Source organism: Roseospirillum parvum, from assembly GCF_900100455.1.
In the GTDB taxonomy this organism is placed as follows: Bacteria; Pseudomonadota; Alphaproteobacteria; order Rhodospirillales; family Rhodospirillaceae; genus Roseospirillum; species Roseospirillum parvum.
The window spans coordinates 1-55,640 of the sequence record NZ_FNCV01000008.1; the positions used below are offsets into that span (position 1 = coordinate 1).

Sequence of the window (55,640 nt, forward strand, 5' to 3'; positions counted from 1 at the left end):
GAAACCGACTCTCGCCGCCCGCGCATCCCTTCCACGCGACTTCTTCCACAATGTCAAAAAGCAGCGGCACCAAACCCCGGGCATCACCCCGGACCGATACCTCCCGAACCTCACCCCCAGCCCAAAAAGAGCAGGAATTTCAGTCCGGTAGAGCCCCCCAGCAGTCAGCGGCAGAACCACCGTCCCGCCAGGGAGGCCGCCTTTTAGACCCCCCGGAGGACCCTGTCAAGCACTCTGTTGAAGGATCGTTGCGATCAATTCGACAGAGGCTGGAGGACCCAACCGCCGACCCCAATCCCGCCGAAGCGAAACCCGGGTCGGGCCGAAAACCGTCGGCGGCGCCTTGATCCCGCGAGCCATGCGGCAGCGCGGGGAGACGTCGTGGACCCCGGAAGGTCCGGCGGCTTTCTGCAGAGGTTCGGCGCGCCAAGGCGCCGAGGCGAATTCCCAATATACGGATGGCCCTGGTGCGGTGCAAGAGGAAATTCCACCAGCCTGCCCAGACCGCGCCGAGCGCACCAAACGGGGCGGCCTTGCATCGCCGCGCCGACTATATTACATTCCGTGCAGCGCAAATGCTGTGAATTACACTATTTTTGGAGTTTAATCATGAGCCAGCCCGCCCTTCGTGACGTTTCCCAGCCCACGCCGGCCGCCCGTGGCCAGATCTACGACGACATCCTGGCCACCATCGGCGCCACGCCGCTGGTCCGCCTGGCGCGCCTCGGGGCCGACACCGGGGCCCAGGCCACCCTTCTTGGCAAGTGCGAGTTCTTCAACCCGCTGGCCTCGGTGAAGGACCGCATCGGCCATGCCATGATCGAGGCGGCCGAGGCCGATGGCCGCCTGAAGCCCGGCGCCACCCTGGTCGAGCCGACCTCGGGCAACACCGGCATCGCGCTGGCCTTCGTGGCCGCCGCCAAGGGCTACCGGCTGATCTTGACCATGCCCGAGAGCATGTCCATCGAGCGGCGCAAGATGGTCGCCCTGCTCGGCGCCGAGCTGGTCCTGACCCCGGCCGCCAAGGGCATGAACGGCGCCGTCGAACGGGCCCGCGAGCTGGTCGGGGAGATCGACGGGGCGGTCCTGCTCCAGCAGTTCGAGAACCCCGCCAACCCCGCGGTCCACCGCCGGACCACGGCCGAGGAGCTGTGGATCGACACCAACGGCCGACTGGACGCGGTGGTCGGGGGCGTCGGCACCGGCGGCACCCTGACCGGCATCGGCGAGACCCTGAAGGCCCGCGACCCCGACCTGAAGATCATCGCCGTCGAGCCGGAGGACAGCCAGGTGCTGGCCGGTGGCACGCCGGGGCCGCACAAGATCCAGGGCATCGGCGCCAACTTCGTGCCGGCCATCCTCAACCGCTCGGTGCTCGACGAGATCATTCCCATCGGCAACGAAAGCGCCTTCGCCATGGCCCGTCGGGTCGCCAAACTGGAGGGTCTGCCGGTCGGCATCAGCTCCGGCGCCGCCCTGGCCGCCGCCGTCGAGGTGGCCAAGCGCCCGGAGATGGCCGGCAAGACCATCGCCGTCATCCTGCCCAGCTTCGCCGAGCGCTACCTGTCCACCGCGCTGTTCGAAGGCCTCGGCGGAGGGGCTTGATTTCCCGGGCTGGCGGCGGCCACATCGGGGCTTCCATCCCCCCGGAGTCGCCGCCATGCCCCTGACCGAGGACCACATCCAGCGCTACGCCCGCCACATCCTGCTGCCCGGAGTCGGCGGCGTGGGGCAGGAGAAACTGCTCGCCGCCCGGGTGCTGATCGTCGGCGCCGGGGGCCTGGGCTCGGCGCTCACCCTGTACCTGGCCGCCGCCGGAGTCGGCACCCTGCTGGTCGCCGACGACGACGTGGTGGAACCCTCCAACCTGCAACGCCAGGTCCTGCACAACCAGTCGCGTCTGGGGCAAAACAAGGCGGAAAGCGCCGCCCAGACGGTGGCCGCCCTGACCCCGGACGTCACCGTGCGGCCGATTCCCCACCGCCTCGATGCCACCACCGCGCCCGACTTGATCGACTCGGTCGACGTGGTCGCCGACGGCTGCGACAACTTCACCACCCGCCTGCTCGTCGGCGACCTCTGCCACCGCCAGGGCAAAACCCTGGTCTCGGCCGCCGTGCGCCAGTTCGACGGCCAACTGGCCACCTTCAAACCCGACGGCCCCTGCTACCGCTGCCTGGTGCCCGAGGAACCCCCACCCGGCGGAAACGCCTCGTGCACCGACGCCGGCATCCTGGGCAGCGTCGCCGGCACCCTGGGCACCCTGCAAGCCACCGAGGTGATCAAGGAACTGCTCGGCCTGGGCGAGTCGATGGCCGGCAGACTGCTCATCTACGACGGCCTCAATACCCAAACCCGAACCATCACCCTGCCCAAAGACCCCCACTGCCCGACCTGCGGCACACCCGCCGCATGATGAGACTCGGGCCGGCAGGCCAAGGGGCGCCGCCCCTTGGAACCCCGCTGGGGAGGCCGGGGGGCCTCCCCAGACCCCACCATGAGTCAAAACCCCACCGAGGGGGGCAAGCCCCCCTCGGTGGGGTTTTAAGTCACGGCGGGGGTCCGGGGGGCCCCTGGTCCCCCCGGCGGGGGTTCCAAGGGGGCAGCGCCCCCTTGGCCTGTCGATCCGAGGCTCAACGTGGGGAGGGGTGTGATGCCGGGTGGGGCGTATGTGTTGCGGTTGGGGGTGGGACCGGGGGTGTGGTTGGCGCCTGGGGTCTATTGGTATGCCGGCAGCGCCTATGGGCCTGGGGGGTTGCGGGCCCGGTTGGGGCGTCATCTGCGGCGCGACAAGGCGATTCGCTGGCATGTCGACCGCCTGACCGTGGAGCCGGCGGTCGAGGTCGGTTTCCTGGCCTTCCCGGGGGCCGGCGAATGCGCTCTGGTGGCCGCCCTGCTGGCCGCCGGGGCGACCGTTCCGGTGCCAGGCTTCGGCAGCTCGGATTGCCGGATTTGCCCCAGTCATCTGGTCTGCCTTGACGCATCCTCCGCCCAGATGGCGCGGATTCTCCGGGCCGCGCTCACGCCTCCGTGATCGGCGCAAGACCCACCTCACGCATGTGTTATTTCCCTGATCGGCTTCCCCCGGGCAGTCTTGGGTCTGTCGGCGGATGCGCCGGCCCGCAAGACCGGACAGACCCAAGAACCACCCAAGGAGGCTTTTCGCCATGACCCACAACACCGAGACCACCACCGCCCGCGCCCTGACCGCCGGCACCAGCCTGGCCGCCGCGCTGGTGGTGGCGCTGGCGATGACCGGCACCCCGGCCCAGGCGGCCGAGATGGAGAAGTGCTACGGCGTCGCCAAGGCGGGCAAGAACGACTGCCAGACGGCGACCAGCTCGTGCGCCGGCACCTCGAAGACCGACGGCCAGGGCGATGCCTTTATCGCCGTGCCCAAGGGCACCTGCGACAAGATCGTCGGCGGCTCGACCAGCCCCAAGATGTAGGGGCCATCCAGGCATCGCCGGGCGGCGGGAACCCCTCGAACCAGCGGTTCCCGCCGGCCCTTCCGCCCCCTTCCCCCGGAGTCGCCGCCATGACCACCGCCCCGCCCCTCGCCCCCCGGGCCGGGATCGGCCTCAAGTCCGAGCATTTCGCCGAGATCGCGGCCCGCCGCCCAGACCTCGGCTTTTTCGAGATCCACACCGAGAACGCCATGGGCAAGGGCGGTCCCTACCACGCCTGGCTGGCCGAGATTCGCCAGGACCATCCGCTGTCGCTGCATGGCGTGGGCATGTCGCTGGGCGGCGCCGAGCCGCCCGACCCCGGGCATCTGGCCCGCACCCGGGCCCTGGTCGAACGCTACCAGCCGGCCCTGGTCAGCGAGCATGTGGCCCTGTGCGGCCACGGCGCCACCTATCTGAACGACCTTCTGCCCCTGCCCTATACCGAGGAGTCGCTCAGGCGCCTGATCGCGCACATCCAGCGCATGCAGGAGGCCCTCGGCCGCCCCATCCTGATCGAGAACCCCTCGACCTACCTGCGCTTTGCCGAGAGCACCCTGGATGAGCCCGATTTCCTGGTCGCCGCCGCCGAGGCCGCCGGCTGCGGGCTGCTGATCGACGTCAACAACGTGGCGGTCAGCGCCACCAACCACGGCTTCGACGCGTCCGCCTGGCTGGACCGCATCCCGCCCCATCTGGTTGGCGAAATCCATCTCGCCGGGCACAGCCGCAAGGTCATCGACGGCACGGTGATCGCCATCGACGACCACGGCAGCCCGGTCGCCGACCCCACCTGGGCGCTGTTCCAGCACGCCCTGGACCGCTTCGGCCCGCGCCCCACCCTGATCGAGTGGGACGCCAACCTGCCGCCGCTCGACACCCTGCTCGCCGAGGCCGCACTGGCCGAACGCCATCTGGCCGCCCTCGCCCCGGACGCCGAAAGGATTGCTTCATGACCGCCTTCCCCCCGGCCGGCTTCCCCTTGGCCGGTTTCGTGGCCAACGCCCTGGGCCCCGGCCCGACGCCGGAGCTCATCGCCGCCATCACCGGCAACGGCCTGAGACCCGAACAGCGCCTGTCGATCCACCGCAACGCCACCCGCATCGGCCTGAGCGAGGCCCTGGCCGCCCACTATCCGGCCATCCAGCGGCTGGTCGGCGAAGAGTTTTTCGCCGCCCTGGCCGGGCGCTTCATCGAGGCCCACCCGCCGCGCACCCCGGTGCTGGCCGAGTGGGGCGGCGAGCTGGGGGATTTCCTGGCCGACTTCCCGCCCGCCGCCGGGCTGCCCTACCTGCCCGACGTGGCGCGCCTGGAATGGGCCATCAACGAGGTGCTCCACGAGGCCGACGCCACCCCGCTCGACACCGACACCCTGGGCGGCACCCTGGGCAACCTGGCCCCGGGGGTCCTGCCCCGGGTCCGTCTGGCCGTGCATCCGGCCCACCGCACCCTGGCCTCGCCCTGGCCGGTGGCCCGCATCGTCGCCGCCAACCGGGGCGAGGGCTGGGCCGAGAGATGGATCGAAGACGACAGCGCCACCATCAGCCTGGACGAGGGACCGGACCACCTGTTGATCCTGCGCCCGGAGATGGACGTCGCCGTGCTGCCCGTCGGGGCGCCGGGCCTGGCCCTGATCCAGGCCCTGGCCGCCGGCATGCCGCTCGGCGCGGCGCTGGCCGAGGCCAGTCCCGACAACGCCGACCCGGCCCGGCTGCTCGGCCGCCTGCTGGGCAGCCGCGTCATCGTCGGCGTCTCACTCTGAAGGGCCCCCGCCATGACCCCGGCCCTGTCCCGCCTTAGCGACCGCACCCACGCCCTGACCGCGCGCGCCGGCCGCCTGATCCCGCACGACCTGCTGGCCCTGCTGGCCCGCCTCGGGCTGGCCGGCATCTTCTGGCGCTCCGGGCAGACCAAGGTGGACGGTGACTTCACCATCACCAGCACCACCTACTTCCTGTTCGCCGACGAATACCAGGTGCCCCTGATCCCACCCGAATCCGCCGCCATCCTCGCCACCTGGGCCGAACACGTCCTTCCCATACTGCTCGTCCTCGGCCTGGCCAGCCGCCTCGGCGCCCTCGCCCTGCTCGCCATGACCGCCACCATCCAACTGTTCGTCTATCCCGCAAACTGGCCCGACCACACCCTGTGGGCCACCACCCTGCTCTACCTGATCGCCCACGGCCCCGGCCGCGCCTCCGCCGATCACCTGATCGCCGGCGCCCCGAGGAGGACCGACGGCAAGGGGGCGCCGCCCCCTTGACCCCCGCCGGGGGGACCTGGGGTCCCCCCGGACCCCCGCCGTGAGTCAAAACCCCACCGAGGGGGGCAAGCCCCCCTCGGTGGGGTTTTAAGTCATGGTGGGGTCTGGGGAGGCCCCACGGCCTCCCCAGCGGGGATCAAAGGGGCAGCGCCCCTTTGCGGTGGGCCCTCTCGGGGCGCCGGCGATCAGATGCGGTGGAACTGGCGGTACCAGTGGACGAAGTTGGGCACGCCTTCTTCGACGCTGGTCTGGGGTTGGTAGCCGGTATCGTGGCTCAGGGCGCTGATGTCGGCGTGGGTGCTGGGCACGTCGCCGGGTTGCATGTCGAGCAGGCGGCGTTGGGCTTTCATGCCCAGGGTTTTTTCCAGCACCTCGATGAAGTCGTTGAGGGCCACCGGGGCGCCGCGGCCGATGTTGTAGACCCGGAAGGGGGCGATGCCGCTGGTGTCGGGGCGCGGGTTGGCCGGGTCCCAGTCGGGATCGGGGGTGGGGATGTGGTCGAGCACCCGCAGCACGCCATCGACGATGTCGTCGATATAGGTGAAGTCGCGGGCCATCCGGCCGTGGTTGAAGACCTCAATCGGCTGCTCGGCCAGCATCGCCTTGGTGAACTTGAACAGCGCCATGTCGGGCCGCCCCCAGGGCCCGTAGACGGTGAAGAAGCGCAAGCCCGTGGTCGGCAGGTTGAAGAGGTGGGCGTAGGCGTGGGCCATCACCTCGTTGGCCCGCTTGGTGGCGGCATAGAGGCTCATCTGGTGGCCGACGCCCTGGGTCTCGGCGAACGGCTGGGCGGTGTTGGCGCCGTAGACCGAGCTGGTCGAGGCATAGACCAGATGCGCGACCTCGGCCGCCCGGCAGCATTCCAGCAGGTTGGCGAAGCCGACCAGGTTGCTGTCCACGTAGGCGCCGGGGTTCTCGACGCTGTAGCGCACCCCGGCCTGGGCGGCGAGATGGATCACGGCGCGCGGCTTGTGCTCGGCGAAGGCGGCGTCCAGCGCGGCGCGGTCGGCCAGATCGCGGCGCACCTCGGTGAAGCCGGGGTAGGCCTTCAACTGGTCCAGCCGGGCTTCCTTCAGGGCCGGGTCGTAGTAGGCGTTGACCACGTCGAAGCCGACCACGCGCCGCCCCGCCTTTAGCAGCCGGCGCGCGGTGTGAAAGCCGATGAAGCCGGCGCTGCCGGTGACAAGAATGGTCATGGGGTCGGGACGGGGTGGCCAGAGGGACGAAAATCGCGGTTCCCTGAAGTGCCCCAACCGCCGCCCGATTGCAACCGCGCGATCAAACTGGCTGATGAAAGCGGACGATCCAACCGGCTGTCTTGCCGGCGGCCCCGGATAGGGGCTACCAAGGCGCGCTTGGCAACAGGAGAGAGCCACCGTGCAGTATTTCACCCGCCTTGCCGTGATCGGCGCCGGGGCCTGGGGCAGCGCCCTGGCCCAGACCGCCCGCCGGGCCGGCCGCCAGGTCTGTCTGTGGGCCCACGAGCCTGAGACCGCCCGGGCCATCACCGAGGACCACGCCAACCCCGACTATCTGCCCGACGTGGCGCTCGACCCCGGCATCACCGCCACCGCCGATCTGGCCCAGGCGCTGGCCGGGGCCGAGGCGGTGCTGCTGGTCACCCCGGCCCAGCATCTGGCCACCGTCGGCGCCCAGGCGGCCGCCCACTGGCCCTTGGGGCGGGGCGGACGGCCGGTGCCGGCGGTCATCTGCGCCAAGGGCATCGCCCTGGACAGCGGCCGGCTGATGAGCCAGGAGGCGGCCCGCGTGCTGCCCGCCGGCACCCCGCTGGCGGCGCTCTCCGGGCCCACCTTCGCCGCCGAGGTGGCGCGCGGCCTGCCGACCGCCGTCACCCTGGCCTGCGCCGACGCCGAGCTGGGCGCCGCCCTGGTCGAGACGCTGGGCGGCCCCAGCTTCCGCCCTTACCTGAGCGACGATCTGATCGGCGCCGAGGTGGGCGGCGCGGTGAAGAACGTGCTGGCCATCGCCTGCGGCATCGTCGAGGGGCGCGGCCTGGGCGACAACGCCCGCGCCGCCCTGATCACCCGGGGTCTGGCCGAGATCACCCGCCTCGCGGTGGCCCTGGGCGGGCAGCCGGGCACGGTGATGGGCCTGTGCGGGCTGGGCGACCTGATGCTCACCGCCAGTTCGCTGCAATCGCGCAACTATTCCCTTGGCGTGGCGGTCGGCCAGGGGCACAGCGCGGCCCAGGTGATGGCCGGGCGGCGCGCCGTGACCGAGGGCGTGAGCACCGCCCAGGCGCTGGCCGGGCTGGCCGAAACCCTGGGCGTGGAGATGCCGATCTGCCAGGCGGTGAACGCCATCGTCCACCAGGACGCCGACCTGGACGATACCATCAGCGGGCTGCTCAACCGGCCGTTCAAAATGGAAGGAAACTGAGCCCGACCGCCCCCCCTGCGCCTTGGCAGGCGGGGCCGCTTGCGGCATGTTGAGCCCCCTTTTCACGCTTGCCGAGGAATTCCCAGATGGTGGTTGTGCCGGCCTCCCTTGCCGAATTTTCCCAGATCCTGGGCAGTCTGCCCGGCCCCGACAAGACGGCCCGCGCCGCCGCCGAGGCGCGCGAGCCGCAACTGACCAAGCCGGCCGGCTCGCTGGGCCGGCTGGAGGAGTTGGCCCACTGGCTGGCCGCCTGGCAGGGGCGCCATCCGCCCCGGGTCGAGCGGGCCCACTGTCTGGTCTTCGCCGGCAACCACGGGGTGGCGTCGCGCGGGGCCTCGGCCTTTCCGCCCGAGGTGACGGTGCAGATGGTGGCCAACTTCCGCGCCGGCGGGGCGGCCATCAACCAGTTGTGCCGCGCCTCGGGGGTCGATTTCGAGGTCATCGAGCTGGAGCTCGACCGCCCCACCGCCGACTTCACCCAAGGCCCGGCGATGAGCGAGGAAGAGTGCGTGCGTGCCATCGTCACCGGCATGCAGGCGGTGCCCGACGACATCGACCTTCTGACCCTGGGCGAGATGGGCATCGCCAACACCGCCGCCGCGGCGGCCGTCTGCCTGGGCCTGTACGGCGGCACGGCCAGTGACTGGACCGGCCCGGGCACCGGCCTGTCGGGCGCCGCGCTGGACCGCAAGACCGAGCTGGTCGCCGCCGGCGCCGAGGCCAACAAGGCGTTGCTGGGCGATCCGTTGCAGGCCCTGCGCTGCCTGGGCGGGCGCGAGCTGGCGGCCATCGCCGGGGCGGTGGTGGCGGCCCGGCTGAAGCGCGTGCCGGTGCTGCTCGACGGCTTCATCTGCTGTGCCGCGGCGGCGCCGCTGGCCTCGGTGGCGCCGCACGCCCTGGACCACTGCCGCGTCGCCCATGGCTCGGCCGAGCCGGGACATCGCCGTCTGGTCGCCCGGCTGGGCGGACCGGCGCCGCTGCTCGACCTGGGGATGCGCCTGGGCGAGGCCTCCGGGGCCACCCTGGCGGTGCCGCTGTGCCGCGCCGCGGCGGCCTGCCATGGCGGCATGGCCACCTTCGCCGAGGCGGCGGTCAGCGAGTCGCCCCCCGTCGCCTGAGCGGTGCGGGGCGCGGGGGCCGGTCGAGACCGGGCAACAATCGGTCGGGATTGGGACCCGGGCGGAAATATTCGCCTTCCCTAATGTATCGGGACCTTCTATAGTTGTCGGCCTCACCCCACCGGTTCGCCGTCAGCAAGGGAGCCCGCCCCGACATGCCCAAGCACCGCCTTCCGCCCGGCCTCAGTCGCCGCGACCTGTTCAAGCTGGGCGCCGCCGGCGCCGCGCTCAGTGCCGTCCCGCTGTCCTCGGCGCAGGCGGCGCGCAAGGTGCCGACCAAGGCGCGCATCGTCATCGCCGGGGCCGGGGCGGCCGGGCTGTCGATGGCCTCGACCCTGGCCCAGCGCCTGGAGGGGGCCACCATCACCCTGGTCGACGCCCGCCAGAAGCACTTCTATCAGCCCGGCTTCACGCTGATCGCCGGCGGCCTGAAGCCGCAGGAGTACGCGGTGTCGAACACCGCCCAGTACGTCGCCGACGGGGTCGAGTGGATCGAGGAAGCGGTGGCCGAGTTCGACCCCGAGGGCAACCGCGTGGTCACCGCCTCGGGCCGGTCGGTGCCCTACGATTATCTGGTGCTGGCCACCGGCATGCGCCTCGACTACGACGCCATCGAGGGCATGGACACCGGGCGCATCGGCCAGAACGGCCTGGGCAGCCACTACGCCGGCCCGGAAGCCGCCGCCGCCACCTGGGGCGCCATGGCGCGCTTTGTCGAGGAAGGCGGCCGGGGCGTCTTCCTGCGCCCGGCGACCGAGATGAAATGCGCCGGCGCCCCCCTGAAATACACCTTCATCACCGATGATCGGCTGCGCCAGGCGGGCAACCGGGGCAAGGCCGAGCTGGTCTACGCCTGCCCGCAGGGCTCGCTGTTCAGCGTGCCCATCGTGCACGAGAAGGTGCGCATGCTGTACCGCGACCGGGGCGTCGAAAGCCGCTATCAGCACACCCTGACCGCCATCGACCTGGGGGCCAAACGGGCCACCTTCGCCACCCCGGACGGGCCCCGGGAGATCGACTACGACTTCATCAACGTGATCCCGCCCATGCGGGCGCCGAAGGCGGTGCAGGACAGCCCCCTGCCGTGGGCCGACAAGTGGGTCGACCAGGGCTGGGCCGAGGTCGACATGCACACCCTGAAACACGGCCGCTTCGACAACATCTGGGCGGTCGGCGACATCGCCGGGGTGCCCAAGGGCAAGACGGCGGCCAGCGTCAAATGGCAGGTGCCGGTGGCGGCCGAGCATCTGGTGGCGACCATCGCCGGGGTGGACAGCGAGGCCAGCTACAACGGCTACACCTCGTGCCCGCTGATCACCCAGCTGGGGCGGGCGATGCTGGTCGAGTTCGACTACGACAACAACCTCACCCCCTCCTTCCCGGGCATCGTCGCGCCGCTGGAGGAGCTGTGGATCACCTGGGTGATGAAGACCATCGCCCTGAAGCCGACCTACATCGCCATGCTGCGCGGCGAAGCCTGAGAAACCGGGAGGAGACACCCAATGGATACCCTCGACCCGATGGTCTTTCTCGCCGTCCTGCAGGAGATGATGGGCCCCCTGCTGTGGCTGCTCATCGCCGTCTCGGTGCTCGGCACCGGCAGTTGCCTGTTCGTGCTGTGGCGCGAGGGCGGCCTGGACAGCCGCCGTCTGATCCGCTCCGAGCTGATCGGCGTGGTCGGCGGCTTCGCCGCCCTGGCCCTGATGGCCTGGGTCACCGTGTCCGGCTTCACCGATGCCGGCGGCCCGGTCGACTGGCTCTTGATCGGCATCATCTGGGGCATGGGGCTGGTTGGCACCACCATCCTGGCCTATGCCATCCAGGGCCTGATCCGGCTGGCCCGGCCGCCGGTGTGGGAGTAGGGATCGCCCGGACCGGCTGAAAAACCTATGGCATCAAGCACATAAGGCACACCGCGCCAGCGCCGGACGGCGCACCGGAAATCCACCGTGACTGTGCCATCCGCGGCTTCGGTGGTTCTGCTCTTGGCGCGCCCGGCGGGCTCGGGCTACCCTGTGTTTCGGGGGCCTTGAGCCAAGAGCGAGGTGCGGTGTGCCAGATCTGTCGGCCCGGGCCACGGGTGCCCGGCGCTCCGTTTCGTGGCGACGCCTGAGCCTTTGGGCTCTCGTCCTTGGCGTCGTGCTTCAGCTTGGCCCGGCCGCCGGCCTCGGCCATCCCCACCCGGACGCGGAAAGCCCGTCGCTGCTGGCCCGGCATCCGTTGTCGCTGGCCATCGCCGGACTGCTGCTGGCCGTCGCCGGGCTGCTCATCCACCAGGCGAGGCTGAACCGCCGCCGGCGGGCCGAGGTGGCCCGCCTCGAGCGCCAGGACCAGACCCTGGCCCGGCGCGACGCGCGCATCGCCCAGCTCAGCGCCATCCTCAGGAACTCGGCGGTCGGCATCGGCATGGTCGACGGCCAACGCCGCCTTATCGAGGCCAACGACCGCATGGCCGAGATGTTCGGCTACGACAGCCCCGGGCAGATGATCGGCCTGTCGGTGCGCGACCTGCACGTCTCCGAGGAGAGCTTCCTGGCCTTCGGCAAAAGCCACTTCACGCCGCTCGCCGAGGGTGACCAGATCCACATCGAATACCCCCTGCGGCGGCGCGACGGCAGCCCCATGTGGTGCCTGCTGTCGGGCCGCGCCATCGACGACGGCCGCCCGGCCGACCTGAGCCAGGGCGTCACCTGGGTGATCGACGACGTCTCCGAACAGAAGGCGTTGCGCGAACGGCTGCTCGCCGCCACCCAGGCCGCCGAGGCGGCCAACGTGGCCAAGTCCGAGTTCCTGGCCAACATGAGCCACGAGTTGCGCACCCCCCTCAATGCCATCATCGGCTTTTCCGAGGCGATGAGCCTGAAGGCGCTGGGCGAGTTGCCGGAAGCCTATCGCGACTACGCGGCGCTGATCCATCGCAGCGGCCACCACCTGCTGGAGGTCATCAACCAGATTCTCGATCTGGCCAAGATCGAGGCCGGCCGCCTGGAGCTGGAACGCAGCGTCGAGGACATGCGCGGATTGATCGACGACGTGCTGGCCGTGCTGACCGACTGGGCGGCCGACAAGGGCCTGAGCCTGGACAACCGCACCGCCGCCCTGCACACCCTGGTGGTCGACCGCACCCGGGTCAAACAGGCGCTGTTCAATGTGATCGGCAATGCCATCAAGTTCACCGAGCACGGCGGCGTGGTGATCACCAACCGCTGCGGTGGCGGCTGGCACCGCATCGTGATCAGCGACACCGGCTTCGGCATGACGCCCGAGGAGCAGGAGATCGCCCTCAAGCCCTTCGGCCAGGTGCACGGCCACTCGCTGAACCGGCGCCACCAGGGGACCGGGCTCGGCCTCAGCATCAGCCAGGAAATCCTGCGCCTGCATGGCGGCGAGTTGCGGATCGACAGCACCCCCGGCGAGGGCACCACGGTCACCCTGGCCTTCCCGGAGGACGCCCTCAACCCGGGCCACCCGGCCCGCCCGGACGGCTGACACCGTCACCGGCCTGGCCGAAAGACCTCTCAATCGCCGGCTTGGCCGAAAGACCCTTCAATCGCCGGCTTGGCCGGAGACCCGTCAATCCCCGGCTTTGCCGGAACCCTTTGAAGTGCCGGCTTTGCCGGAACCCTTTGAATAGCCGGCTTTGCCGGAACCTCTCTATCGCCGGCTTTGCCGGAACCCTTTGAATAGCCGGCTTTGCCGGCGGGGCGAAACGGCGTAAACCAAACCTCATGGCCAGCCATCCACGCCGCCCGTCGACCATCGAGCGCGCGCCGGCGGAAGGGTTCTTCCGCCCGGTGCTGTTCGTCGTCGGCATCCTCAACGTCATCCTGGGCGGCTTCATGCTGGTCCCGGCGGCGGCCGACCTGATGGCCGACAACCCCGACTGGCAGGCCTTCGCCCTGTCGGCGGCCACCGTCGGCTTTCTCGGCGCCGGCACGTCCCTGGCCACCCGCCAGCCGGCGATCACCCTCAACCGGCGCCAAAGCTTCCTGCTCACCGCGCTGGCCTGGACCACCCTGCCGCTGGCCGGGGCGATGCCGTTCCTGTTCGCCGACTTCGGGATGAGCCCGATCGATGCCGTCTTCGAGGCGGTCTCGGGCATGACCACCACCGGCTCGACGGTGCTCACCGGGCTCGACGTCCTGCCCCCGGGCATCCTTTTGTGGCGCAGCCTGCTGCAATGGACCGGCGGGATCGGCATCATCGTCATGGCGATCGCCATCGTGCCCTTCCTGCGGGTCGGCGGCATGCAGCTTTTCCGCACCGAGTCGTCGGACCGCTACGACAAGGCGCTGCCCGGCGCGGCCCAGATGGTGAAGGCCATCATCGGCGTCTACACCGGCCTGACAGGGCTGTGCGCCCTGGCCTACTGGGCCGGCGGCATGAGCCCCTTCGATGCCGTCAACCACGCCCTGACCACCCTGCCGACGGGCGGCTTCTCGACCCACGACGACTCCTTCGGCCATTTCGACTCGCCGCTGCTGCAATGGACCGGGGCGCTGTTCATGATCGCCGGCGCGCTGCCCTTCACCCTTTATGTGATGGGCCTCGCCGCCGGGCGCTGGCGGCCCCTGCTGACCGACGCCCAGGTGCGCCTGTTCCTCGCCTCGGTCGGCCTGGCCACCGGGGTGCTGACGGTGATGCTGCTGGCCAACGGCCACGCCGGGGAAGAGGCCCTGCGGCTGGCCGCCTTCCATGTGGTCTCGGTGATCACCACCACCGGCTATGCCATCGGCGACTACAGCCACTGGGGCGCCTTCGCCATGGTCATCTTCTTCTACCTGACCTTCTGCGGCGCCTGCGCCGGCTCGACGGCGGGCGGCATCAAGATGCTGCGGGTCGGGGTGATGCTGGAGACCTTCCGCGTCTACCTGCGCCATCTGGTGTTTCCCAGCGGCACCTTCATCCCGCGCTTCAACCGGCGCCGGATCGAGGTCGAGGAGATGGGCTCGGTGATGGTCTTCGTGCTCGCCTTCGCCGCCGCCATCGCCCTGGCGGCGATGATCCTCGGCGCCTTCGGGCTCGATCTGGTGACCAGCCTGACCGCCGCCGCCACCGCGGTGGCCAACGTCGGGCCGGGGCTGGGGCCGGTGGTCGGCCCGGCGACCACCTTCGCCAGCCTGCCCGACGGCGCCAAGCTGACCCTGTGCGGCGCCATGATCCTGGGGCGGCTGGAAATCTTCACCGTGCTGGTGCTGCTCAGCCCGACCTACTGGCGGAATTGAGGCGCCGCGATCACCCCGCGTCGAGCACCTCGCGCACCGTCTCGGCCAGGGTTTTCAGGCTGAACGGCTTGGGCAAAAAGGTGAGGTCCGGGCCGGGGGCCAGATCGCCCCGGCTGATCTCCTCGGAATAGCCGGACATCAGGATGATCTTGAGGTCGGGCCGCTCGGTGCGGACCAGCCCGGCCAGGGTGGCGCCGTCCATGCCGGGCATCACCATGTCGGTCAGCATCAACTGGATCGGCCCGGCGTCGCGCAGCACGTCCAGCGCCCCCTCGCCGCTCGCCGCCTCCAGCACCTGATAGCCCCGGTTGCGCAGGGCGCGGGCGGCGAAGATGCGCACCGCGTCCTCGTCCTCGACCAGCAGCACCGTCTCGCCGCCGCCGGGGGTTTCGGCGACCGGCGCCGCCGCTTCGGCCGGGCCGTCCGCCGGGACATTGGCCGGGGCGGCCGGCGGCTCGGCGGCGGCCTCGGCGCGCGGCAACAGGATGGTGAAGGTGGTGCCCTCGCCGGGGGTCGATTCGACAAGGACGAACCCGCCGGTCTGGCGCACGATGCCATAAACCGTGGCCAGCCCCAGCCCCATGCCGGCGCCGCCCGGGCGCTGGGCGGCGCCCTCCTGGTCCGGGGTCTTGGTCGAGAAGAAGGGCTCGAAGATGCGCGGCAGGTTCTCCGGCGCGATGCCGGTCCCGGTGTCGGCGACGGTAATCGCCACGTAGTCGCCGGGCGGGATCACCTCGACCCCGCGCGGCGTCGGCTTGTCGATCCGCCGGCTCTCGGTGGCAATGCCCAGCATGCCACCGCGCGGCATGGCATCGCGGGCGTTGACGGCAAGGTTGATGATCACCTGATCGAACTGCCCGGGATCGACCCGCACCGCCCCCAGGTCGCGGCCGTGGGTCAGCTTCAGCTCGATGCGCTCGCCCAGCAGGCGGCGCAGCAGGTGCGACATCTCGCCCAGGCTCTCGCCCACCTCCAGGCGTTCCGGGCGCAGCGGCTGCTTGCGCGAGAAGGCCAGAAGCTGGCGCACCAGATTGGCCGCCCGGTTGGCGTTCTGCTTGATCTGCATGATGTCGGCGAAGGACGGATCGCCGGCCCGGTGGCGGTTCAGCAAAAGATCGCAGAAGCCGATCATGGCGGTCAGCAGGTTGTTGAAGTCGTGCGCCACGCCGCCCGCCAACTGGCCCATGGCCTGGATCTTCTGGGCCTGGGCGAACTGGGCCTCCAGGGTCTTCTGGGCGGTGGCGTCGAGCAGCACGGCCAGCCACGCCCCGGCCGGCCGGGGCGCCGGGCCGAGGAACAGGCCGACCACCCGCTCGGTGGCGCCATCGCGGGACCCGCCACCCGGCGGGGTGGCAAGGCGCAGTTGCAGGCTGTCGGCGCTGTCGCGGGCCAGCGCCTGGGCCAGCAGCGGGCGGTCCTCCTCGGCCATCAGCTCGGCCAGCGGGCCTTCCGGCAGGGTGCCCTCGGGCAGGCCAAGAATGGGGGCCAGGGCCGGGTTGGCCTCGATGACCAGCCCATCGCCGTCGAGCAGGGCCAGACCGACCGGCACCGCGCCGGCCAGCTCGGCCAGTCCGGGCGGCGCCACCGCCGGGCGAAGGCCGGGGGCGGCCGCGTCGTCGGCCCGCAGGACCACGGTGCGGGTGCGCGTCTCGCCACCGGCGTCGTACAGGCCCTGGACCACCTCGGCGGGCAGCGGCGCCGCCTCCGGGTGGCGCGGGCGCAGGGTCAGCCGGCCGCGCCATTCGCCGTCCGGATCGGGACGTTCGGGGCCCTCCAGCACCTCGGCCAGAGGCTGCCCGGTCAGCCCCTCGGGGGTGTCGTCCAGCCACTCGGCGAGGCGCTGGTTGACGTAGCGCAGCCGTCCCTCGGCGTCGGCCGAGTACAGGCCGACCGGCAGGAAATAGAGAAAGTCGCCCAGGTCGTCGCGCTCGGCGGCCAGCACCTCGGCGATGTCGCGCCGCGCCGCCATGTCCTCGGCCGTCCACAGCCGGCCGCCGGCGGGCAGCGGGCGCACCGAGGCCCGGCCGCGCGGCGCCGCGTCGCCAGCCCCGGCCAGATCCCCCGGCAGGCGCACCTCGGCCGCCTCGGCGCGGCCCAGCCCGGCCGCCCGGGCGAGCCGCTCGGCGCCATCGGCGGCCGCCACATCGCCCACCCGCTCGGCCGCCGCGGCCAGGGCCAGGGCCGGTTCCAGATCGCCGAACAGGTGGCGCCAGGCGGCATTGGCGCGGACCACCCGGCCGCCCCGGTCGAGCACCGCGCGGGCCACGCCATCGGCCTCGAACAGGTGGTCCAGCGCGGCGCCGACCAGCCGTTGGCGGCGCCGCCGCTGCCAGCGCCCCAGCGGCCCGCCCAGGCCCAGCCCGAACAGCCCCGCCGCCGTGGCCACCAACCCGCCGACCATCAGTTCCACCGCGTTCCCTCCCCGCCCGTTCCGGCGCGCCGTCCGGCGCCGCCGCGCAGCCGCATCACGTAGCCGATCACCTCGGCCACCGCCTTGTAGTGCTCCGGCGGCACTTCCTGATCGATCTCGACCGAGGCGTAAAGGGCGCGCGCCAGCATCGGGTTCTCGACCACCGGCACCTCGTGGGTGACGGCCAGTTCGCGCATCCGCCGGGCCAGATAGTCGACCCCCTTGGCGGTCAGCACCGGGGCGCCCATGGTCTCCATGTCATAGCGCAGGGCGACCGCGTAGTGGGTCGGGTTGGTGATCACCACGTCGGCCCGCGGCACCGCCGCCATCATGCGCTGGCGGTGGCGCTCGAAGCGGATCTGCCGGATCTTGGCCTTGATCTGCGGGTTGCCCTCCACGTCCTTGTGCTCGTCCTTGACCTCCTTCTTGGTCATTTTCAGCTTCTTGCGGTGGCTGTAGCGCTGCCAGGCCAGATCGGCGGCGGCGATCACCACCATCAGCAGGGTGACGGTCAGGAACAACAACAGCAGCAGGTCGCGCAGCAACTCCATGGTCGCCGGCAGGGCCATGTCGAGGATCTGGCTGGGATGGGGCATCTGCGGCCAGATGATCAGCCACAGCAGCAGGCCGACGATGATCACCTTGAGCAGGCCCTTGCCCACCTCGACCACCTGGTTCATGGAGAACAGGCGCTTGAACCCGGAGATCGGGCTGATGGTGGACAGCTTGGGGATCATCTTCTTGGGCGTGTAGAGCAGGCCGACCTGCCACACCGAGCCCAGGATGGCCAGCGCCACGAACAGCGACACCGGCAGGGCCAGGGCCAGGGCGACCTCGCCCAGGGTGCCGAAGGTCTGGTCGATGACATTGGACGGGGTGTCGACGCGGATGCTGTCGGCGTGCTCCACGTAGCGGGTCAGGGCGCGGCCGATCCAGCCGACCACCAGGGGCGCCATGGTGGCCAGGGCCACCGTCACCCCGAACAGGGCGAACAGGTTGCGCACCTCGGTCGACATCGGCACGTCGCCATCCTCGCGCGCCTTGCCCAGGCGACGTTCGGTCGGCTCCTCGGTCTTTGAGTCCTTGTCTTCCTCGGCCATCGCCGCCGGCCCGCTTTTCCCAGGAGCGCCCCCCGGAAGCGCCCGTTCCGGGGGGACGGGACCCCGCCCTCAGCCGGCCAGGAACCCTTCCAGGACGTTTTCGAAATAGCTCAGATAGCTCAGCATCATGGCCGGCAGGACGATCATCAGCAAGCCCAGGCCCAGGGTCAGCTTCAGGGGCAGGGCGACAAAGAAGATGTTCCACTGCGGGGCAAGGCGGACCAGGATGCCCATGGCCACCTCGAAGACCATGGCGAAGACGATGAACGGCGAGGCCAGACGCAGCCCGACATGGGCCGCATCGTTCATCACGTCGCGCAGCATGGCGATCATGTCGCCGCTCATCGGCACCTGACCGGGCACGAACAGCCCGTAGCTGTCGATCACCGCCTTCAGCATCAGGCCGTGCAGGCCCAGGGTGAAGATCAGGACCAGCGAGATCATGCTGAGCAGGCCGATCACCATCGCCCCCTGCTGGGCGGTGATGGGATCGAAGACCATGGCGTTCATCAGGCCGCCGGTGATGCCGATGACGGTGCCCGCCAGATGCAGCGCCGTGGTGATGACATTGACCAGACTGCCCAGGAAGATGCCGATGGTGATCTCCAGGATGAACAGGCGGACCAGCTCGGCGGCGCTGTCGGGCATGGCCGGCAACAGCGGCGAGAGCAGCGGCAACACGGCGATGGTGATGGCCAGGGCCAGCGACAGCCGGGCCTGCATGGTCACGTAGGTGGCCGAGAAGCCGGGCAGGAACATCATGGTCGAGCCCAGCCGGGCAAAAACCAGGATGAAGTGGAAGACGTTGAGGGTCAGGAAGTCGTCGAGCACCGGGCCGGCCCCCCGGTCAGCCGAGCGCGATGATGCGGTCGGTGATCATCTCGAAAAAGTCGATCAGGGTCTGGATCATGAACGGCAGGAAGATGAGCAGCGAGACGAACACCGCCAGGATCTTGGGCACGAAGGTCAGGGTCATTTCCTGCAGGTGGGTCAGGGTCTGGAACAGCGACACGGTCAGCCCGACCACCAGCCCGGTCAGCAGCACCGGCCCGGCCACCTTGATCATGGTCAGCACGCCCAGGCGGGCGATATCGATGACGGCGCTTTCGTTCACCTTGTGCAAGACCTTTCGGGGCACGGGCCCTTTCAGGCCGGGGCCGTTCCGGGGCAAACGCGGGGGCGGGAGCCGGCCGGCGAACCGTCAGATCGGCATCTTGAGAATTTCCTGGTAGGACTTCAGCACCTTGTCGCGCACCTTGACCACGGTGTCCAAGGCGTTCTCGGCGTTGTTGACGGCCAGCACCACCTCGCGCAGGTCGGCCTCGCCCTTGATCGCCTGCTTGGTCATCTCCTCGCTATGGCGGCCGATGGCGACCGCTTCCTTGAGCGAGTCCTTGACCAGCCCGGCGAAGGTGTCGACCGCGTTGCCGGCCGGGGCGGCCCCGCCGCCCGGCTTGGGTCCCATGCGGGCCGCCGCCTGATAGGCCGCCACGCCACCATTCATGTTCACTGCCATGGCCTGCTAGCCCCTTGCCTGTCGGTTAGCGCAAAAGGTCGATGGTCTGACGGACCATCTCCTTGGAGGTCGAGATGACGTTGAGGTTGGCCTCGTAGGAGCGCTGGGCCTCGCGCATGTCCATCATCTCGATCAGCGGATTGACGTTGGGCCGGAGCACATAGCCAGCGTCGTCGGCCCCCGGATGGGACGGATCGTAGACCCGCTGGAAGTCGGACATGTCCTCGATCACCTTGCGCACGGCCACCTTGTCGGCGCCCAACTCGCGGTCCAGCTCGGCCTTGAAGGTGACCACCTGGCGCCGATAGGGCTCGCCCCCCGGCTGGGTGGAGACCGAGTCCTTGTTGGCCAGGTTCTGCGACACCACGCGCAGGCGCTTGGCCTGGGCCTTCATGCCGGAGGCGGCGATGCGACTGCTCTGGTAGAGTTCATCCATGACGCGGATACCTTCGTTGACTGTCCGTGGCCGTCAAAAAGCCGCTCAGGCGCCGGGCGATCCAAGCGCCGCCTTGACCATCTTGATGTGCTTGGAAACCAGCTTGGCGGCCAGTTCGTAGCGTCCCTTGGTGGTGCTCATCTTGGCCATCTGCTCTTCCAGGATGACGTGGTTGTTGTCCGGCGACACCTCGAACGGCCGGCGCTCCTTGAAGTCGTCGAAGCGCGACGGCTCGGGCAGGTTGGCGGCCAGATGCGACGGATGGGTCAGGGTGGGCCGGGTCGGCTGGGTGCGGCTCACCACCATGTCCTTGAAGGTCAGCGGCTCCAGGTCGCGGCCGACGTAGTCCGGGGTGTTGGCGTTGGCGATGTTCTGGGACAGCAGCTTCTGCCGCTCGGCCAGCCAGTCCATCTGGTCGTGCGCCATCTTGAACAGGGTCAGGTTGGACAGGTTCATGGCCGGCGGTCCTGGGTCGGAAACGGGGAGACGACAGGCGGGTGGCACTCCGGGGAGCCTCCACCACGCCTTCGACCCTAGGCCGGGCCGCTTAAGGAACGGTAAAGCCGGCCGGGGCGGGTGGCCGGGGTGGGTGGCGGGAACGAGGGCCGGGGCGGGTGGCGGGAACGAGGGCCGGTGATCGGTTAACCAACCGGAAAGCCACCCCGGGGCAGACTGGACCATGATCCCTCTTTCGCCCGCCGCGATCCCTCACCCCCCACCACGGTCTTTCTTCCCCCCCACCACCCGCGCGCCATGACCCGACCCCCCCGCTTCGCGGACTCCGCGTCCGACCCGTCCGACCCCGCCCCGCCCCAGTCGGGGCGGGCCGACGGTCAGGTGGCGGTGGCGCTGTCCTGGGACGGCGGCGACAGCAGCGCCCCGCGGATCACCGCCACCGGGCGCGGCCATGTCGCCGAGCGCATCCTCGAGCTGGCCTTCGCCCATGGGGTGCGGGTCCGCCAGGACGCCGATCTGGCGCAGATCCTGGCGGCGCTCGACGTGGACAGCGAAATCCCCCTGGAGGCCTTCGCCGCCGTCGCCGAGGTGCTGGCCTACGTCTATCAGGCCAACCACCGCTGGCCCGAGCACTACGCCGACACCCCCACGGAGGCGCCGCGATGATCCCCGCCGCGCCGCCCCTGTTCGCCGACCCGATGGTCGACTCCCTGCGCGCCGAAACGGCCCGTCTGGCGGTCGCCCTGGCCGAGGCCGAGGTCGCCCTGCTGACCGGCCGACGCCTCGATCTGGCGCCGCTCGGCCAACGCCTGGAGCGCCTGTGCCGCAGCATCCAGGGACTGGCCGCCGAGGCCACCGCCGCCGCCCTGCGCCCCGGCCTGAGCGACCTGATGGCCCACCTGGAACGCCTGGAACGCCGGCTCGCCGCCGACCAGGGACCGAGGCCCGCCGGCTGATGGGCGAGGGTGCGGTGAGCGATCTTTCCCTGGCCGACTATGCCCAGTTCGTCGGCGCCCTGATGCTGGTCGTCGGGGTCATCCTGACCGGCGGCGCGCTGCTGCGCCGCTACGGCCCGGAGGCCCTGCGCGGCCTGACCCCCGGGGCCCGCGGACGGCGCCTGAAGCTGGTCGAGAGCCTGCCGGTCGGGGCCCGCCACCGGCTGGTCCTGGTCAAGCGCGACGACCGCGAGCACCTGCTGCTTCTGGGCACCACCGACGTGGTGGTGGAACGCGGCATCGCGCCTCCCGGCGCCGAGCCGGCCCCCGGGGAAACAACGCCGTGAGAGCCTTTCTGTCGCCAGCCCTTTCCCCCGCCCTGGCCCTCCTCGCCGGCCTGCTCGTCGCCACCCTGGCCGAGCCCGCCCTGGCCCAGGAGGTGAACATCGACCTGGGCGGCGAGTCGGGCTCGACCACGGCGCGCATCGTCCAGCTGGTCCTGTTGATGACGGTGATCACCGTCGCCCCGGGACTGCTGGTCATGGTCACCTCGTTCACCCGCATCGTGGTGGTCTTCTCGATCCTGCGCCACGCCATGGGGACCGGGACCAGCCCGCCCAACACGGTGCTGGTCAGTCTGGCCATGTTCATGACCATCTTCATCATGGCGCCGACCCTGGAAGAGTCCTGGGACAGCGGCATCCGCCCCCTGGTCAACGAGCGCATCGACGAGGCGCAGGCCTTCGAGCGGGCGGCCCAGCCGTTCCACGACTTCATGATGCGCCACGTGCGCGACAAGGACCTCAGTCTGATGCTCAATCTGGCCGAGCTGGAGGTGCCCGAAAGCCCCGAGACGACGCCCCTGCGCGCCCTCATCCCGGCCTTCATGATCAGCGAGCTGAGGCGTGCCTTCGAGATCGGCTTTTTGCTCTACGTGCCGTTCATCATCATCGACATGTGCATCGCCTCGGTGCTGATGAGCATGGGCATGATGATGCTGCCGCCGATGATGCTGTCGCTGCCCTTCAAGGTGATCTTCTTCGTCCTGGTCGACGGCTGGTATCTGGTCGTCGGCAGTCTGGTCAGAAGCTTCGGGTAGGGACCCGGTCGCCACTCAGACCGGTTCGGGCTCCGGGGCGGCCTCGCCACTGCCGCCCACGCCCTCGATGGTGCGGATGCGGTCGCGGCCCTCGTTCTTGGCCCGGTAGAGGCCCTGGTCGGCCCGGCTGATCAGGCTGTCGATGGTGTCGCCGGGGCGGCTGACCGCCACCCCGAAACTGGCCGTCAGGCGCCGCCCGGCCGGCAGGTCCAGCCCCTCGACGGCCGCCTCGCCAAGCGCCGCGCGCAGCTTGCCGGCCATCATCAGGGCCCCTTCGAGGTCGGTTTCCGGGCACAGGATGAGGAACTCCTCGCCCCCCCAGCGGCCGACCACGTCGGCGGCCCGCACCTTGTCGGCCAGCACCCGGGCCAGCCCGGCCAGCACCCGGTCGCCGGCACCGTGGCCCAGGCTGTCGTTGATCTGCTTGAAGTGGTCGACATCGGCCAGGATCACCCCCAGCGGCCGGCCGTAGCGTTCGAAGCGGCCGAACTCGCGGGCCAGCACCTCGTCCAGGCGGAAGCGGTTGAACAGCCCGGTCAGGCGGTCGGTGACCGACAGCTCCTCGATCCGCTTCTTGTCGGTGATGTCGATGCGCACCGCGGTGAAGCCGATGATGGTGCCGTCGTGATCGCGCGTCGGTTCGATGTTGCTTTCCACCCAGAAGGTCGAGCCGTCGCGGGCCAGGTTCTTCATCTCGCGGTGCCACGAGCGCCCGGCCAGCACGGTGCTCCACATCTCCTGATAGAGGCTGTCCGGGTTGTCCGGGTGGCGGATCAGGCCGTGCGTGCGGCCGAGCAGCTCCGCCTTGTCGTAGCCGGTGGCCCGGGCGAAAGCCGACGAGACATAGGTGATGCGCCCGGACAGGTCGGTGGCCGAGGTCAGCACGTACTTGTCGACGATGTCCAGGTAGTACTGAAGCCGGTCGCGGGCCCGTTCCAGCTCGCGGGTGCGCTCGGCGACCAGCCTTTTCAGGCGCCGGTTGAGGGCCAGCAGGGCGAAGCTGGCCGCCCCCAGCAGCCCCAGGCCGCCACCCAGCCAGCGGACCCAGTCGGGCAGCCGCACCTGGGGCGTCATCAGGTCGTCGAACAGCAGGCCATCCAGCCTGCCCGCCGGCGGGGCCAGCCCCTCGGCCCGGTAGACGTCGGCGATCCAGTTCAGGCGGGCCGGGTTGACGTGGCCGATCTCGATCAGGTTGGGCATGATCATGCGCCGCGTCATGCCCGCCTCGTAGGCCAGATAGTCGCGGCTTTTGGTGCTGCCGTAGTCGGCGATCAGCCAGTCGATCACCTGCTCGGGATGGTCCAGGGCGTAGCGCCAGCCCTTCAGGCTGGCCCGGCGCATGGCGGCGACCAGATCGGGCCGGCGGCGGGCCAGCGCTTCCGAGGTGAACAGGGTATCGCCATAAAAGTCGAAGCCGTAGCCGACCGGGTTGATGATGTTCACCGCCACCCCCCGGCGGCGATACTGGAACGGCTGGTTGGTCACATAGGCCGAAACGGCGTCCACCTCCTCGTCGATCAGCGCCGTGTCGCTGAAGGTGTGGGGCACGCGGATGAAATCGTCGGGCCCCAGGCCCTGGTTGCGCAGCATCGCCAGCAGCAGGGCGTCCTCGCGCTCCGGACCCAGCATGATGCGCCGCCCCTTCAGCTCGCTGGGGCCGAGGATGCCGTCCTCGCTGCGCGTCAGCAGGACCAGCGGCGCGTGCTGGAAGACCGCCGCCAGCAGCACCACTGGCCGGCCGCGCAACCGGCTGAGCACCACCGCGCTGCCGGAAACGCCGAAGTCGGCCTGGCCGGCCAGCACCACATCGACCGGGTTCGGACCGGGCTGGCGCGGCCGGATGGTGACCGCCAAACCCTCGGCCGCGAAATAGCCCAGCTTGTCGGCCGCGTAGTAGCCGGCGAACTGGAACTGCGGATGCCACTTCAGTTGCAGCACCACCTGTTCGGCGGCCCGCGCCGAGGGAGCGCCGAGGCCGCACAGGATGGCCAGCAGGAGCAGCGCCAGACAGCGGGCCAGACGGCGGGCCAAAAAGCCCGTCAAAGAGTTCATGGGGCGTTTCATGATGGCGCGTTTCATCGCCCCCCCTCGCCGACCCGGCACGCCGGCCCCACCAGCTCGATCAGCTCGGCCAGCGGCAAGGGGCGGCTGAACAGGTAGCCCTGCAGAAGGTCGGCCCCCAATTCGGCCAGGGTGCGGGCCTGGGCCGGCGTCTCCACGCCCTCGGCCACGGTCAGGATGGAGAGGTTGCGGCACATGGTGATGACCGCCTCGATCAGATGCCGCTCGCGGCTGTGGTCGGTGGCCTTGGCGACGAACTGGCGGTCGATCTTGAGCACCCGCATGGGCAGCTCGAGCAGGGTGCCCAGGGCCGAGTAGCCGGTGCCGAAGTCGTCCAGGCTGATCGCCGTGCCGAACTCGTTCAGCACCTCGAGCACGGCCATCACCTCGGGCCGGTGCTCGACGAACAGCCGCTCGGTGATCTCCAGGTCGAGCCGCCCCGGCGGCAGGCCGGTCTCGGCCAAAAGCTCGGCCACCCGCTCGGCGAACTCGGCGCGGCGCAACTGGCGCGGGCTGACGTTGACCGACACGAACAGGTCGAGCCCGGTCTGCCGGCGCAGGGTGGTGATGTCGTCCATCGCCCGCGCGAGCACCCAGCCACCGATCTCATGGGCCAGATCGGTGCCCTCGAACAACGGCACGAACTCGCCCGGGCTGATCGCGCCCAGCCTGGGGTGCTGCCAGCGGATCAGCGCCTCCAGCCCGGCCCAGGCGCCATGCCCGACCCCCTGGGCCTGGACGATGGGCTGATAGGCCAGCCACAGCTCGCCGCGCGTCAGGGCCCCGGCGAGGTCGCTCTCCACCCCCAGCGAGCGGCCCGAGCCGCGCTCCTTGAGGAAAAAGCGGTAGGAGCCCGGGCCGCGCGCCTGGGCCTGGCGCACCGCCGTCTCGGCGTTGCGCACCAGCAGGTCGACGCTGGCGCCGTCGGCCGGGTAGAGGGCGATGCCCAGGGTGGCGGTCAGCCGGCAGGGCTGGCCGTCCACATCGAACGGCTCGGCCACCGCGTCGAGCACCGCGCGGGCGGTCAGCTCGACCTGCGCGGTGGCGGCGAAGTTTTCCACGGCCAAACAGAAGCGGTCGCCACCGATGCGCGCCAACAGCCAGCAGTCGGCGCTCACGGCGCGGCCCAGGCGCCGCGCCACCTCCTTCAGCACGGCGTCGCCGCGCCGGTGGCCGAAGGCCTGGATGAGGCGCGAAAAGCCGTCCAGGTTGACCAGGATGAGGGCGAACCGCGCGCCCTCCCGGGGGCCGGCGGCGATGCGCTCGGCCACCTGATCGAAGGCGGCGCGCCGGTTGGGCAGGCCGGTCAATGGGTCCAGGGTCAGGGCGCGCCTCAGCTCGGCCTCGGCCGCCTTCTGGGCCGAGATGTCCTCCTTGATGGCGACGAAATGGGTGATCTCGCCATTGACTCCGTGCAGGGGGAACAGATGGGCCCGCTCCCAGTACAGCGAGCCGTCGCGCCGCGTGTTCAGCAACTCGCCGCGCCACTCGCCGCCGTCCTTCAGGGCCCGCCACATCTCGCGATAGGTCTCGGGCGGGGTCAGGCCGGAGCGGAACAGGCGCGGCGTCTGGCCGATCACCTCGGAGAGCGGAAAGCCGGTCACCTCGGTCAGCCGGGGGTTGGCGTATTCCACGATGCCGTCGGGATCGGTGATCAGGATGATGGCGCTGTTCTGCTCCACCACCTGCGACAGCTTCTTGAGCTCGGCCTCGCGCTGATGCTCGCGGGTGATATCCATCAGGCTGCCGAACAGGCGCCGCGGCCGCCCGTCGGGCCACCGTGCCACCTCGCCGCGCTCGCGCAGCAGCCGGGGCGTGGTGGCGCCGGGCGGGGTCAGGCGGAAGGTCCGGGTATAGCCGCCGTGCCCCTCCAGGGCCCGGGACTGGGCCGCCTCGAGGGCCGCCCGGTCGTCCGGATGGACCATATCGAGGATCGCCGCCCGCGTCGGCGGGGCCTGCCCCGGGGCCAGGCCGAGGATGCCCCGCACCTGCTCCGAACAGCTCAGCCGGCCGCTTTTCAGGTCGACCTCCCAGTGGCCCAGGTTGGCCAGCCGCTGGGCCTCGGCAAGGCGCGCCTGACTGGCCCGCAAGGCTTCCTCGACCGCCTTGCGCCGCGAGGTGTCGACCACCGTGGTCACCCTGAAGCGCTGTCCGTCGGGGTCTTCGTAGAGGCCGGCCTGGGCCTCGACGTTGAACCGCCGGCCGTCCTTGCGCAGCACCGTCCACTCGCCGCCCATCTCGACCGTCCCGGCGACCACCCCGTGGTGCAGATTCAGCGCCTCGGGGCGCGAGTCGGCCGGCAGGACCAGGCTGAAATGGCGCCCGATCAGTTCCCCGGCCGAATAGCCGAAGAGGCCGCAATAGCCCGCGTTGACAAAGACGTAGCGCCCCTCGGCGTCGGTCACGCTGACGCCGGCCCGCATTCCTTCCAGGATGCCCCGCAGGGCATGTGTCTCGCGGCCGAAGAACGGCGTGTCCATGTGCTGAACCCTGCCGGAACACTCGACCCCCCGGGACCGAGTGTACCTTACCCTTCGTTGGCTGTGCACCCGAAGCCTGGGTCCGGCGGTCGGCTATTGGAAATGGCGAGCCGTCCCGCCAATGCATACCCCAGGCGACAAATGTCAATGCGTCATAAGGCGGCACGGTGGCAAGGCTGAAAAATGGAATGCTTCAAACTTTAAAAATATTGAACAGGGAGACGACCCGTGCCCCGGCCTGGATTGCTCATCCTGGCGTTCTGTCTGCTCGCCGCCCCGGCCCTGGCGACCCAGGCGGCCGAGACGCCGTCGCCCGACGCCCCGACGCCGCGGCTCGACAGCACCGCCGACCACACCAAGTTCAAGGAACTGAAAGGCGACTTCAAGAACGGCCCCGAGGTCACCCGGGCCTGCCTTGAATGCCACACCGAGGCGGCCGCCCAACTGAAGGCCACCACCCACTGGAGCTGGACCTTCCACGGCGGCGGCGAGGATGCCCAGACCCTGGGCAAGCGCCACGTCATCAACAGCTTCTGCGGCTCCGCGCTGTCCAACGAGCCGCGCTGCACCTCGTGCCACATCGGCTACGACTGGACCGACCTCAGGCAGAGCCCGGACCAGCAGGGGGTGGCCGTCGACTGCCTGGTCTGCCACGACACCACCGGCGCCTACGTCAAGCATCCCGAACTGGCCGGCCATCCCGACTACGCCCCGGCCAGCGGCAGCCCGCCCGACCTGGGGCACATCGCCCGCCACGTCGGGGCCAGCGGGCGGGCCAACTGCGGCGCCTGCCACTTCCACGGCGGCGGCGGCGACGGGGTCAAGCACGGCGATCTGGACAGCTCGCTGATCGACCCCGGGCCCAGCCTCGACATCCACATGGCCAAGGAAGGCGGCGACTTCACCTGCGCCACCTGCCACAATCCGCGCGGCCACCAGGTGCCCGGCTCGCGCTACCAGACCCAGGCCGCCGGCGAACCCGCCGACCCCCTGCCCTCGCGCCAGTACCAAAGCCACGCCCGTTGCGAATCGTGCCACGGCGGCGCCCCGCATCCGGACCTCTCGCTGACCCACATCAAACTCAACGGCCACGTCGACCGGGTGGCCTGCCAGACCTGCCACATCCCCACCTTCGCCCGTGGCGGGGTGGCCACCAAGACATGGTGGGACTGGTCCACCGCCGGACGCCTGGGGCCCGACGGCAAGCCGCTGAAGATCAAGGACGACCACGGCCACTTCAGCTACCTGAGCACGAAGGGCGACTTCCGCTACGCCGAGGACGTGGTCCCCACCTACCGCTGGTTCGACGGCACCCTGCGCTACAGCCTGGCCGACGAAACCATCGACCCGGCCGCCGGGGTGGAAATCAACCATGTGCGCGGCGACCGGCGCGACGCCCACAGCCGCATCTGGCCGTTCAAGGTGATGCGCGGCCGCCAGCCCTACGACAAGGTCCACAACACCCTCTTGGTCAACCACGTCTTCGGCGACGACGACAGCGCCCTGTGGACCAACTTCGACTGGCCCAAGGCCCTGGCCGCCGGCACCACCTACGCCGGCCAGCCCTACAGCGGCCAGTTCGGCTTCGTCGACACCACCATGGCCTGGCCGATCACCCACATGGTCGCCCCGGCGGACGACGCCCTTCAGTGCGCCCAGTGCCACGCCAGGGACGGCCGGCTGGCCGAACTCTCCGGCTTCTACATGCCGGGCCGCGACGGCTTCGGGTGGATCGACTTCCTGGGCTACGCCGCCCTCGTCGGCGCCCTGCTCGGGGTCGCCGTGCACGCCGCCCTGCGCATCATCTGGAAAGGGAGGGCCCGCCGATGAGCCGCCCCGACACCGACATCTCCACCTCCGGCGGCGCCAGCGAATCCGCCCGCCGCCGCGAGGTGATGATCTACTCGCGCTACGAACGCTTCTGGCACTGGTCGCAGGCCGCCCTCATCTTCGCCCTGCTGTTCACCGGGCTGGGCCTGCACGGCACCCACGACCTGCTCGACTTCAAGCTGGCCGTGCAGATCCACACCTATGCCGCCATCGCCCTGATCCTGCTGTGGCTGTTCACCACCTTCTGGAACTTCACCACCGGCCAGTGGAAGCAGTACATGTTCAAGGGCGGGCTGTGGAAGGTGATCCGCTTCTACGCCTACGGCATCCTGGTCGGCGAGCCGCACCCCTACAAGAAATCCCTGCAACGCAAGCAGAACGCCCTGCAGTCGCTGGCCTACATGACCTTCATGGTGATCATCGGCCCGGCCCTGTGGCTGACCGGCATCGTCTACCTGACCTACGATCTGTGGAACACCGCCCCCTGGTCGGCCGAAGCCCTGTGGGCCATCGCCCTGATCCACACCATCGCCGCCTTCGCCATGGGCGCGTTCGTCATCATCCACGTCTATATGACCACCACCGGCAAGACCATCTTCCACTACGTGAAAACCATGATCACCGGCTACGACCGGGTCGAACTCTCGGAAGTGGAAGAGGCCTACATCGAACAGACCGGCATGGTGGACATGAAAAAGTAACCACCGGATGGGGCGCCGCCCCATACCCCGCCGGGGGATCGAAGGCGATCCCCCGGACCCCCTCCAATCCTTGGAGCGGAACGCCGGTCGCGAGATGGGATCGGTTGGGGTTGGGTGCGGGCCAGCTTTGCTGGCCCGCGTAAACAGACACCAAGGAAGTGGCGCAAGGATGCGCGGCTCAAGTCCGCCCAGATAAGTGCTCGGTGGGTTTTTCGTTCCGCAGGCCAGCGAAGCTGGCCTGCAACCAACCACCCTGAGTGCCCCGCTCTGCCTTGTGCGTTCCGCACCAACGAATTGGCGGGGTCCGGGGGGACCCTGTCCCCCCGGTGGGGGTTTGGGGGCGAAGCCCCCGAGCCTGTGCTACACTCCCCGCGCGGGAGGGTGCGCACATGCGGCTTTGGGTGTTTTTGTTGGCGATGGTGATGACGCTGCCGGTGGTGGCGGAGGAGGTCACGTGCGGGCCGGATGGGCCGTGGCATGATCCGGCGATGGACTATCATCTGGATGATCTGCTGGCCCTGATCGAGGCCCGCCTTGATTGGGAGGAGGGCAAGCCGCGCGAGGACGATCCGGGCGATCCGGAGCGGGTGGCGGCGGCGGTGGCGGCGTGGCAGCGTCTGGCCGAGCCCCATGAAGGCCGCCCGGGCAATGCCGAGGCTCGGTGGTGGCTGGGTCATCTGATGATGGAAGGAAAAGCAGGCTTCGAGGCAGACGCCTGGGGAGCGCTTGAGTTCCTGCTCCCCGCCGCCGAGGCTGGTCATCTGGAGGCAATGACCCAGACCGGCCGCATCCTGGTCCGCGAGGCCAACGCCGAGAAACTCACCCCCGATAGCGCCGCCATCCCCGCCCCCACCAAAGGCCGCGCCTGCCTCAAACGCGCCGCATGGCTGGGAAACCGGGAGGCGCAGACGCGGTGGGCTGTTCAGCACAGTGGTAGCGAGCAGGAACGACTGACTAAAAACCTAGCTGGAGGACTTGACCTCCTTCCAGAAGCGCTCACCGAGCTTTCCAATGCACAGAAATTTGAAGCCGATCAGGCAACGCTCGGAGACAACCTATTGAGACACTGCGCGATTTGTGGCTCTGAATTGTGCCAAGTTGCGATAACCTACAGACTGGGGTCGCGTCCCCGGACGGTGGATGTCGTCAACGAGGGTGTCTATTGGATAGCCGTCCTTGCCTATTACCACAACAACCAATCAGCGAAAAATTTACTTGAAGAGTTTTCCCAAGACATAATCGAGGACGGAGAAAGTTCAATCTTGGATAGCGCACGAAGCTTCAAGAAACGCGACTGCTACTGACCGCTTCCATCAATTTCCAGCGCGCCTGACACAGCTTTGTCAAACAATTCTTCCGCTGCCCGCTTACCGCCGCCTTTCTGCGCCCCCAGATAACGGAGCACCTCCCCCATTGCCTTGCCGCCGAGGTTGGCGAGGCGCTGGAGGATGTTGCCGACGGTGCCTTTCAGGGCACGGCGGTACCAGTCGGGGTTTTCCGCCATCACCGCCTTCAGATCATCCACCGAGACGGCCTCGCCCGGTTTCAGGCGCTGCCTGATCTGGCCGACCAGTCCGGCGGCTTCCTCGGCGATGGCCTGTTGGGCGTCGGCCCGGGCGCCAACCACGAGGCTGGCCACCTCCAGGGTCGGGGCGATGGCCAGGGAGAGGCCCCGGGTCATCACCACGGCAGCGGCCGAGGCCGCCAGATCAAGCCCGCCGGCGACATGCTCGAGGTCGCTTTTCATGTCCTCGGCAAAGCGCCGGGCGGTGGTTGGATCAAGCTCGGGATGGGGCGGGGCATCGACCCAGTTGGCGAGCAGGAGGCCAATATCATCGACCACCGCGTCAAGGGCTTGGCGGGCCCGGCGCTTCTGATAGGCGGGCGACGACGGGTGCCCAACGTGACGCATGCCGGGCGCCACCCCGCCCCGTTTCTCAAAGGTCAGGGACTGGTTCAGCTCGGCCAACTCCCGCTGAGCCCGCCCGAGACTGTCGCCGACACTGCGGGACAGATCACCCAGTCGCTCGACGGTCTCCGGGTCGTAGCTGTCGTGGTAGGCCCGGCTGACCTCGAAGGCTCGGGTCAGTGCCTTCACCCCGTCCTCATTGCGCACGAGATCGACGAACTCCTGCATGGCCTGCGGCTTGATGCTCTTGCTGGCCCCGAGCACATCGTGAAGACCGATGCCCGTGGCCTGGGCGAGAAGGCCGACCACGCCGCGCAGATGCCCTTTCTCCCGCAAGCCTCGGAGCTTGCGGCGAATGGCCTGGTCACGGCGCTGACGGATGTCGGCCCTTGCCCCCGTACCCCCACCGGGGGATCGAAGGCGATCCCCCGGACCCCCTCCAGTCGTTGGAGCGGAACGCCAGCAGCGAGACGGGATCGGTTGGGGTTGGGTGCGGGCCAGCTTTGCTGGCCCGCGTAAACAGACACCAAGGAAAGGGCGCTACTCGCACCGGGCACGCCGTTGTTTGGTCGGTTCCGCAGGCCAGCGAAGCTGGCCTGCAACCAACCCCCATCCGCGCTCGGCTCTGCCTTGTGCGTTCCGCTCCAACAACCTGGCGGGGTCCGGGGGGACCCTGTCCCCCCGGCGGGGGTTCGGGGGCAGCGCCCCCGTTCTTTCAACCGCGCCCGCCGTCGTCGCTTTGCCTTCGGCTCCGCTCGGGGCGGGCGCGGGGCAGAGCCCGCGAGCGCGCACCAATCTTCTTGTGTCATCCCCCGTCAGCCTGCGTACACTGCCCGGGTGAGCCAGTTTGCCCCAGACCGTGATCCGGTGGCCTTGGTTCGCCGGATCGACCGCACCCGCCGGGCGCTGCTGTGGGAGCGCCTGTGGCGGCGTCTGTTTGTCCTGCCCTGGCTGCTGATGGCGATTGTGGCGCTGGCGGTCTCGGGTCTTGCCGGGGCGCTGCCGGGGCCGGCTCATGTCCTGTTGCTGGTCGCCGTGGTGGCGCTGCTGGCGTGGCCGGTGGCGCGGCTGCGTGGGGTGCGCACGCCCGGGCTGGACGAGGCGGTGGCCCGGCTGGAGGCGACGGACCCGCGCCGGCCGGTATCCGCCCTGCTCGACCGCCTGACCGAGAGCCAGGCCACCGACCCGCTGACCCGTGCCCTGTGGCAGGCTCACCAGGAGCGCATGGCCGAGGCTGCCGTGGCCTTGCCGGCGGCGCGTCCGGCGCCGGGGGTGCTGGCGGCCGACCGGCGCGGGGTCCGGGTGCTGGCGCTGCTCGCCCTGATCGTCGCCCTGGCCTGGGCCGGGCCGCGGGCCGGGGACAACCTGCGCGCCTTCCTGTCGCCGACCCTGGTGGCGCCGCCGGGCGCGGCGACGGTGGAGTTGTGGATCAGCCCGCCCGCCTACACCGGCCGTCCGCCGCTGCGACGCACGGCGGCGGTGCCGCCGGCTGGCGAGGGCCCGGCGCCGGAAGCCGGCGAGTCGCCGCTCGAGGTCCCGGCCGGCAGCCAGTTGTCGCTGCTGGTCACGGGCGATGTGGCGCGGCCCCGGCTGGTTCTGGCGGCCGACGATCCGGGCCGCCTTCTGCCCCCCACCGAGAACGCCGAGGGCGCGGCCAGCCACCGCCTGGAGGTGACCCTGGACGACCCCGCCGCCGACCGTCTGGGGCTGGCCGACGGGCCCCGGCGGCTGGCTCTGTGGCGGCTCGCCGTGCGCCCCGACCGGCCGCCCGAGGTGGCCTTCACGGCGCCGCCGGAGGGCGATTCGGCGCATCGCCTGCGCCTTGCCGGGCGGGCCGAGGATGACCACGGCCTGACCCAGGCCCGGTTGATTCTGGGGCTGGCCGGGCGGACCTCCGGGCCGCGTCTGGCCGAACCCACGGTTCACCCGCTGGCCCTGCCCAGCCCGCCCCAGGGGGCGCCGCGCGAGGTCCGCCTGGGCAGCGCCCTGGACCTGACCGCCCACCCCTGGGCCGGACTGGAAGTGACGGCCCACCTGGAGGTGAGTGACGGGGCCGGGCAGGTGGGGACCAGTCAGTCGGTCACCCTGATCCTGCCCGAGCGGCCCTTCCGCCACCCCCTGGCGGCCGAGCTGATCGCCCAGCGCCGGGTGCTGATCCTGGCCCCGGAGCACACCCCCCGGGTGGCGGTGCGGCTCGACGCCCTGGCCGAGAGCGCCCTGGCCCGCCCGGAGCGGGTCCGTCAGCGGCCGGGGGCCGCCCTGGCCCTGGTCGTCGCCGCCCGCCGCCTGCGCCTGGAGCCGGGCCGAGCCGGCCGCCAGTCGGTGATCGATCTGTTGTGGGACATCGCCCTGGACCTGGAGGAGGGCGACCTGGGGGCAACCCGCCGACGCCTGGAGGCGGCTCATCAGGCGCTGAAGGACGCCCTGGCCGATCCGCACGCCTCGGCCGAGGAGCGCACCGCCCGCACCGAGGCCTTGCGCCGCGCCCTGGCCGACCATCTGGCCGAGCTGGCGGCCAACGCCCCCGAGCTGCCCCAGGGGCTGGCCGAGCAGTTGGACCGGGCGCCCGGGGTGCGCCGCCTCGATCCCTCGGCGCTGGAAGAGATGCTGAACGAGATCGAGCGGCTGTCGCGCCTGGGGGCGGGCGACGCCGCCACCGCCCTGCTCGACCGGCTGGCCGAGCAGTTGCGCGGGCTCGACGGCCTGACCCGGCTGTCTCCCAAGGCCGAGGAACGCCTGACAGCCGGAGCCAGCGTGCTGGCCGATCTGATGGCCCTGCGGCGCGATCAGGCGGCCCTGCACGACGAGACGTTTTCCGTCGGCAATCGGTCCACCCCGCCCGGCGCCCAGGTCGCCCGGGCCGGCCGCCAGGAGCATCTGCGCCACCGCCTGGGCGGTCTGCTGGCCCGCCTCGGCGAGCTGCTCGGCCGGCTGCCGCCCGACCTGGGCGCGGCGGAGTTGGAGATGCGCCGGGCCACCGAGGCCCTGGCCGGCGGCGACCACGAAGGCGCCGCCAGCGCCCAGGGGCGGGCCCTGGCGCGGCTCGACCAGGGGCTTGACGCGCTGCTGGAGGCGATCAGCCGGACCGCCGGCGGTGTTGCCCTGCCCGGCGCCAGCCGGCTGCCCGGCGGCGGCGAGGACCCCCTGGGCCGCCCGGTGCCCGATCCGGCCGACGGCCCCAAGGTGCCGGCGCCCAGCCGCCAGCGGGCCGAGGACATCGTCGACGACCTGCGCCGCCGGCTGAACGAGCCGGATCGGGCGCCGACGGAACGCGATTATCTGAAGCGTCTTCTGCCCGGTTTTCGCTGACCTGGTTGGCGCGGGGGATCAGGCGTGGCCGGCGGTGGCCGACAGCAGGCTGGGGTCGATGCCCAGCTTGGCGATGGCGCGGCTCCACTTGTCGTCCAGGTCGCGGCCGAACAGCAGGTCCTCGTCGGCCGGCACGTTCAGCCACACGTTGTGCTTGATTTCCTCGTCCAGCTGGCCGGCGCTCCAGCCGGCGTAGCCGAGCGACATCATGCGCCGGATGGGGCCGCGCCCGGTGGCGATGTCGCGCAAGACGTCGGTGGTCGCGGTCAGCGCCGTGCGCGCGTCGACCAGCAGGGTGGTCTCGTTGCGATAGTCGGCACTGTGCAGCACGAAGCCGCGCGAGGTGTCGACCGGCCCGCCGAACAGCACCGGCAGGCCGTCGCAGGAGACGGTGGACTCGATGCCCAGTTGTTCCAGGATGTCGGGGAAGGTGATCTGGTCCAGCGCCCGGTTGACCACCAGTCCCATGGCGCCGTCCTCGTTGTGGGCGCAGACGAAGATCACCGAGCGGGAGAAGCGCGGATCGTCCATGCCCGGCATGGCGACCAGGCATTGCCCGGTGAGCGAGGTCTCTGGGGTCGGCAGGGTCGGCGTCATGAGGGGCACATATCCTGGATTGAACCGGTCCTGGGTTGAACCGGGCCGCGCCCTGCGCCAAGGCAGAAGCGGGCCTTGCTTGTGAGATGGCGTTTCGGCCGCGCCGCGCCAAGCCCCCGGGGGGTGATTTCGGCCGCGCCGGGTGGCCCGGGGGAGGCAGGGAGGCGGCCGAGACGCGGCCGAGACAGTGTTGACGACGGCGCCGGTTGGGGTCAGATAGGAGCCTCGCCGACCACCGCCACCCCCCTTGGCGGCGTATCGCCCGCCGAGACCCTGCCCCGATTGGACCCGCCATGTGGACCCGCCTTGCCGCCTGTCTGTTGCTGCTGCTGGGCAGTGCCCCGGCCCTGGCCCAGGCGGCCCCCGGGGTCGGCCCGTGGACCCGGGGCGAGCAGGCCGACCTTCGGCTGATCGCGGCGCGCGACGCCAGCGGCCAGGGCGAGGTGTTGCGGGCCGGGCTGGAGTTCGCCCTCAAGGGCAACTGGAAGATCTACTGGCGCAGCCCCGGCGACGCCGGCTATCCGCCCTCGGTGGACTGGTCGGAGTCGACCAACGTGGCCGGGGTGGAGATGGCCTGGCCGGCGCCCGAGCGCTTCAGCGTGCTCGGCATCGACACCATCGGCTATCACGATCACGTGATCCTGCCACTGTCCGTGCGCCCGGCCGAGCCGGGGGCGGGGGTCGAGCTGGTCGGCGCGGTGGACTACCTGATCTGCGACGACATCTGCATCCCGGCCAGCGCCCGGGTGGCCCTGTCGCTGCCCGGCGGCGCCGGCTCGCCGGGCGCCCAGGCGCACGCCCTGGCCCGCTTCGAGGCCCGGGTGCCGGGCGATGGCGCGGCCCACGGGCTGGCCCTGGTCGGCGCCACCCTGATCCCCGGGGACGGCGCGCGGCCGCCCGGGCTGGCCGTCGAGGTGACCGCCGAGCCGCCCCTGGGCGCTCCCGACCTGTTGGTGGAGCTGGGCGAGATGCCGGTCTTCCGGGCCCCCGAGGTCAGCCTGTCCGAGGGCGGCCGGCGGGCCATCCTGACCGCCCCGGCCGATCCCGCCCTGCTCCCCGAGGGGGGGCTGGAAGGGCGCCCGCTGACCCTGACCGTGATCGACGGGGCGCGCGGCCTGGAAGCCACCCTGACACCGCCCCTCGGCACCCCGGCCCCCGCCGCGCCAGCGGCCGCCGAGGCCGGCCTGGCGCTGATGCTGGGGCTGGCCCTGCTCGGCGGCCTGATCCTCAACCTGATGCCCTGCGTGCTGCCGGTGCTGTCGCTGAAGGTGCTCGGCGTGCTGGGTCACGGCGGGGCGCCGCCGGCCCAGGTGCGGGCCGGCTTCCTGGCCTCGGCGGCGGGCGTGGTGGTCACCTTCCTGGCCCTGGGCGGGGTGGCCATCGGCCTGAAGGCGGCGGGGCTGGCGGTGGGGTGGGGCATCCAGTTCCAGCAGCCGGTGTTCCTCGGCGTCATGGCCCTGCTGCTGACCCTGTTCGCGGCCAACCTGTGGGGCTTCTTCCAGGTGCCGCTGCCCGGCTTTCTGGGCAATCTGGGTGGCGCGGAAAACCGGGGCGAGACCACCGACGCCCCCTCGCTGGCCGGCCACTTCGGCACCGGGGTGCTGGCGACCATCCTCGCCACGCCGTGTTCGGCGCCCTTCCTGGGCACCGCCGTGGGCTTCGCCCTGGCCCGGGGGTGGCTGGAAATCGGCCTGATCTTCCTCTTCCTCGGCCTGGGCATGGCGCTGCCCTATCTGGCGGTGGCGGCGGTGCCCGCCGTGGCCCGCCGGCTGCCCCGCCCGGGCGCCTGGATGAACACCCTGAAGGCGGTTCTCGGCGCCGCCCTGGCGGCCACCGCCGTGTGGCTGATCACCGTGCTGTGGCTCCAGGTGGGAGCACGGCTGGCCCTGGTCATGGCCGGCCTGATGGTGGCCCTGCTGGTCGCCCTGGCGGCGCGCGCCCTGATGGAGGGGCGCGGCCGCGCCATCGCCGGCGGCGTGGCGGTGCTTCTGCTGGTCGTCGGGGTGGCCCTGCCGGCGTTGCGCCCGGCGGTGCTCGAGCCGGCGCCGGTGGCCGCCGACGCCCTGTGGCAGCCCTTCGCGAAAGAGCGCATCGCCGGGCTGGTCGCCGAGGGCAAGGTGGTGGTGGTCGATGTCACCGCCCAGTGGTGCATCACCTGCCGGGTCAACAAGCTGGCGGTGCTTGATCGCGAGCCGGTGCTGGGGCGGCTGTCGGCTCCCGGCGTGGTTCCCCTGCGCGCCGACTGGACCAACCCCGATCCGGCCATCGGGGCCTATCTGGCCACCTTCGAGCGCTACGGCATCCCCTTCAACGCGGTCTACGGTCCGGGCGCGCCCGAGGGCCTCGTGCTGCCCGAGCTGCTGACCGAAGGCGCCGTGCTGGAGGCCCTGGACCGGGCCGCCGGGGAATAGCCGCCGCCCAGTTGCCGCCGCCCAGTTTGCCCGCTCAGTGCGACAGCAGCACCGGGATCGGGGCGTGGGCCAGGATGTGGCGGGTCACCCCGCCCAGGATCAACTGACGCAGCCGGGAATGGGTATAGGCGCCCATCACCAACAGGTCGGCCCTGGCGTCCTGCGCCCCCTTGAGCAGGGCCGGCCCGGCCCCGGCGCCGACCGGCAGGATGCGCCGCGTCTCCACCGCCACGTCGTGCCACGCCAGATGGGTTTCCAGGTCGGCGGCGCCGATGCCGCGCTCGCTCTCGGTGTCGTCGGCGATCAGCGCCACCACCGCCTCGGCCCGGGTCAGGATGGGCAGGGCCACGCTGACCGCGCGCGCCGCCTCGGCGCTGCCGTTCCAGGCGATGGCCACCCGCCGGCCCACCGACTCCGGCGTCTCGGCCGGGGCGGCGAGCACCGGGCGGCCGCTTTCCATGAGGGCCGCGTTGAGGGTGATCAGGGCGCTGCCGTCATCGCTGCCCGGGCGGGCGGCGACCACCATGTCGGCCACCCGGCCGCGACAGGCGACCAGGGTATCCTCGACCCCGACCAGTTCCTTGTAGCTGGCCGAAACCTCGGGCGGGCCGGGCGGCTCCACATCGGTGGGAATGGCGTAGCGGCCGCAGAAATCGTCGAACAGGGCGCGCACCTTGGCGGCGGTGTCGCGGCCCTCGCGCTCGGCCACCTCCATCATCTCGTCGACCATGGCGCCGGACATCGCCTCGCCGACCAGGGGCACCGACTGGGCCGGATCGGGCCGGACGTGCAGGGCCTCCACATGGCAGGACTGGTCGCGGGCCACCGCCATCGCGGTCTCCAGCACCGACGCCCCACCAGCCGGATCGGAAAGCACCGCCAGCATGGTCCTGATCCCGGTCATCTTGAGTTTCCCTCCCTTAACCGGCCGCGCGCGTCGGCCCCTGAATGCCCTGACAATATGGGGCTTCGGGACCGATAAGCAAAGTGAGCGGTGAAACGGCGCCAACATCTCCCGGTTGATCTGGACAGCCACGATGGGGGTCCATTACGCTTCCCTCAAGTGTCCGCCCTTGACAGCGCTTTGGGGAAGGCCGTCATGCCATATCGCGTCACCCTGGCCCTGCTCGTCGGCCTGATCCTGGCGGCGCCGGGCGCGGCCTGGGCCAGCGGCACCAAGTCGACCGCCGACCACGGCAAGTTCGAGCAGTTGAAGGGCCCCTTCAAGAGCGGCCCGGAAGTCACCGCCGCCTGCCTGGAGTGCCACACCGAGGCGGCCAGCCAACTCCACAAGACAACCCACTGGAGCTGGGCCTTCATCAGCCCGATCACCGGCGAGGAGCTGGGAAAGCGCAACGTCGTCAACAACTTCTGCGTCGCCACGGCGACCAACTGGCCGCGTTGCACCTCGTGCCACATCGGCTATGGCTGGGACGACGACAGCTTTGATCTGAGCCAGGAAACGGCGGTCGACTGTCTGGTCTGTCACGACACCACCGGGACCTACAAAAAATACCCCGCCGGGGCCGGCCATCCGGCCTACGTGGACAAGACCTTCCCGCCCAACAACCCCAACGGGGAGATGTTCGAGGCGGTTGACCTCGGCAAGGTGGCGCGCAGCGTCGGGCGCACCGGGCGCGACACCTGCGGCGCCTGCCACTTCACCGGCGGCGGCGGCAACGGGGTCAAGCACGGCGACATGGACACCTCGCTGATCGACCCGCCGCGGGCGCTTGACGTGCACATGTCCCCCGACGGCGAGGGCTTCACCTGCGCCACCTGCCACAACCCCGATGGCCACGACGTGCCGGGCTCGCGCTACGCCCCCACCGCCCGCGACACGGCCGGCTTCGACACCCCGAGCGCCGTCTACAAAAGCCACGCCACCTGCGAATCGTGCCATGGCACCGAAGCCCACGCCGCCCACCCCAAGCTCAACGATCACACCGACAAGGTGGCCTGCCAGACCTGCCACATCCCCGAATACGCCCGGGGCGGCTTCAAGACCAAGATGTGGTGGGACTGGTCCACCGCCGGCACCAAGGTGGATGGCCAGAAGGTGGTGAAGGACGCCGACGGCTATCCCCTGCACGACGTCAAGAAGGGCGATTTCCGGTGGCAGGCCAACGTGGTGCCGGAGTACTTCTGGTTCGACGGGCGGATCGACTACACCCTTCTGAACGAAACCATCGATCCCCAGGGGGTGGTGGAGATCAATTCCTTCTCCGGCGGCCCGCACGACCCCACCGCGCGCATCTGGCCGTTCAAGGTGATGCGCGGTCGCCAGCCGATCGACGCCGAGAAGAACATCCTCGCCGTGCCCCACCTGTTCGGCCAGGACGAGGACGCCTTCTGGGGCGGCGGCAAGTTCGACTGGAACAAGGCCCTGAGGGCCGGCCTGCGCGAGCGCGGGGTCGACTACTCGGGGTCCCACGCCTTCGTGGAATCGGCCTACTACTGGCCGATCACCCACATGGTGGCGCCCAAGGAGGACGCCGTCGGCTGCAACGAATGCCACACCACCGACGGCCGGCTGGCCAGCCTGTCGGGCTTCTACATGCCGGGCCGCGATTCCATCGACTGGCTGAGCAAGCTGGGCTGGGCCTCGGTCGCCCTGGCCCTGGCGGCGGTCACCGGCCACGCCCTGATCCGCGTCTTCTTCGCCCTGTTCCATAAGGTGAGCCAATGACCCGCGACATGGTCTTCTCGCGCTTCGAGCGCTTCTGGCACTGGTCGCAGGCGGCGCTGATCATCCACCTGATCATGACCGGCTTCGAGGTCAACGGGGCCTATGAGTTCTATGGCTACGAGCGGGCCGCCGAGCTGCACCGCTTCAATGCCTGGCTGCTGCTGGGGCTGTCGGTGTTCGCCATCTTCTGGCACTTCATCAGCGGCGAGTGGAAGCAGTACATCCCGACCACCGACAAGATGCGCGCCGTGCTGCGCTACTACACCCTGGACATCTTCAAGAAGGATTCGGTCCACCCCTTCAAGATGACCCCGCTGGTCAAGCACAACCCCTTGCAGCGCATTGCCTACTCCGCCTTCAACCTGATGATCCTGCCGATCATCTGGGTCTCCGGCCTGCTGTACATGTACTACAACGACTGGCCCGACATCGGCATGGAGAACGTGCCGCTGGCCCTGGTGGCCGGCATCCACACCGCCGCCGGCTTCGCCATGCTGGTGTTCCTGATCGTGCACGTCTACATGATCTTCACCGGCAAGCCGCTGATGCGCTACCTGAAGGCGATGATCACCGGCTACGAGGACAGCCACGACTGAGCGCGCCGCGGATCAGGCGTCCCCGGTCATGCCCAGCGCCGCCAGCGCGCCGGCCAGGGTATCCTCGCGCGAGCCCGAGCTGTCCACCCGGTGCCACGCGATGGCCCCCAGATCATACGCGAACTGGCGTTTCAACACCGCCTCGGTGGCGTCGGAGGCGTTGCCCTGGCGGGTGCGCACCCGTTCGGCCATCACCTCGGGATCGGCGCTCAGCCACAGGCCCTCGAAGGGCACCCCGGCGCGCGCCGCCACCGCCTCGATATCGGCCCGCTCCCCGGGGGTGGCGAAGACCGCGTCGGCGATCACCGAATGGCCGGCGGCCAACGCCTCGGCCGCCTCCTCGTCGACCCGGCGATAGGTCTTCTCGGTCATCTCCGGGCGGTAGCCCTCCGGCCCCAGGCGGGTCAACGGCGCCTGCCCCATCAGCCGCTTGCGCACCACGTCGCTGCGCAGCACCAGGGCCCCCGGCGCCGCCCCGACATAAGGCGCCAGGGCCCGGGCCAGGCGCGACTTGCCGCTGCCCGACAGCCCCCCCACGGCGACCAGACGGGGCGCCGGCGGCGCCAGATAGGCCTCGGCCCGGGCCAGCATGTGGTGCGCCTCGTCAATCAGCCGGGCGCGGTCGGCGGGGTCCTCGCGCACCGCCGCCATCGAGGCCGCCACATGCGCCCGGATGGCCGCCCGAAGCGACAGGAACACGGGCAGCAGGGCCAACCCGGCGATGTCGTCGCGCCGCTCCTGATAGACGTTGAACAGCACGCTGGCCAGATCAGCCAGCCCGCGCTCGCCCATGTCCATCAGCAGGAAGGCGAGATCGTAAAGCACGTCGATGAGGACAAAGTCCTGGTTGAACTCGATGGCGTCGAACAGGGTCGGCCGGCCCTGCCACAGGCAGATGTTGCGCAGATGCAGATCGCCATGGCAGCGCCGCACCAGTCCGGCCGCGCGCCGTGCCTCCAGAAGATCGGCATGGCGCGCGCACTCGGCCCGCTGCGCCTCGACCAGCGCCGTCACCCGGGCCGGATCGAAGACCGCCGGCAGATGGGGCGCGAACGACTCGGCCACGCCGTCGATGGTGGCCCGCATGGCCTCGGCCCCGCCGGCCTCGCGGTGGACCTCGGCCCGCTCGTGGACCGCCGCCACCTCGACCGCCAGATCAGCGATCAGATGACGGTCCAGGGCCCCGCTCTCGGCCAGCCGGATGAACAGGCCATCCTGGTCGAAGCGGCGCATCACCACCAGCCAATCGACCACCGCCGCCTCTCCCGGCGGCGCCTCCGCCGACTCGCCGACCGGCCCGATGGAGAGCCGCCCATCAGCCGCCCGCAAAACCGGCGCCACCCCCTCGTACAGCTCCGGCGCCGCCGGCCGGTTGGCCGCGATCTCGGCCAGACAGGCCCGGCGCCGCGCCGCCAGGGTGGTGAAATCGAGAAACGACAGCCCAACCGCCCGCTTCAGCTTGAAGGCCCGCTCGCCGGCCAGGAAAACGGCCGAAATATGCGTGTCCCGCCGCGCCACCTCCTCCCCGGCCGACAACCCATGGGTCGCCGGATCGGCCAGAAAAGCGATCACCTCAGCCTGATCGTCCATGGCGCTCTTCCTCCTGCCGCGCGACCACCCCCGTTCTTTCACCAGACAGCCTGCCGGCTGTCAAAGGGGCGCTGCCCCTTTGAATCCCGCTGGGGAGGCCGGGGGCCTCCCCAGACCCCACCATGTGTCAAAGCCTTGGAAGAGGGGGTACCCGAGCGCTCGCGCTCGGGTACCCCCTCTTCCAAGGCTTTAAGTCGTGGCGGGGGTCCGGGGGGACCCCTGGTCCCCCCGGCGGGGGTTCGGGGGCAGAGCCCCCGAGTTTCCCTAATGCGCGCACCGTCGTCGCCCGGCTAAAGCCGGGCTCGGGGTGCGCGCGGGGGCAGAGCCCCCGTGCCGGCCCGCCAGGGCCGTCAGGCGAGAGGCCGGTGGTCGTCGCGCAGCAGGATGTAGATGGCCGGGATGACGAGCAGGGTAAGGGCGGTGGAGCTGGCCAGTCCGAAGACCAGGGAGAGGGCGAGTCCCTGGAAGATCGGGTCGGCCAGGATGAAGGCGGCGCCGATCATGGCGGCGACGGCGGTCAGGAAGATGGGTTTGAAGCGGATCGCCCCGGCGTTGATGAGGGCGGTGCGCAGGTCGGGATCGATTTGGCGGCGGTGGTTGATGAAGTCGACCAAAAGGATGGAGTTGCGCACGATGATCCCGGCCAGGGCGATGAAGCCGATCATCGAGGTGGCGGTGAACGGCGCGGCGAACAGCCAGTGGCCGAGCACGATGCCGATCAGGGTGAGGGGCACCGGGACCAGGATGACCAGGGGCACGGTGAAGCTTTTGAACTGGCCGACCACCAGCAGGTAGATGGCCAGGATGGCGACGGCGAAGGCGGCCCCCATGTCGCGGAAGGTGACGTAGGTGATTTCCCATTCGCCGTCCCACAGCACCGAGACGGTGGATTCGTCGCCCGGCTGGCCGACGTAGCGCACCGGGGGCGGGCCGGCCGGGCCCCAGTCCTGGTCCTTCAGCGCCTCCTCGACGGCGAACATGCCGTAGATGGGGGCTTCGAAGCAGCCGGCCAGATCGCCCTGCACCATGTCGGCGAAGTGGCCGTCGCGGCGGAAGATGGTGTGCGAGGCGGTTTCCTCGACCAGACGCACCACGTCGCCCAGCTCGACGATGCCGCCGTCGCGGGTGGGCACCGGGGTGGAGAGCAGGTGGGGGCCGGGGGTCAGGGTTTCGCGCGGCTGGCTCAGGACGATGGCCACCGGGTCGGCGCCGCCGCCGCGATGGGAGTAACCAACCCGCACGGTGCCCAGCAGGGCGGCCAGGGTGTCGTAGACCGCTTCCTGTTCGACCCGGTGGAACTCCAGGGCTTCCTGGTCGATCTCGAAGCGCACCCGGGGCGCCGGCTGGCCCATGGAGGTGTCCACGTCGACCACGAAATCCACCGCCTCGAAGGCGGCGCGCACCTTGTCGGCGGCGGCGCGGCGGGTTTGGGGGTCGGGGCCGTAGACCTCGGCCAGCAGGGTGGAGAGCACCGGCGGGCCGGGCGGCACCTCGACCACCTTGATCGAGGTGCCCTCGGGCACCTCCAGGTCGGCCAATCGCTGGCGCACTTCCAGGGCCACCGCGTGGCTGGCCCGGTCGCGGTCGTGCTTGGGGGTCAGGTTGACCTGAAGATCGCCCATTTCGGGGCCGGAACGAAGGTAGTAGTGGCGCACCAAACCGTTGAAGTTGAACGGCGCGGCGGTGCCGGCGTGAAGCTGGATGTCGGTCAGCTCCGGGAGGTCGGCGAGGCGCTCGGCGGCCGCCATCAGGACCCGCTCGGTGGCCTCCAGCGAGGCCCCTTCCGGCAGGTCGACCACCACCTGAAGCTCGCTCTTGTTGTCGAAGGGCAGCAGCTTCACGGTGACGTCGCGGGTGTAGAACAGGGCGCAGGCGGCCAGCGTGGCCACCCCGACGCCGCCCAGCAGCACGGCCGAGCGCAGCCGCCCCTTCAGCATCGGGCGGGCGATGGCGCGGTAGAGGGCGGCCATCTTGCCGTCATCATGGTCTGAGCCGCCGTCATTGCCGGCGAAGTCCACATGGTTGTCGGCGTGGTTGTCGGCCGCCCGCTTGCGGTCCAGCCGCTTGCCGGCCAACAGGTAGAGCAGCCACGGCGTGATGATGACCGCGACGAAGAAGCTGAACACCATCGCCGCGCTGGCGTTGGCCGGGATGGGGCTCATGTACGGCCCCATCAGGCCGGAGACGAACATCATCGGCAACAGGGCGGCGACGATGGTCAGGGTGGCGATGATGGTCGGGTTGCCCACCTCGGCCACCCCGTCGATGGCCTTTTTGAGGGCCGGGCGGTCGTCGGGCATGCGCCAGTGGCGGACGATGTTCTCGACCACCACGATGGCGTCATCGACCAGGATGCCGATCGAGAAGATCAGCGCGAACAGGCTGACCCGGTTGATGGTGTAGCCCATCAGGTAGCTGGCAAACAGGGTGAGAAGAATGGTCGTGGGGATGACCAGGGCGACCACCGCCGCCTCGCGCAGGCCGATGGCCAGCCAGATCAGCACCACGATGGAGACCGTGGCCAGCCCCAGGTGGAACAGCAGTTCGTTGCTTTTCTCCAGCGCCGTGGCGCCGTAGTCGCGGCTCAGGTGGACCTCGACGCCCTCGGGGATCAGGCTGCCCTTGAGGGTGTCGATGCGCTGCATCAGGTCCTCGGCGACGAACACCGCGTTGGCCCCCTTGCGCTTGGCGATCGCCACCTCGACCGCCGGCAGGCGCTGGTAGCCGCCCTCGCCGTCCGGGCTCAAGTGCCACACCCGGTGCTCGTCGGGGGCGGCGCCGACCACCACCCGGGCCACGTCCTTGACGTAGACCGGCCGCCCGTCGGCGCTGCCCAGCAGCAACTGGCCGATGTCGGTCAGGCCCTCCAGGGTCTGGCCGGCCAGGGCTTCCAGGCTGTGGTTGTCCTGGCGCAGGCGGCCCACCTTGAAGCTGCGGTTGGCGTTCTCGATCTTCTCGACCAACTGGTTGAGGGTGATGCCGTACAGCGACAGGCGCTCCGGGTCGGGCTCGATGCGGATCTGGTCGGCCCGTCCGCCGACCAGGAAGGTCAGCCCCACGTTGTCGACCTTGATCAGCTCGGCCAACAGCTCGTCGGCCAGATTGTAGAGCGCGTTGTCGGTCCAGCGGTCGGCCACCTCGGGCCTGGGCGCCAGGGTGAGGACGACGATGGGCACGTCGTTGATGCCCCGGCCGACAATCAGCGGCTCGGGGATGCCGACCGGGATCGCGGCCATGTTGGCGCGGATGGTCTCGTGCACCCTCAGCATGGCCAGGTCTTCGTCGGTGCCCACCTCGAAGCGGGCGGTGACGGTGGTGCCGTCGTCCACCGTCTGCGAGTAGACGTGGTCCACCTGATCGATGCCCTTGACGATCTCCTCCAGCGGCTTGGTGACCAGTTCCACCGCGTCCTCGGCCTTCAGGCCATCGGCGCTGACCATGATGTCGACCATCGGCACGCTGATCTGCGGCTCTTCCTCGCGCGGCAGCAGGACCAGGGCGATGATCCCCATGACCAGCCCGGCGAGCAGCAGCAGCGGGGTCAGCGGCGAGCGGATGAAGGCCTGGGTGATGTGCCCGGAAATGCCCAGGGGAATCTCCGGCGGGGTCTGGGGGGCCTGGCTCATGGCAGGCGCACCACGTCGCCGGCGGCAAGGCCGGAGAGGATTTCCACCCCGTCGGCCCGCGGGCGCCCGGTCTGCACCAGCACCTCGGTGCCATCGGCCAGGGTGACGAAGGCGTTGCCGAAGCGCCGGGCCAGCGCCGCCGCCGGGACGATCACGGCGCGCCGGGTGCCGGTGGGCAGCCAGACGATGGTCCTTTCGCCGACGAAGTAATCCCCCAGGCCGTCCACCGCCACGTCGACCACCACCCGGCCGTCGGCCAGTTCGGGATAGACCTTGACCACCTCGCCGACCCGGCGCGGCCCCTCGGCCCGGTGATCCAGGCCGCGCGGCCCCACCTCGACCGCCGCCCCGGCCTTGACGAAGCGGGCATGACGCTCCGGCACCTTCAGGCGCAGGATGTAGTTCTCGGCGGCCAGAGTGGCGATCACCTCGCCGGGCAGCACCACGCTGCCATCGACCACCGCCACCGACAGCACCCGCCCGCTCCCGGGGGCCAGCACCGCCCCCTCGGCCGACTGCTGTTCCACCACCTGCCGCTCGGCCCGCATGGCGGCCAACTGGCGGTCGGCCACCTTGAGGCGGGTTCGCGCGTCGTCCAGGCGGGCCTGGGCGATCACCCCCTGGGCGCGCAGGCTTTCGGCGCGCTCAAGGTCGGTCGCCGCCTGGGCCCGCTCGGCGGCCAGCGACTGGATGCGGGCATCCAGCGAGCGCATCTGCAGCATCAGCTTGGGATCGCCGACCACGGCCACCGTCTGCCCGGCCTCGACCCGGTCGCCCTCGTCCAGCGCCAGACCGCCCACGGTGCCGCCGATGCGGGCCCGGGCCTTGAGGATGTCGGTGCTTTCCACCGTCGCGTAGACCGCCTTCATCTCGGCGATCTCGGTCACCGCCACGGTGTGTTCGCCGGCCCGCGCCGCCGCCGGGGCGGCAAGCAGGCAGGCCAGGGCAACAAGGGCGGTCAGGGGGCGCACGGACATGGTCAACCTCTGGCGCGTCGGCGCCGCTTGAAGGGGATCGATTTCCATTGACGACATATATTAGTATTGGCTAATTTTCAACCATGATCGCCGGGGACCTCGTCGACCAGGGCCGGGCTCGCCAGGCCGCCGATCTGATGCGCCTGCTGGGCAACGAGCAGCGATTGCTCATCCTGTGCCAATTGACCGAGGGGGAAAAGTCGGTCGGCCAACTGGAGGCCCTGGTCGGACTGCGCCAGTCGGCGTTGTCGCAGCATCTGGCCCGCCTGCGCCGCAAGGGGCTGGTCGCCACCCGGCGCCAGTCGCAGAACATCTTCTACCGCCTGGCCAGCCCGGAAACGGCCACCCTGCTGTCGACCCTGGCCGACCTCTACTGCCCGGCGGCAAGCAACCACGAAACCACCTGACGGGGAGAGTTCCACCTCATGTCCATCGACCGCATCGTTTTCGCCTTTGCCGGCAGCGTGATCCTGATCACCGTCGCCCTGGCCCTGTTCGCCAACCTCACCTGGGCCCTGTGGATCACCGGCTTGGTCGGCCTCAACCTGCTGCAAGCCAGCTTCACCGGCTTCTGCCCACTGGCCATCATCGTCAAGAAACTGGGCGCCCCGGTCGGCGCCGCCTTCGAGTAGGGCGCGGCGTTGACGCAAAGGGGCTCCGCCCCTTTGAACCCCGCTGGGGAGGCCGGGAGGCCTCCCCAGACCCCACCATGAGTCAAAGCCGTGAAGAGGGGGGTATCCGAGCGCGCGCGCTCGGATACCCCCCTCTTCACGGCTTTAAGTCGCGGCGGGGGTCCGGGGGGGCCCCTGGTCCCCCCGGCGGGGGTCAAGGGGGCAGCGCCCCCTTGCCTCGACGCCGCCCCTACTCGAAGCCGGCGTTCCGTTCCGGGTGGCCGCCTTGTCGGTGGTCGTAGGCGTGGTCCACGTGGTGGGGTTCGACCAGCCCGGCCGGATCCTGGTGGATGATGACGTCGGCGTTGGGGAAGGCGCGTTCCAGGTCCCGCTGCACCTGATGGGCGATGTCGTGGGCGGCCAGCAGCGACAGGTCGCGCGGCATCTCGACGTGCACCTGGATGAAGGTGTTGAGGCCCGAGGAGCGGGTTCTCAGGTCGTGGGCGTCGATCACCTCGGGGTGGGCGCGCACCACCTCGAGGATGCGCTGGCGCTCCTCCTCCGGCAGTTCGCGGTCCATCAGAAGGTCGAGGGCCTCGCGGCCGATGCCCCAGGCGTTGTGGATCAGGTAGGCGGCGATGGCCAGGGCGAACAGCGGATCGGCCACGGTGATGCCGCCGTAGGCCGACAGCAGCAGCGAAACGATGACCGCCCCGTTGAGCAGGATGTCACCGGTGTAGTGCACCGAGTCGGCGGTGATGGCGACGCTCGCGGTCTTTTTCACCACATGGCGCTGGAAGGCGACCAGCCCCAGGGTGAGGGCGATGGAGATGACCATCACCGCGATGCCCAGCGGGCCGTTGTCGACCGGCGCCGGGCGGCCCAGACGCTGCACCGCCTCGGCGACCAGGAACAGCCCCGAGCCGGTGATGAAGGCGGCCTGGGCCAGACCGGCCAGGGGCTCGGCCTTGCCGTGGCCGAAGCGGTGGTCGTGGTCGGCCGGAACCAGGGCCTGGCGCACCGCCATCAGGGTGACCAGCGAGGCCATGGCATCGAGGGTGGAATCGACCAGACTGGACAGCAGGGCCACCGAGTCGGTCAGCGCCCAGGCCAAAAGCTTGATCAGGATCAGACTGCCGGCCACCCCCACCGAGGCATAGGTGGCCTGACGCATCAGCCGCCCCTCGGGGGTGTCGGTGCCCAGGGCGAGGCGGGCGGGGGTCTCGTCCAGGCTCATGGTGGCGTTCCGAACTCAGGGAAACAGGCGGCAGGTGGTCCACGCCGGGGGGGCCTCGCCCAGGGCGGCGATCAGCGGCTGGGCCGGCGTCGCCTCGGGCGCGACCGGCAAACCGGTACGATCATAGACCAGCCGCTCGTGCAGCCGGAAGGGCTTGTCGCGCCAGAACTCGAAGCGCAACGGCAAAAGCCTGAAGCCCGACCAGTGGGGCGGCCGGGGCACCTCGCCGACCCCGTAGCGGGCGGTGAAGCGGGCCACACGACGCTCCAGCTCGGCCCGTTCGGTCAGCGGCCGGCTCTGCTCCGAGGCCCAGGCGCCGATCCTCGAGCCGCGCGAGCGCGAGGCGAAGTAGGCATCGGCCTCGGCCGCCGGCACCGGGGTCACCGGGCCTTCGATGCGCACCTGCCGGCGCAGGCTTTTCCAGTGCAGGCACAGGGCGGCGAACGGATTGGCCAGCAGCTCGCGGCCTTTCCGGCTTTCGTAGTTGGTGTAGAAGACCACCCCGTGGCCGGCACCGTCGCCGGCATCGATGGTTTTCAGCAGCACCATGCGCAGGCTGGGCCGGCCGTCCGGGGTGGCGGTGGCCAGGGCGACGGCATCGGGGTCCTCGGGCTCCTTGGCCTCGGCCTCGGCGCACCAGGCGCGCAGCAGATCAAACGGGTTGGCGGGGTCGGACATGGGGCGTGCTTCTTGATCGAGGGGCAACAAAGCGGCGAAAGGCGTGACCGCCCGCACACCCCTGAACGGAGCCATGCGGAGGGCACACCTTTTTTTCGCCATCATGGGACGCTAGATTCACCGTATAGACCCTTCGCCGCAACCACCATCCTGAACGAACAGGCTCGGATCATGACCAAGCGATTGAAGTCCCTTCCCCTTCTGGTCGCCGCCGGGGCGCTGATCCTGAGCGGCGGGCTGGCTGGCTGCTCTGGCCAGGGCGACAAGCAGACCGTCGGCACCCTGATCGGCGCCGCCGCCGGCGCCGCCCTGGGCACCCAGATCGGCGGCGGCACCGGGCGCTACGCGGCCATCGCCGGCGGCACCCTGCTCGGCGCCTGGCTGGGCAGCGAGGCCGGCAAGTCGCTCGACCGGGCCGACCAGGCGGCCCTGGAGAACGCCCAGCAGGAAGCCCACCAGGCCCCGGTCGGCGAGACCATCGCCTGGAACAACCCCGACAGCGGGCACTCCGGCAGCGTCACCCCGGTGCGCGACGGCTACAGCCAAAGCGGCCGCTACTGCCGCGAATACCGCACGGTGATCGAGGTCGACGGCCGCCAGCAGGACGCCTACGGCACCGCCTGCCGGCAGCCCGATGGCTCGTGGGAAATCATCAAATAGGGGCCACCTTCGGCCCCGGGGACTTCCCGAAACCGCCCCACGCCCCTAATTTAAAGGGCTTTGGTTCTGTCGCGGCGCCCATCCCGGGCGCCGCCCTTCGGTGGAGTCCCATTTCACGTCCATGCCCCGCGATCCCTATCAGGTCCTCGGGGTGGCCAAAAGCGCCAGCCAGGACGAGATCAAGAAAGCCTATCGCCGGCTGGCCCGCGAACGTCACCCCGACGCCAACACCAGCGACCCCAAGGCGGCCGAGCGGTTCAAGGAACTGTCCACCGCCTATTCGGTGATCGGCAAGCCCGAGCAACGCCGCCGCTTCGACCGTGGCGAAATCGACGCCGTGGGCAACGAGCGCCCGCAAGGTTTCGGCGGCGGCGGTGCCCGGCGCGGCGGCGGCGGCTTCTCGTGGCGCCCCGGTACCTCGGGTGCCGGTACCTCGGGCTTCGGCTTCGAGGATCTGGCCGACGACGACATCTTCGCCGATCTGTTCAGACGCGCCGGCAGCGGCCAGCAGCGCCGCGCCGCCCCGCAACGCGGCGCCGACGTGCGCGCCACCCTGACCACCGACTTCCTGACCGCCGCCCTGGGCGGCAGCGAGCGGGTCCAACTGGCCACCGGCAAACACCTCTCGGTCAGCATCCCACCGGCCTGCGAGGACGGCCGCACCCTGCGCCTGAAAGGCCAGGGCCACCCCGGCGGTCACGGCGGCCCACCCGGCGACGCGCTGGTCGAGATCAAGGTCAAACCCCACCCGATCCTCAGGCGCGACGGCCTCGACATCCTGGCCGACGTGCCGATCAGCCTGCGCGAGGCAGTGCTCGGCGCCCGCATCACCGTGCCCACCGTGCACGGCAAGGTCTCGCTGACCATCCCCGCCGGCAGCAACTCCGGCAACACCCTGCGCCTGCGCGGCAAAGGCCTGCCCGGAAAAGGCACCGCCGGAACCAACGGCAACGGCGACCAACTGGTGACCCTAAAGATCACCCTGCCCGACCCCCACGACGACCGCCTCAAATCCTTCGTCGAAACCTGGACCCCCAAAGGCGAAGGCTCCCTGCGCCCGGAGTAAGGCACACCGCCGGCGACAACGACAAAGGGGCGCTGCCCCTTGAACCCCGCCGGGGGACCGAAGGCGGTCCCCCGGACCCCCGCCTTTCGTTGGTGCCAAGTCCCTCCGGCTTCGCCAAATGCCCGCATGTTGTTTTCGCAGGCCAGCGAAGCTGGCCTGCAACCAAAAACCAGGGAGCGTACTGCTCAAAGAGAGCGTTTCGCACCAACGAATTGGCGGGGTCCGGGGGGACCCTGTCCCCCCGGTGGGGGTCAAGGGGGCGGCGCCCCCTTGGTGTGTGCGGCTACCTGGGCCGCAGCACGAACACTCGGCCCTGTTGTGCCATGCCGCCGGCGTGTTTCAGGGCGGCTTCGCCGGTGCCCCAGAAGACGTCGCCGCGGATGACGCCCTTGATGGCGCCGCCCACGTCCTGGGCGACCATCAGGCGGCTCAGGGGGGTGCCGTCGGGTTGGGTGGTATCCAGCCAGACCAGGGCGCCCAGGGGAATGTGGCGGCGATCCACGGCGAGGCTGCGCAGCGGGGTCAGCGGCACGCCCTGGGCGCCGATGGGGCCTTCGCCGTCGATCTCGCGGAAGAAGATGTAGCGCGGGTTTTCGGCCATCAGCTCGGCGGCGGTGTCGGGGTGGGCCCTGAGCCAGTCGCGGATGGTCTGCATGGACAGGTCCTTGAGCAGCCCGCGTTGGCGCATCAGGCTGCCGATGCCGACGAAACGGTGGCCGTTGTTGGCCGCGTAGCCGATGCGCCGGGTGGTGCCATCGGGCAGGCGGACCCGGGCCGAGCCCTGGATGTGCAGGAAAAAGACATCCACCGGATCGTCGGCCCACAGCACCACGGGCGTGGTTTCGGGCAGCGCCCCGGCATCGATGGCGGCGCGCGCCGGGTAGGGCACGAAGCGATCCCCCTCCACCCGGCCAATGATGCGCTGACCGGCCAACTCCTCCGAGAAGGGCTCAAGGTCGAGGCTGACGAGGTCCGGCGGGCGGCCATGGATGGGGCTCTGGTAGGGCCCGTGGCGGGTCGGCGCGGCGTTCAGTTCGGCTTCGTAATAACCCGTGAACAGGCCGTGGTCGCGGCCCTTCTTGCGGTCGAAGACGAGGTGGGCGGTGAAGGTCTCGGCCAGCCGGCGGCGCAGGGCGTCGGCATCGTCGGCCGGCACGGCGAGCACGGCGGCGCAGGCCCGTCGCCAGTCGCCGATGGTCCCCAGGTCGGCGTTGGGCGATCCCAGGGGGGCCGATCCCAGGGGAGTGTCGGCGGGCCTGCCCTCGAGCCGGGCGCAGGAGCGGGAAAAGGCCTCCGACAGGCCGCCCAGGTCGTCCTCGGCCCAGCCCGGCAGCACCTCGATCGGCACGTCGATCAAGGCCAGCGGGTTGGGCGGCGCGCCGTCCTCGGGGAGGGGTTCGGGGGGCGTGGCGTCGGGCGGCAGGAGAGGCGGCGGGGTGACCACCAGGGTCGGCGGGGCCAACTCGCCCCGGGCCCACCAGCCGGCCGCGACGGCTCCGGCGATCAGCGCCCCGGCGCCGACGATCAGGCCCAGGCCAAGCAGCAACCCGCGCCGGAAGCGGGCGGGCGCGGTCGGGGAGGAACCGCCGGCGGGCATGGACGGAAACGCCGCGCCGGCTCAGTCGACGGTGTCGGTGGCGACCAGCAGCCAGTTGGGGCTGTCGGAGCGGGTGTCGCGGGCGAAGGTCCACAGGTCGGTGACCTGGGCGATGTGCTCGGGGTCGCCCTCGACCACCTGGCCGTCGGCGTCCTTCACCACGTTCACCTGTTCGGAAACGAAGCGCACGGTGATCTGAGCCATGTGGCCGTCGACCAGCTCGGCCTCCTCGGCCTCCAGCCGCTTGAAGCCCAGCATTTCGGTGCTCATCGTCTGGCCGGCCGCCTGACGCCGCTCGATGGCCGCCTTGAAGTCGCCGTAGACCTCGTCCGACAACAGGCCGCGCAGGGTTTCCAGATCACCCTTGGCGAAGGCGGCGAGAATCATCTCGAAAGCCGCCTTGGCGCCTTCCATGAAGGGGGTCAGGCGAAAGCCGGGATCGACCGCGCGGATGCGGCCCACGCCCAGGCCGACCGGGCCGGTCGGCAGTTCCTCGTCGTCCGGCTCGGCGGCGGCGGCGCCCGGCAGGTCGAGCTGCTGGGCCGGGGCCTCGCGACTGTCGCCGTTGTCCCACTGGCGCTGCCAGCGGGCCGCGTCGGGCGATTCCTGATGCCCGGTGCGCCGGCCCAGGGTGCTGCGCAGGCGCAGCACCAGAAAGCCCGCGATGAGGGCCAGGATGATGATGTCGAAGAACTGGAATCCGTCACCCATGACTGTTCGGCCGTCCGGTTTTCTCGTTGAAGGGAGGGCTGCTGGCGGGAAAGGCGGTGGCTGACCCCATCGGGCGGGAACTCTGGATCGAGCGGGACCCTGGCGAGACGACCCAGGCTTCTCGGACGGCCCAAGATCGGTTAGGGTCCCCCGCGCCCGCCTGAGGCGGACCCGGCGAGTGGACAGCCACCCCGATTCCGCAGCATCCTGGCGGCGCCACGACCCGATCCATCGGGCCGGCGCCACGACTCGCCGGGCGGGGAGGTGCCTCTCGATCCAGGCCCTCTCAAGCTCCCTAGATAGGCCTCCAGCACGACAAGGGCAAGCATGGCACTCCTGATCCCCGCACTTTTCATCGGTATTCCGTTGATCGAGATCGCCCTGTTCATCCAGCTCGGCGGTGCCATCGGTCTCGGCAACACCCTTTTGTGCATCATCATCACCGCCCTGGCCGGCACCTGGCTGTTGCGCCACCAGGGCCTGAGCACGGCGCGGCGCATCCAGGAAAGCGTCGAGGCCGGCCGGCCGCCCATGCGCGAGCTGTTCGACGCCGGCTGCCTGCTGGTCGCCGGCGCCCTGCTGCTCACCCCCGGCTTCTTCACCGATGCCATCGGCCTGGCCCTGTTCGCCCCGCCGGTGCGCGAGCGCCTGCGCCAGTGGCTGCTGGCCTGGATGGAATCCTCGGGCCGCATCGTCATGGAGGCCGAGATCAACGCCGCCGGCGGCCGGCCGCGCGGCCCCGCCGACCCCAACGTGGTCGAGGGCGACTTCAAGGTGGTCGACAAGACCGACCCCAACGCCAACTGAGCCGACCCTCCCACACCCGAAGCCCCTGAAAAGGAACCCCCGAAACATGGCCGACGCGCCCGACACCCCGACCCCCGATCCCCAGAACCAGGCCCCGCAGCCGCCCCTGGTCATCAACATGCAGTACGTGAAGGACCTCTCCTTCGAAAGCCCCAACACCCCCCACGTGTTCGCCGAGCTGTCGCGCAACCAGCCGGAAATCCCCATCTCGGTCGATGTGGAAGTGAGCCGCCTGAGCAAGGAAAGCCCGGTCTTCGAGGTGATCCTCGGCTTCAACGCCGAAAGCCGCCTGGGCGAACGCAAGGTGTTCGTGCTGGAACTGAAATACGCCGCCACCATCACCGTCAACGCGGCCCAGGAACACATGGAACCGCTGATCATGGTCGAAGCACCCCGCGTGATGTTCCCCTTCGCCCGCCAGATCATCGCCGAAACCACCGGCAACGGCGGCTTCCCGCCCCTGATGCTGCAACCGATCGACTTCCTGGCCCTCTACCAACAACGCCGCGCCCAGGCCAACGCCCAAGCCCAGGGCTGAGGCGCGCCGGGATACGCCAAGGGGGCGCTGCCCCCTTGGAACCCCCGCCGGGGGGACCAGGGGCCCCCCCGGACCCCCGCCGCGACTTAAAGCCGTGAAGAGGGGGGTATCCGAGCGCGCGCGCTCGGATACCCCCCTCTTCACGGCTTTGACTCATGGTGGGGTCTGGGGAGGCCTCCCGGCCTCCCCAGCGGGGATTTCAAAGGGGCGGCGCCCCTTTGACGTGGCTCAGCACGCCACGCCCAGGCGTGGGCACAGGTCGTGGGCCGGGCAGGTGTCGCATTTGGGTTTGCGGGCGGTGCAGGTGTAGCGTCCGTGCAGGATCAGCCAGTGGTGGGCGTGCAGGAGGTAGGCTGGCGGCACCACCTTGAGCAGGCCGTCCTCGACCGCCCGGGGAGTCTTGCCGGGGGCCAGGCCGGTGCGGTTGGCGACCCTGAAAATGTGGGTGTCCACCGCCATGGTCGGCTGGCCGAAGGCCACGTTCAGCACCACGTTGGCGGTCTTGCGCCCCACCCCGGGCAGGGCTTCCAGCGCCGCGCGATCGGCCGGCACAGC

At 70.4% G+C, this 55,640-nt stretch carries 51 protein-coding genes (1 of these 51 running past the window's edge); 30 read left to right on the plus strand and 21 right to left on the minus strand.

The window, feature by feature from the left end:
- Positions 1-609: 609 nt before the first annotated feature.
- The 7 genes from cysK (at position 610) to BLR95_RS11920 (ending at position 5,709) form a co-directional block, all read left to right on the plus strand.
- Positions 610-1,605, plus strand: coding sequence for a cysteine synthase A (gene cysK / locus BLR95_RS11890; protein ID WP_092620338.1), 996 nt, complete (start codon positions 610-612; stop codon positions 1,603-1,605).
- 55 nt (positions 1,606-1,660) lie between these two features.
- Positions 1,661-2,416, plus strand: a complete 756-nt coding sequence (locus BLR95_RS11895) for a HesA/MoeB/ThiF family protein (protein ID WP_092620341.1) — start codon at positions 1,661-1,663, stop codon at positions 2,414-2,416.
- Positions 2,417-2,653: 237 nt separating this feature from the next.
- On the plus strand, positions 2,654-3,034 hold the full coding sequence (locus tag BLR95_RS11900) for a GIY-YIG nuclease family protein (RefSeq protein WP_092620344.1): 381 nt from the start codon (positions 2,654-2,656) through the stop codon (positions 3,032-3,034).
- A 133-nt stretch (positions 3,035-3,167) separates the two neighbouring features.
- Entirely contained in the window at positions 3,168-3,449 is a 282-nt protein-coding gene (locus BLR95_RS11905; protein ID WP_176787822.1) for a BufA1 family periplasmic bufferin-type metallophore, read from the plus strand.
- Between the two features lie 89 nt (positions 3,450-3,538).
- Positions 3,539-4,402: an MNIO family bufferin maturase gene (gene bufB / locus BLR95_RS11910; RefSeq protein ID WP_092620347.1), complete on the plus strand. Its 864-nt coding sequence runs from the start codon at positions 3,539-3,541 to the stop codon at positions 4,400-4,402.
- Positions 4,399-5,208, plus strand: coding sequence for an HvfC/BufC N-terminal domain-containing protein (locus BLR95_RS11915; protein WP_092620350.1), 810 nt, complete (start codon positions 4,399-4,401; stop codon positions 5,206-5,208). Before bufB ends, BLR95_RS11915 begins: the two co-directional genes overlap by 4 nt.
- A 12-nt stretch (positions 5,209-5,220) precedes the next feature.
- Positions 5,221-5,709 carry a DoxX family protein gene (locus tag BLR95_RS11920; RefSeq protein ID WP_092620354.1) on the plus strand — a complete coding sequence of 163 codons (489 nt, stop codon included), beginning with the start codon at positions 5,221-5,223 and terminating at the stop codon, positions 5,707-5,709.
- Between the two features lie 185 nt (positions 5,710-5,894).
- Here the strand turns inward: BLR95_RS11920 and BLR95_RS11925 are convergent, their stop codons facing one another.
- Positions 5,895-6,905 (minus strand): NAD-dependent epimerase, encoded by a 1,011-nt coding sequence (locus BLR95_RS11925; protein WP_092620357.1) that lies wholly within the window; start codon positions 6,903-6,905, stop codon positions 5,895-5,897.
- A gap of 181 nt (positions 6,906-7,086) precedes the next feature.
- On the opposite strand from BLR95_RS11925, the gene BLR95_RS11930 reads away from it, so the two are divergent.
- From BLR95_RS11930 to BLR95_RS11955, 6 genes are all read left to right on the plus strand, one after another.
- Positions 7,087-8,109, plus strand: a complete 1,023-nt coding sequence (locus tag BLR95_RS11930) for an NAD(P)H-dependent glycerol-3-phosphate dehydrogenase (protein ID WP_092620360.1) — start codon at positions 7,087-7,089, stop codon at positions 8,107-8,109.
- Between the two features lie 86 nt (positions 8,110-8,195).
- On the plus strand, positions 8,196-9,227 hold the full coding sequence (cobT, locus tag BLR95_RS11935) for a nicotinate-nucleotide--dimethylbenzimidazole phosphoribosyltransferase (protein WP_092620363.1): 1,032 nt from the start codon (positions 8,196-8,198) through the stop codon (positions 9,225-9,227).
- A gap of 155 nt (positions 9,228-9,382) precedes the next feature.
- Positions 9,383-10,708, plus strand: a complete 1,326-nt coding sequence (locus tag BLR95_RS11940) for an NAD(P)/FAD-dependent oxidoreductase (protein ID WP_092620366.1) — start codon at positions 9,383-9,385, stop codon at positions 10,706-10,708.
- A gap of 21 nt (positions 10,709-10,729) precedes the next feature.
- Positions 10,730-11,089 carry a DUF5368 domain-containing protein gene (locus BLR95_RS11945; RefSeq protein ID WP_092620369.1) on the plus strand — a complete coding sequence of 120 codons (360 nt, stop codon included), beginning with the start codon at positions 10,730-10,732 and terminating at the stop codon, positions 11,087-11,089.
- A 277-nt stretch (positions 11,090-11,366) separates the two neighbouring features.
- A complete protein-coding gene (locus BLR95_RS11950; RefSeq protein WP_092620372.1) occupies positions 11,367-12,716 on the plus strand; it encodes a PAS domain-containing sensor histidine kinase in 1,350 nt (449 codons plus the stop codon).
- Positions 12,717-12,955: 239 nt separating this feature from the next.
- A complete protein-coding gene (locus BLR95_RS11955; protein ID WP_092620375.1) occupies positions 12,956-14,452 on the plus strand; it encodes a TrkH family potassium uptake protein in 1,497 nt (498 codons plus the stop codon).
- Positions 14,453-14,462: 10 nt separating this feature from the next.
- Here BLR95_RS11955 and BLR95_RS11960 read toward each other — a convergent pair whose 3' ends face one another.
- The 7 genes from BLR95_RS11960 to BLR95_RS11990 all read right to left on the minus strand — a co-directional run bounded on the left by BLR95_RS11960 (position 14,463) and on the right by BLR95_RS11990 (position 20,370).
- The gene (locus tag BLR95_RS11960) at positions 14,463-16,853 is read right to left on the minus strand and encodes an ATP-binding protein (protein WP_092620378.1); all 2,391 of its coding nucleotides are present in this window, start codon (positions 16,851-16,853) and stop codon (positions 14,463-14,465) included.
- Complete coding sequence (flhB, locus tag BLR95_RS11965; protein ID WP_092620381.1) at positions 16,853-17,962, minus strand: flagellar biosynthesis protein FlhB; 1,110 nt, start codon at positions 17,960-17,962, stop codon at positions 16,853-16,855. The genes BLR95_RS11960 and flhB overlap by 1 nt, the downstream gene beginning before the upstream one ends.
- 69 nt (positions 17,963-18,031) lie before the next feature.
- A complete protein-coding gene (locus tag BLR95_RS11970) occupies positions 18,032-18,793 on the minus strand; it encodes a flagellar biosynthetic protein FliR (protein ID WP_092620384.1) in 762 nt (253 codons plus the stop codon).
- Positions 18,794-18,809: 16 nt separating this feature from the next.
- Positions 18,810-19,076, minus strand: coding sequence for a flagellar biosynthesis protein FliQ (fliQ, locus tag BLR95_RS11975; protein ID WP_092620688.1), 267 nt, complete (start codon positions 19,074-19,076; stop codon positions 18,810-18,812).
- Between the two features lie 87 nt (positions 19,077-19,163).
- Positions 19,164-19,478, minus strand: a complete 315-nt coding sequence (fliE, locus tag BLR95_RS11980; protein ID WP_092620387.1) for a flagellar hook-basal body complex protein FliE — start codon at positions 19,476-19,478, stop codon at positions 19,164-19,166.
- Positions 19,479-19,503: 25 nt separating this feature from the next.
- Positions 19,504-19,914 (minus strand): flagellar basal body rod protein FlgC, encoded by a 411-nt coding sequence (flgC, locus tag BLR95_RS11985; protein ID WP_092620390.1) that lies wholly within the window; start codon positions 19,912-19,914, stop codon positions 19,504-19,506.
- A gap of 45 nt (positions 19,915-19,959) precedes the next feature.
- Positions 19,960-20,370 (minus strand): flagellar basal body rod protein FlgB, encoded by a 411-nt coding sequence (locus BLR95_RS11990; RefSeq protein ID WP_092620393.1) that lies wholly within the window; start codon positions 20,368-20,370, stop codon positions 19,960-19,962.
- Positions 20,371-20,667: 297 nt separating this feature from the next.
- On the opposite strand from BLR95_RS11990, the gene BLR95_RS11995 reads away from it, so the two are divergent.
- Genes BLR95_RS11995 through fliP form a run of 4 tightly spaced genes read left to right on the plus strand, consistent with a single transcriptional unit; the run spans position 20,668 to position 22,404 of the window.
- Complete coding sequence (locus tag BLR95_RS11995; RefSeq protein WP_092620396.1) at positions 20,668-21,036, plus strand: EscU/YscU/HrcU family type III secretion system export apparatus switch protein; 369 nt, start codon at positions 20,668-20,670, stop codon at positions 21,034-21,036.
- Positions 21,033-21,326: a hypothetical protein gene (locus tag BLR95_RS12000; protein WP_092620399.1), complete on the plus strand. Its 294-nt coding sequence runs from the start codon at positions 21,033-21,035 to the stop codon at positions 21,324-21,326. The genes BLR95_RS11995 and BLR95_RS12000 overlap by 4 nt, the downstream gene beginning before the upstream one ends.
- Positions 21,327-21,340: 14 nt before the next feature.
- Positions 21,341-21,652 (plus strand): FliO/MopB family protein, encoded by a 312-nt coding sequence (locus tag BLR95_RS12005; protein WP_176787823.1) that lies wholly within the window; start codon positions 21,341-21,343, stop codon positions 21,650-21,652.
- On the plus strand, positions 21,649-22,404 hold the full coding sequence (gene fliP, locus BLR95_RS12010) for a flagellar type III secretion system pore protein FliP (protein WP_092620405.1): 756 nt from the start codon (positions 21,649-21,651) through the stop codon (positions 22,402-22,404). The genes BLR95_RS12005 and fliP overlap by 4 nt, the downstream gene beginning before the upstream one ends.
- 15 nt (positions 22,405-22,419) lie before the next feature.
- On the opposite strand, the gene BLR95_RS12015 is transcribed toward fliP, so the two are convergent.
- Complete coding sequence (locus BLR95_RS12015) at positions 22,420-24,456, minus strand: ABC transporter substrate-binding protein (protein ID WP_176787825.1); 2,037 nt, start codon at positions 24,454-24,456, stop codon at positions 22,420-22,422.
- Between the two features lie 23 nt (positions 24,457-24,479).
- A complete protein-coding gene (locus BLR95_RS12020; RefSeq protein WP_092620411.1) occupies positions 24,480-26,945 on the minus strand; it encodes a sensor domain-containing protein in 2,466 nt (821 codons plus the stop codon).
- A gap of 228 nt (positions 26,946-27,173) precedes the next feature.
- Between BLR95_RS12020 and BLR95_RS12025 the strand changes: the two genes are divergently transcribed.
- The 3 genes from BLR95_RS12025 to BLR95_RS12035 all read left to right on the plus strand — a co-directional run bounded on the left by BLR95_RS12025 (position 27,174) and on the right by BLR95_RS12035 (position 30,780).
- Entirely contained in the window at positions 27,174-28,775 is a 1,602-nt protein-coding gene (locus BLR95_RS12025; RefSeq protein WP_218119548.1) for a tetrathionate reductase family octaheme c-type cytochrome, read from the plus strand.
- Positions 28,772-29,476: a cytochrome b/b6 domain-containing protein gene (locus BLR95_RS12030; protein ID WP_092620414.1), complete on the plus strand. Its 705-nt coding sequence runs from the start codon at positions 28,772-28,774 to the stop codon at positions 29,474-29,476. The genes BLR95_RS12025 and BLR95_RS12030 overlap by 4 nt, the downstream gene beginning before the upstream one ends.
- Before the next feature lie 389 nt (positions 29,477-29,865).
- Positions 29,866-30,780: an SEL1-like repeat protein gene (locus BLR95_RS12035; RefSeq protein ID WP_092620417.1), complete on the plus strand. Its 915-nt coding sequence runs from the start codon at positions 29,866-29,868 to the stop codon at positions 30,778-30,780.
- Here the strand turns inward: BLR95_RS12035 and BLR95_RS12040 are convergent.
- A complete protein-coding gene (locus BLR95_RS12040; protein ID WP_092620420.1) occupies positions 30,774-31,694 on the minus strand; it encodes a hypothetical protein in 921 nt (306 codons plus the stop codon). The two genes, BLR95_RS12035 and BLR95_RS12040, sit on opposite strands and share 7 nt — an antisense overlap.
- A gap of 558 nt (positions 31,695-32,252) precedes the next feature.
- Here BLR95_RS12040 and BLR95_RS12045 point away from each other — a divergent pair.
- The gene (locus BLR95_RS12045; protein ID WP_092620423.1) at positions 32,253-34,694 is read left to right on the plus strand and encodes a DUF4175 domain-containing protein; all 2,442 of its coding nucleotides are present in this window, start codon (positions 32,253-32,255) and stop codon (positions 34,692-34,694) included.
- 18 nt (positions 34,695-34,712) lie between these two features.
- Here the strand turns inward: BLR95_RS12045 and BLR95_RS12050 are convergent, their stop codons facing one another.
- The gene (locus BLR95_RS12050; RefSeq protein WP_092620426.1) at positions 34,713-35,291 is read right to left on the minus strand and encodes a YqgE/AlgH family protein; all 579 of its coding nucleotides are present in this window, start codon (positions 35,289-35,291) and stop codon (positions 34,713-34,715) included.
- A gap of 293 nt (positions 35,292-35,584) precedes the next feature.
- Here BLR95_RS12050 and BLR95_RS16265 point away from each other — a divergent pair, with 293 nt between their 5' ends.
- Positions 35,585-37,702 (plus strand): protein-disulfide reductase DsbD family protein, encoded by a 2,118-nt coding sequence (locus tag BLR95_RS16265; RefSeq protein ID WP_092620429.1) that lies wholly within the window; start codon positions 35,585-35,587, stop codon positions 37,700-37,702.
- A gap of 34 nt (positions 37,703-37,736) precedes the next feature.
- Here the strand turns inward: BLR95_RS16265 and BLR95_RS12060 are convergent, their stop codons facing one another.
- Positions 37,737-38,606 carry a universal stress protein gene (locus BLR95_RS12060; RefSeq protein WP_092620432.1) on the minus strand — a complete coding sequence of 290 codons (870 nt, stop codon included), beginning with the start codon at positions 38,604-38,606 and terminating at the stop codon, positions 37,737-37,739.
- A gap of 195 nt (positions 38,607-38,801) precedes the next feature.
- Here BLR95_RS12060 and BLR95_RS12065 point away from each other — a divergent pair, with 195 nt between their 5' ends.
- Both BLR95_RS12065 and BLR95_RS12070 read left to right on the plus strand, forming a co-directional pair.
- Positions 38,802-40,391, plus strand: a complete 1,590-nt coding sequence (locus tag BLR95_RS12065; RefSeq protein ID WP_092620434.1) for a tetrathionate reductase family octaheme c-type cytochrome — start codon at positions 38,802-38,804, stop codon at positions 40,389-40,391.
- Complete coding sequence (locus tag BLR95_RS12070; protein WP_092620436.1) at positions 40,388-40,987, plus strand: cytochrome b/b6 domain-containing protein; 600 nt, start codon at positions 40,388-40,390, stop codon at positions 40,985-40,987. Before BLR95_RS12065 ends, BLR95_RS12070 begins: the two co-directional genes overlap by 4 nt.
- A gap of 12 nt (positions 40,988-40,999) precedes the next feature.
- On the opposite strand, the gene BLR95_RS12075 is transcribed toward BLR95_RS12070, so the two are convergent.
- The 3 genes from BLR95_RS12075 to BLR95_RS12085 all read right to left on the minus strand — a co-directional run bounded on the left by BLR95_RS12075 (position 41,000) and on the right by BLR95_RS12085 (position 47,180).
- A complete protein-coding gene (locus tag BLR95_RS12075; RefSeq protein ID WP_092620439.1) occupies positions 41,000-42,577 on the minus strand; it encodes a bifunctional aminoglycoside phosphotransferase/ATP-binding protein in 1,578 nt (525 codons plus the stop codon).
- Between the two features lie 350 nt (positions 42,578-42,927).
- The gene (locus BLR95_RS12080; RefSeq protein ID WP_092620442.1) at positions 42,928-46,203 is read right to left on the minus strand and encodes an efflux RND transporter permease subunit; all 3,276 of its coding nucleotides are present in this window, start codon (positions 46,201-46,203) and stop codon (positions 42,928-42,930) included.
- Positions 46,200-47,180, minus strand: a complete 981-nt coding sequence (locus BLR95_RS12085) for an efflux RND transporter periplasmic adaptor subunit (protein ID WP_092620445.1) — start codon at positions 47,178-47,180, stop codon at positions 46,200-46,202. The genes BLR95_RS12080 and BLR95_RS12085 overlap by 4 nt, the downstream gene beginning before the upstream one ends.
- Positions 47,181-47,263: 83 nt before the next feature.
- Between BLR95_RS12085 and BLR95_RS12090 the strand changes: the two genes are divergently transcribed.
- Entirely contained in the window at positions 47,264-47,587 is a 324-nt protein-coding gene (locus tag BLR95_RS12090; protein WP_092620448.1) for an ArsR/SmtB family transcription factor, read from the plus strand.
- Between the two features lie 18 nt (positions 47,588-47,605).
- Complete coding sequence (locus BLR95_RS12095) at positions 47,606-47,812, plus strand: YgaP family membrane protein (protein ID WP_092620451.1); 207 nt, start codon at positions 47,606-47,608, stop codon at positions 47,810-47,812.
- 229 nt (positions 47,813-48,041) lie between these two features.
- Here the strand turns inward: BLR95_RS12095 and BLR95_RS12100 are convergent, their stop codons facing one another.
- Both BLR95_RS12100 and pdxH read right to left on the minus strand, forming a co-directional pair.
- Positions 48,042-49,028 (minus strand): cation diffusion facilitator family transporter, encoded by a 987-nt coding sequence (locus BLR95_RS12100; RefSeq protein ID WP_143130993.1) that lies wholly within the window; start codon positions 49,026-49,028, stop codon positions 48,042-48,044.
- A gap of 15 nt (positions 49,029-49,043) precedes the next feature.
- Positions 49,044-49,706 carry a pyridoxamine 5'-phosphate oxidase gene (pdxH, locus tag BLR95_RS12105; RefSeq protein WP_092620454.1) on the minus strand — a complete coding sequence of 221 codons (663 nt, stop codon included), beginning with the start codon at positions 49,704-49,706 and terminating at the stop codon, positions 49,044-49,046.
- 183 nt (positions 49,707-49,889) lie between these two features.
- Between pdxH and BLR95_RS12110 the strand changes: the two genes are divergently transcribed.
- Together BLR95_RS12110 and BLR95_RS12115 are read left to right on the plus strand one after the other, a co-directional pair.
- Entirely contained in the window at positions 49,890-50,366 is a 477-nt protein-coding gene (locus tag BLR95_RS12110; protein WP_245689491.1) for an RT0821/Lpp0805 family surface protein, read from the plus strand.
- 121 nt (positions 50,367-50,487) lie between these two features.
- On the plus strand, positions 50,488-51,432 hold the full coding sequence (locus BLR95_RS12115) for a DnaJ C-terminal domain-containing protein (RefSeq protein ID WP_092620460.1): 945 nt from the start codon (positions 50,488-50,490) through the stop codon (positions 51,430-51,432).
- A gap of 283 nt (positions 51,433-51,715) precedes the next feature.
- On the opposite strand, the gene mltA is transcribed toward BLR95_RS12115, so the two are convergent.
- Both mltA and BLR95_RS12125 read right to left on the minus strand, forming a co-directional pair.
- Entirely contained in the window at positions 51,716-53,029 is a 1,314-nt protein-coding gene (mltA, locus tag BLR95_RS12120; RefSeq protein ID WP_092620463.1) for a murein transglycosylase A, read from the minus strand.
- 21 nt (positions 53,030-53,050) lie between these two features.
- Positions 53,051-53,740 carry a Tim44/TimA family putative adaptor protein gene (locus tag BLR95_RS12125; RefSeq protein WP_092620466.1) on the minus strand — a complete coding sequence of 230 codons (690 nt, stop codon included), beginning with the start codon at positions 53,738-53,740 and terminating at the stop codon, positions 53,051-53,053.
- A 327-nt stretch (positions 53,741-54,067) separates the two neighbouring features.
- On the opposite strand from BLR95_RS12125, the gene BLR95_RS12130 reads away from it, so the two are divergent.
- Together BLR95_RS12130 and secB are read left to right on the plus strand one after the other, a co-directional pair.
- Positions 54,068-54,547, plus strand: a complete 480-nt coding sequence (locus BLR95_RS12130) for an FxsA family protein (RefSeq protein WP_092620469.1) — start codon at positions 54,068-54,070, stop codon at positions 54,545-54,547.
- A 46-nt stretch (positions 54,548-54,593) separates the two neighbouring features.
- Positions 54,594-55,085, plus strand: coding sequence for a protein-export chaperone SecB (gene secB, locus BLR95_RS12135; protein ID WP_092620472.1), 492 nt, complete (start codon positions 54,594-54,596; stop codon positions 55,083-55,085).
- 228 nt (positions 55,086-55,313) lie between these two features.
- Here secB and nth read toward each other — a convergent pair whose 3' ends face one another.
- Positions 55,314-55,640, minus strand: the 3' portion of a protein-coding gene (nth, locus tag BLR95_RS12140) for an endonuclease III (protein WP_092620474.1). The gene runs 306 nt beyond the window's last position; 327 of the gene's 633 nt are visible here — the last part of the coding sequence; its start codon lies off the right edge, out of view; its stop codon occupies positions 55,314-55,316.

What these genes read in the sequence shown, in the direction of transcription:
- BLR95_RS12000 (WP_092620399.1), top strand. Translation starts at nt 21,033, where the DNA reads ATGATCCCCGCCGCGCCGCCCCTGTTCGCCGACCCGATGGTCGACTCC.
- BLR95_RS12125 (WP_092620466.1), bottom strand. Translation starts at nt 53,740, where the DNA reads ATGGGTGACGGATTCCAGTTCTTCGACATCATCATCCTGGCCCTCATC.
- fliE (WP_092620387.1), bottom strand. Translation starts at nt 19,478, where the DNA reads ATGGCAGTGAACATGAATGGTGGCGTGGCGGCCTATCAGGCGGCGGCC.
- BLR95_RS11895 (WP_092620341.1), top strand. Translation starts at nt 1,661, where the DNA reads ATGCCCCTGACCGAGGACCACATCCAGCGCTACGCCCGCCACATCCTG.
- BLR95_RS12070 (WP_092620436.1), top strand. Translation starts at nt 40,388, where the DNA reads ATGACCCGCGACATGGTCTTCTCGCGCTTCGAGCGCTTCTGGCACTGG.
- BLR95_RS11900 (WP_092620344.1), top strand. Translation starts at nt 2,654, where the DNA reads ATGCCGGGTGGGGCGTATGTGTTGCGGTTGGGGGTGGGACCGGGGGTG.
- bufB (WP_092620347.1), top strand. Translation starts at nt 3,539, where the DNA reads ATGACCACCGCCCCGCCCCTCGCCCCCCGGGCCGGGATCGGCCTCAAG.
- flgC (WP_092620390.1), bottom strand. Translation starts at nt 19,914, where the DNA reads ATGGATGAACTCTACCAGAGCAGTCGCATCGCCGCCTCCGGCATGAAG.
- BLR95_RS12065 (WP_092620434.1), top strand. Translation starts at nt 38,802, where the DNA reads ATGCCATATCGCGTCACCCTGGCCCTGCTCGTCGGCCTGATCCTGGCG.
- BLR95_RS11940 (WP_092620366.1), top strand. Translation starts at nt 9,383, where the DNA reads ATGCCCAAGCACCGCCTTCCGCCCGGCCTCAGTCGCCGCGACCTGTTC.
- BLR95_RS12035 (WP_092620417.1), top strand. Translation starts at nt 29,866, where the DNA reads ATGCGGCTTTGGGTGTTTTTGTTGGCGATGGTGATGACGCTGCCGGTG.
- cobT (WP_092620363.1), top strand. Translation starts at nt 8,196, where the DNA reads ATGGTGGTTGTGCCGGCCTCCCTTGCCGAATTTTCCCAGATCCTGGGC.
- BLR95_RS12100 (WP_143130993.1), bottom strand. Translation starts at nt 49,028, where the DNA reads ATGAGCCTGGACGAGACCCCCGCCCGCCTCGCCCTGGGCACCGACACC.
- BLR95_RS12020 (WP_092620411.1), bottom strand. Translation starts at nt 26,945, where the DNA reads ATGGACACGCCGTTCTTCGGCCGCGAGACACATGCCCTGCGGGGCATC.
- BLR95_RS11905 (WP_176787822.1), top strand. Translation starts at nt 3,168, where the DNA reads ATGACCCACAACACCGAGACCACCACCGCCCGCGCCCTGACCGCCGGC.
- pdxH (WP_092620454.1), bottom strand. Translation starts at nt 49,706, where the DNA reads ATGTCCGACCCCGCCAACCCGTTTGATCTGCTGCGCGCCTGGTGCGCC.
- BLR95_RS12050 (WP_092620426.1), bottom strand. Translation starts at nt 35,291, where the DNA reads ATGACGCCGACCCTGCCGACCCCAGAGACCTCGCTCACCGGGCAATGC.
- BLR95_RS12085 (WP_092620445.1), bottom strand. Translation starts at nt 47,180, where the DNA reads ATGTCCGTGCGCCCCCTGACCGCCCTTGTTGCCCTGGCCTGCCTGCTT.
- BLR95_RS11995 (WP_092620396.1), top strand. Translation starts at nt 20,668, where the DNA reads ATGACCCGACCCCCCCGCTTCGCGGACTCCGCGTCCGACCCGTCCGAC.
- BLR95_RS12060 (WP_092620432.1), bottom strand. Translation starts at nt 38,606, where the DNA reads ATGACCGGGATCAGGACCATGCTGGCGGTGCTTTCCGATCCGGCTGGT.
- BLR95_RS12075 (WP_092620439.1), bottom strand. Translation starts at nt 42,577, where the DNA reads ATGGACGATCAGGCTGAGGTGATCGCTTTTCTGGCCGATCCGGCGACC.
- BLR95_RS11920 (WP_092620354.1), top strand. Translation starts at nt 5,221, where the DNA reads ATGACCCCGGCCCTGTCCCGCCTTAGCGACCGCACCCACGCCCTGACC.
- BLR95_RS12030 (WP_092620414.1), top strand. Translation starts at nt 28,772, where the DNA reads ATGAGCCGCCCCGACACCGACATCTCCACCTCCGGCGGCGCCAGCGAA.
- BLR95_RS12095 (WP_092620451.1), top strand. Translation starts at nt 47,606, where the DNA reads ATGTCCATCGACCGCATCGTTTTCGCCTTTGCCGGCAGCGTGATCCTG.
- BLR95_RS12115 (WP_092620460.1), top strand. Translation starts at nt 50,488, where the DNA reads ATGCCCCGCGATCCCTATCAGGTCCTCGGGGTGGCCAAAAGCGCCAGC.
- mltA (WP_092620463.1), bottom strand. Translation starts at nt 53,029, where the DNA reads ATGCCCGCCGGCGGTTCCTCCCCGACCGCGCCCGCCCGCTTCCGGCGC.
- BLR95_RS12130 (WP_092620469.1), top strand. Translation starts at nt 54,068, where the DNA reads ATGGCACTCCTGATCCCCGCACTTTTCATCGGTATTCCGTTGATCGAG.
- BLR95_RS11955 (WP_092620375.1), top strand. Translation starts at nt 12,956, where the DNA reads ATGGCCAGCCATCCACGCCGCCCGTCGACCATCGAGCGCGCGCCGGCG.
- BLR95_RS12090 (WP_092620448.1), top strand. Translation starts at nt 47,264, where the DNA reads ATGATCGCCGGGGACCTCGTCGACCAGGGCCGGGCTCGCCAGGCCGCC.
- BLR95_RS12080 (WP_092620442.1), bottom strand. Translation starts at nt 46,203, where the DNA reads ATGAGCCAGGCCCCCCAGACCCCGCCGGAGATTCCCCTGGGCATTTCC.
- BLR95_RS11915 (WP_092620350.1), top strand. Translation starts at nt 4,399, where the DNA reads ATGACCGCCTTCCCCCCGGCCGGCTTCCCCTTGGCCGGTTTCGTGGCC.
- BLR95_RS12015 (WP_176787825.1), bottom strand. Translation starts at nt 24,456, where the DNA reads ATGAACTCTTTGACGGGCTTTTTGGCCCGCCGTCTGGCCCGCTGTCTG.
- flhB (WP_092620381.1), bottom strand. Translation starts at nt 17,962, where the DNA reads ATGGCCGAGGAAGACAAGGACTCAAAGACCGAGGAGCCGACCGAACGT.
- secB (WP_092620472.1), top strand. Translation starts at nt 54,594, where the DNA reads ATGGCCGACGCGCCCGACACCCCGACCCCCGATCCCCAGAACCAGGCC.
- BLR95_RS16265 (WP_092620429.1), top strand. Translation starts at nt 35,585, where the DNA reads ATGTGGACCCGCCTTGCCGCCTGTCTGTTGCTGCTGCTGGGCAGTGCC.
- BLR95_RS11960 (WP_092620378.1), bottom strand. Translation starts at nt 16,853, where the DNA reads ATGGTCGGCGGGTTGGTGGCCACGGCGGCGGGGCTGTTCGGGCTGGGC.
- cysK (WP_092620338.1), top strand. Translation starts at nt 610, where the DNA reads ATGAGCCAGCCCGCCCTTCGTGACGTTTCCCAGCCCACGCCGGCCGCC.
- BLR95_RS11925 (WP_092620357.1), bottom strand. Translation starts at nt 6,905, where the DNA reads ATGACCATTCTTGTCACCGGCAGCGCCGGCTTCATCGGCTTTCACACC.
- BLR95_RS11945 (WP_092620369.1), top strand. Translation starts at nt 10,730, where the DNA reads ATGGATACCCTCGACCCGATGGTCTTTCTCGCCGTCCTGCAGGAGATG.
- BLR95_RS11990 (WP_092620393.1), bottom strand. Translation starts at nt 20,370, where the DNA reads ATGAACCTGTCCAACCTGACCCTGTTCAAGATGGCGCACGACCAGATG.